The sequence below is a fragment of the Streptococcus infantis genome (assembly GCF_000963255.1).
Classification (GTDB): Bacteria; Bacillota; Bacilli; order Lactobacillales; family Streptococcaceae; genus Streptococcus; species Streptococcus nidrosiense.
In genome coordinates this window covers 57,672-115,342 of the sequence record NZ_JYOV01000017.1, presented here as the reverse complement: position 1 = coordinate 115,342, position 57,671 = coordinate 57,672, and the positions used below count along the sequence as shown (strand labels likewise).

Here is a 57,671-nt window from a genome sequence, read left to right as displayed (position 1 = left end):
GATTTTTCAGCTGTTTTTTTCTTTCTCTTACGAATAAGCTAAGAGAGGAGAAAATATGGAAGAACTTATTGAGAAAATCAAAGAGTATAAAATCATTGTCATCTGTGCTGGTTTGGGCTTGGTCTTAGGCGGATTTTTCCTCCTCAAGCCAGTCGCTCAGACACCTGCTAAAGAAACAAAGGTGCAAACAGAAGTTACCACTGTTCCAAAGGATTCGACGGATGTAAAGGAAGATGGAAATCAGAAGGAAGACGTTGTGGAGCAAGATCTAATTACTGTTGATGTCAAAGGCGCTGTCAAAACACCAGGGATTTATGATTTACCAGTGGGAAGTCGGGTCAATGATGCTGTTCAAAAAGCTGGTGGCTTGACAGATAATGCTGATAGTAAGTCTATCAATCTTGCTCAGAAAATTAGTGACGAAGCACTTATCTATGTTCCAACTAAGGGAGAAGATATTAGTCAAGCAACACAATCAAATGCTTCTAACAGCAAGGAAGATAAGAAAGTCAATCTCAATAAAGCCAGTTTAGAGGAACTGAAACAAGTCAAAGGCTTAGGTGCTAAACGTGCTCAAGATATTATCGACCATCGTGAGTCTAACGGTAAGTTTAAGTCAGTTGATGAGCTCAAAAAGGTTTCTGGTATTGGCGCAAAAACGATAGAAAAGTTAAAAGAATATGTTACAGTGGATTAGTCGTTTTCCAATTCCAAAAATCTATCTCAGTTTTCTTTTGCTATGGCTCTACTATGCAATTTTTTCAGCAAGTGTCTTAGCACTTTTGGGCTTAGCCTTTTTACTAGTCTGCCTCTTTTTCCAATTTCCATGGAAGACGGTAACCAAGGTTCTCTTGATTTGCAGCATATTTGGGAGTTGGTTTATTTTTCAAAAATGGCAGCAAGAAGAAGCCAGTCGGAATCTTGTAGACACGGTTGATACAGTGCGAATATTACCGGATACCATCAAAGTAAATGGAGATAGCTTATCTTTTCGTGGCAAGGCTGAGGGCAGACTCTTTCAGGTTTATTATAAACTCCAGTCAGAAGCTGAAAAAGAAAAATTTCAGCAGTTGTCTGATCTGCATAAAATGGTTTTGAAAGGCAAGTTAGCTAGTCCTCAAGGAGCCAGTAATTTTGCGGGTTTTGATTATCGAAACTATCTCAAAACCCAAGGAATTTATCAGACCTTAACCATATCCGAAATTGTGGAATTAAAGCAAATTTCCAGTTGGGATATTGGAGAAAATCTATCAAGTTTGAGGAGAAAAGCAGTTGCCTGGATAAAAAGGAATTTTCCCGATCCCATGCGCAATTATATGACAGGCCTTTTATTGGGACATTTAGATACAGACTTTGAGGAAATGAACGAACTTTATTCCAGCCTAGGGATTATTCATCTTTTTGCTTTGTCTGGGATGCAGGTTGGATTCTTCATGGATTCTTTTAAAAAGTCACTCTTGCGATTGGGCTTGACACAAGAGAAGTTCAAATGGCTAGCTTATCCCTTTTCTTTGTTTTATGCAGGCTTGACAGGATTTTCAGCTTCAGTTATTCGTAGTCTTCTACAAAAGCTATTGGCTCAGCATGGCTTTAAGTCACTGGATAATTTTGCTTTGACAATTCTTATTCTATTTTTAATCATGCCGAACTTTTTCTTAACAGCTGGAGGGGTTCTTTCCTGTGCTTATGCCTTTATCCTGACAATGACTGGTGAGGAAGTAGCAGGGATAAAAGGTCTGATTAGAGAGAGTTGCATTATTTCTTTGGGAATTCTGCCAATTCTATCTTTCTACTTTTCTGAATTTCAACCGTGGTCTATTTTCTTGACCTTTGTCTTTTCATTCTTATTTGATGTGGTCCTTTTACCACTCCTGTCGATTCTCTTCTGTCTGTCATTTATATATCCCATCACCCAGTTCAACTTTCTCTTTGAATGGCTTGAAAACATCATACGCTATATTTCTCAGCTATCTACGAGACCCCTTGTTTTCGGCCAACCGAGTCTTTGGATTTTAATCCTTCTTTTGGTTACTTTAGCTCTCATCTACGATTATCGAAAGAATTTGAAAAAAATATCTATGCTTGTCATAGTTGCCATCTCATTCTTTTTAGTAACCAAGCATCCACTAGAAAATGAAATCACAGTTCTAGATATGGAACAGGGGCGAAGCATTTTCCTAAGAGACATGACAGGGAAGACCATACTACTGGATGTTGGTGAAAAGCTAGCAGTTGAAAAGAAAGAAGTCTGGCAGGAGAAAGCTATTACCAGCAATGCCAAACGTAGTTTAATTCCTTATCTGAAAAGTCGAGGAGTGGCCAAGATTGATCAGCTGGTTCTAACGACTAGTGATACTAAACAGTTAGATCATGTATTCGAAATCAGTAAAGCCTTCGAGCTTGGAGAGATTCTAGTAATTGAAGAAACTTTATCTAAGAGAGAATTTATGGATAAGCTCAAGGAGAGCAAAGTCAAGGTAGGTGCTATCAAAACAGGACAGCAGTTACCTATTTTTGGGAATAGTTTAGAAGTTATCACTAGCCAAAATAGCGATGAAAAGGACTCAATGGTCTTGTATGGAAAGTTACTAAACCAAACCTTTCTAGTTACTGGAAATATAGAGGAGAAGTTTTTAACGAGTCATTATCCAAAACTCCAAGCAGATGTAGTGATAAGTCATCTGCAAGCATCGAAGAAAAAGACAGATATCGAAATCTTCAAAAATGTACACCCTAAAATCACTGTTATTTCAATAGACAAGAAAAAATCATTTAAAGTTAAAAATGGGGAAAGTAACCGAGAACTTGAGAATTCGATTTACCAAACGGACCAAAAGGGAGCTATTCGTTTTAAAGGTTGGCATTCTTGGCAAATAGAAACAGTTCGCTGAACTCATGAGTGAGAATAACATTAAAATTGTCTAAACAATCATTCAATGCTTGATTTTGAACCCTGTTTACTATAAAATAGTTAAGATTGGTGTCAAACTTTTATATTGCAAATAGGAGAAAAAATGACAAAAACTTTGAAACGTCCTGAGGTTCTATCACCTGCAGGAACTCTTGAAAAACTAAAAGTAGCTGTTCAATACGGAGCAGATGCTGTCTTTATCGGTGGTCAGGCCTATGGTCTACGTAGCCGTGCTGGTAACTTCACTTTCGAACAAATGGAAGAAGGAGTTCAGTTTGCGGCTAAGTATGGCGCTAAGGTATATGTGGCTGCTAATATGGTTATGCACGAAGGAAATGAAGAAGGTGCCGGAGAATGGTTCCGTAAGTTGCGTGATATTGGTATTGCAGCGGTTATCGTTTCTGACCCTGCCTTAATCATGATTGCAGCAACAGAAGCACCAGGACTCGAAATCCACCTTTCAACACAAGCCAGTGCAACTAACTACGAAACCCTAGAATTCTGGAAAGAACTTGGATTGACTCGCGTCGTGTTGGCGCGTGAGGTTTCTATGGAAGAGTTGGCAGAAATTCGTAAACGTACAGATGTAGAAATCGAAGCCTTCGTACATGGTGCGATGTGTATTTCTTACTCTGGTCGTTGTACGCTCTCTAACCATATGAGTATGCGTGACGCTAACCGTGGTGGATGTTCACAATCTTGCCGTTGGAAATATGACCTTTACGATATGCCATTTGGTAAAGAACGTAAGAGCCTCAAGGGAGAAATTCCTGAAGAATTCTCCATGTCTGCGGTTGATATGTCTATGATTGACCATATTCCAGATATGATTGAAAATGGTGTGGACAGTCTTAAAATTGAAGGTCGTATGAAGTCTATCCACTATGTTTCAACAGTGACAAACTGCTACAAAGCTGCCGTTGATGCCTACCTTGAAAGTCCTGAAAAGTTTGAAGCTATCAAGCAAGACTTGATTGATGAAATGTGGAAGGTTGCCCAACGTGAATTGGCTACAGGTTTCTATTACGGAACACCATCTGAAAACGAACAACTATTCGGTGCTCGTCGTAAGATTCCAGAATACAAGTTTGTTGCTGAAGTAGTAGCTTATGATGATACAACGCAAACAGCAACTATTCGCCAACGTAACGTTATCAACGAAGGAGACCAAGTTGAGTTTTATGGCCCAGGTTTCCGCCATTTTGAAACTTATATCGAAGACCTTCATGATGCCAAAGGTAACAAGATTGACCGTGCACCAAATCCAATGGAACTTTTAACTATCAAGGTTCCACAACCAGTACAAGCAGGTGATATGGTCCGTGCTTTGAAAGAAGGTTTGATTAATCTTTACAAAGAAGATGGAACAAGCGTTACAGTTCGTGCCTAGATAAGGAAAGTCAATGGTTCAAGCTCATGGATTACTAGTAGATGATGAAAGCAGATGTGTTCATTACCATAGTGATAAAGATATCGTAGCGCTCCAGTGTAATGAGTGTAAGAAATACTATGCCTGTTATCAGTGTCACAATGCGCTAGAGGATCACACATTTTCTCCCTATCCTTTAAGACTTAAACAGAATAAACCTATCTTATGTGGTTCCTGTAAGACGACCCTAACTTATGAGGAATATACAGAGAAAGGAAACTGTCCTCACTGTAAAGCTGCATTCAATCCAGCTTGCCAGAGCCACCATTTATATTATTTTAAATAAGAAACGATAAATCCAAGTTGTAAAACTTGGATTTTTCTTTTCAGAAAAATAGGAAAGATAAGGAAAATAACCTGAAAAGACATTAAAATTTTCTATATGATTGTCTTGAAAATCGTAAAATTAGAAATAAATGATTTGAAACGCTTTCAATGCTAGTAAAGAGTTGACAAAAGCAAATTTTAGGACTAAACTAGGGAAGTAAATTTAATTTAAAAAAGGAGAATTCGTCATGAATTTAACATTTTTCGGTCTATGTCTTGCCTGTATGGGTGTATCTCTTGCAGAAGGATTTTTGATGAACGGTTTGTTCAAATCTGCAGCACGCCAACCAGATATCATTCCACAATTGCGTAGTTTGATGATCATGGGGATTGCCTTTATCGAAGGAACTTTCTTTGTAACCTTGGCGATGTCATTCGTTATCAAATAGACAACTCTATTTAGAAATGGAGGTGTCAAACCATGGAAGAAAGTTTGAATCCAACCGTTAATATTGGACCAATATCCTTTGATTTGACCCTGCTTGCCATGTCTCTTGTAACTGTTTTGATGGTTTTTGCCTTTGTCTACTGGGCAAGTCGTAAAATGGCCATCCGTCCAAAGGGCAAACAGAATGCTCTTGAGATGATTTATGACTTTGTGATTGGTTTTACAAAACCAAACATTGGAGATTCATATATCAAGGATTATTCCTTGTTCTTGTTCTCTCTATTTCTGTTTATCTTGGTTGCCAACAATATTGGCTTAATGGCAAAAGTACAAACAACAAACGGTTATAACTTGTGGACTTCCCCAACAGCCAACCTTGGATACGATTTATCCCTCTCCTTATTGATCACTTTGATCGCCCATGTAGAAGGAATTCGTCGTAGAGGCGTTAAAGAATATTTGAGAGCATTTGTTACTCCTGGCTTTATGACTCCGATGAACGTTTTAGAAGAGTTCACCAATTTTGCCTCCTTGGCGATTCGGATTTACGGAAATATTTTCGCCGGTGAGGTCTTGGCAGGATTGTTATTAGCCTTGTCACAATATGCCTTTTATTGGTATCCTTTTGCCTTTATTGCAAACATGTTATGGACAGCCTTTTCAATTTTCATTTCATGTATTCAAGCGTATGTATTTACCATGTTGTCTTCTATGTACATTGGTAAAAAGGTAAATGGTGAGGAAGAGTAAGTAGAGGAGGATTAGAAGATGGATTTAACTATTAGTACCATTATCGGTGACTTTATTCTTATCGCTGGTTCCTTCCTTTTATTAATTTTTTTAGTTAAGAAATATGCTTGGGGAAATATTACCAGTATTTTGGATCAACGTGCTGAAAAGATTTCTTCAGATATTGATGGTGCTGAGGAAGCTCGTAAAAAGGCTGAGGAACTAGCAAGTAAGCGAGAGGCTGAGCTAGCAGGTAGCCGTACCGAAGCTAAAACGATTATCGAGAATGCAAAGGAAACAGCTGAAAAGAGCAAATCAGATATTCTGGCTGAAGCTAAGCTAGAAGCTGGTCGCTTGAAAGAAAAAGCTAACCAAGAAATTGCGCAAAATAAAGCTGAGGCTTTACAAAGCGTTAAAGGTGAGGTAGCAGATTTGACAGTTAGTCTAGCTGGAAAAATCATCTCACAAAACCTTGACGGTCATGCCCATAAAGAACTCATTGATCAGTATATTGATCAGCTAGGAGAAGCTTAATGGACAAAAAGACAGTAAAGGTAATTGAAAAATACAGCATGCCTTTTGTCCAATTGGTGATTGAAAAAGGAGAAGAAGATTCTATCTTCTCAGACTTGACCCAGATTAAGCAAGTCGCTGAAGAAACAGACTTGCCTTCTTTTTTGGCTCAGGTAGATGTTGATGAGTCTGACAAGGAAAAAACAGTCAGTTATTTCCAAGATTCTGCATCGCCATTATTACAAAACTTCATTCAAGTTCTGTTGTACAATCATCGTTCAAATCTTTTTTATGATGTGATTGTAGATTGTTTAAACCGTCTTGAGAGAGAAACGAATCGTTTTGAAGTAACGATTGTGTCTGCTCATCCTCTAACGGATGAACAAAAAGAACGTTTGCTTCCAATTATAGAGAAAAAGATGTCTTTAAAAGTGCGTAGCATTAAAGAAGAAATCGACGATAGTTTAATCGGTGGTTTTGTTATTATCGCCAATCACAAGACAATTGATGTTAGTATTAAACAACAACTTAAAGTTGTTAAGGAAAATTTGAAATAGAAAGTGGTGTTCTTTTGGCAATTAACGCACAAGAAATCAGCGCTTTAATTAAGCAACAAATTGAAAATTTCAAACCCAATTTTGATGTGACTGAAACTGGTGTTGTAACCTACATCGGTGACGGAATTGCGCGTGCTCATGGCCTTGAAAATGCCATGAGTGGAGAGTTGTTGATTTTTGAAAACGGCTCTTATGGTATGGCGCAAAACTTAGAATCAACAGATGTTGGTATCATCATCCTTGGAGACTTTACAGATATCCGCGAAGGCGACACCATTCGTCGTACAGGAAAAATCATGGAAGTTCCAGTTGGTGATAGCTTGATTGGACGTGTCGTGGATCCACTTGGTCGTCCAGTAGATGGACTTGGTCCAATCGACACAAACAAAACTCGTCCAGTTGAAGCACCAGCTCCTGGGGTTATGCAACGTAAATCAGTATCAGAACCATTGCAAACTGGTTTGAAAGCTATTGATGCCCTTGTTCCAATCGGTCGTGGTCAACGTGAGTTGATTATCGGTGACCGTCAAACAGGGAAAACAACCATCGCTATCGATGCAATCTTGAACCAAAAAGGTCAAGATATGATCTGTATCTATGTAGCGATTGGTCAAAAAGAATCAACAGTTCGTACACAAGTAGAAACACTTCGTCAGTACGGAGCCTTAGATTACACAATCGTTGTGACAGCGTCAGCTTCACAACCTTCTCCATTGCTTTTCCTTGCACCTTATGCAGGGGTTGCTATGGCCGAAGAATTTATGTACCAAGGTAAGCATGTCTTGATCGTTTATGATGACTTATCTAAACAAGCGGTAGCTTATCGTGAACTTTCTCTCTTGCTCCGTCGTCCACCAGGTCGTGAAGCCTTCCCAGGGGATGTCTTCTACCTTCATAGCCGTCTACTTGAACGTTCAGCTAAAGTTTCGGATGAATTGGGTGGAGGATCTATCACAGCCCTTCCGTTTATCGAGACACAAGCCGGAGATATCTCAGCCTATATCGCTACAAACGTAATCTCTATTACAGATGGACAAATCTTCCTTGGCGATGGACTCTTTAATGCGGGTATCCGTCCGGCTATTGATGCGGGTTCTTCTGTATCGCGTGTTGGTGGTTCTGCACAGATTAAAGCCATGAAGAAAGTTGCTGGTACACTTCGTATCGACCTTGCTTCATACCGTGAGTTGGAAGCCTTCACTAAATTTGGTTCTGACTTGGATGCGGCTACTCAGGCTAAATTGAACCGTGGTCGTCGTACTGTAGAAGTATTGAAACAACCTGTTCACAAACCATTACCTGTTGAGAAACAAGTTACTATTCTCTATGCTTTAACACATGGTTTCTTGGATACAATTCCTGTAGACGATATCGTTCGTTTCGAAGAAGAGTTCCATATGTTCTTTGATGCTCAACATCCTGAGATTTTGGAAACCATTCGTGAAACAAAAGACTTGCCAGATGAAGCAGTCTTGGATGCTGCGATTACTGAGTTTCTCAATCAATCAAGCTTCCAATAAGAATAGAGGTGTCAGATGGCAGTATCTCTAAATGATATTAAAACAAAAATCGCCTCAACAAAAAATACTAGTCAAATTACTAATGCTATGCAGATGGTTTCTGCAGCTAAGTTAGGTCGTTCTGAAGAAGCGGCTCGTAACTTCCAAGTGTATGCACAAAAAGTGCGTAAACTAGTTACAGACATCCTCCACGGAGATGGCGCTGGTGGATCAACTAACCCTATGTTGATCAGTCGCCCCGTCAAAAAAACAGGCTATATCGTCATTACATCTGACCGTGGTCTTGTTGGAGGATATAATTCTTCAATCTTAAAAGCTGTCATGGAAATTCAGCAAGAATACCATCCTTCAGGTGATGATTTTGAAGTCATCTGTATTGGTGGTATGGGAGCCGATTTCTTCAAATCACGTGGTATTCAACCTATCTATGAATTGCGTGGACTTGCAAGCCAACCAAGTTTTGATGAAGTTCGTAAGATTATCACAAAAACGATTGAAATGTATCAAAATGAACTTTTTGATGAGCTCTATGTTTGCTACAACCACCACGTGAATACATTGACAAGTCAAATGCGTGTAGAGCAGATGCTTCCAATCGTGGACTTGGATCCAAATGAAGCAGATGATAACTATAGCTTGACCTTTGACCTTGAAACAAGTCGTGAAGAAATCTTGGATCAATTGCTACCACAGTTTGCAGAAAGTATGATTTATGGTGCTATTATTGATGCTAAGACAGCTGAAAATGCTGCAGGTATGACAGCCATGCAAACAGCGACTGATAATGCAAAAAAAGTGATTAATGATTTGACCATTCAGTATAACCGTGCCAGACAGGCGGCGATTACACAAGAAATCACAGAAATCGTGGCAGGAGCTAGCGCTTTAGAATAAAGCCATCCTGCTCATATCAATGAACTTAGGACCTAGCAAAACTAGGAACCGACAGTATCTTATATAGAATAGGAGAAGGAGATGAGTTCAGGTAAAATTGCTCAGGTTATCGGACCCGTTGTAGACGTTTTGTTTGCAGCAGGGGAAAAACTTCCTGAGATTAACAATGCACTTGTCGTCTACAAAAATGACGAAAAGAAAACAAAAATCGTCCTTGAAGTAGCCTTAGAGTTGGGGGATGGTATGATTCGTACCATCGCCATGGAATCAACAGATGGTTTGACTCGTGGAATGGAAGTATTGGACACAGGTCGTCCAATCTCTGTACCAGTAGGTAAAGAAACCTTGGGACGTGTCTTCAACGTTTTGGGAGATACCATTGACTTGGAAGCTCCTTTTGGAGAAGACGCAGAGCGCCAGCCAATTCATAAAAAAGCACCTACTTTTGATGAGTTGTCTACCTCTTCAGAAATCCTCGAAACAGGGATTAAGGTTATCGACCTTCTTGCCCCTTATCTTAAAGGTGGTAAAGTCGGGCTCTTCGGTGGTGCCGGAGTTGGTAAGACAGTCTTGATCCAAGAATTGATTCACAACATTGCCCAAGAACACGGTGGTATCTCAGTATTTACAGGTGTTGGGGAACGTACTCGTGAAGGGAATGACCTCTACTGGGAAATGAAAGAATCAGGCGTTATCGAGAAAACAGCCATGGTATTTGGTCAGATGAATGAGCCACCAGGAGCACGTATGCGTGTTGCTCTTACTGGTTTGACAATCGCTGAATACTTCCGTGATGTAGAAGGTCAAGACGTTCTTCTCTTTATTGACAACATTTTCCGTTTCACACAAGCTGGTTCAGAAGTATCTGCCCTTTTGGGTCGTATGCCATCAGCCGTTGGTTACCAACCAACACTCGCAACAGAAATGGGTCAATTGCAAGAACGTATCACTTCAACTAAGAAAGGTTCTGTAACCTCTATCCAGGCTATCTACGTGCCAGCGGATGACTATACTGACCCAGCGCCAGCAACAGCCTTCGCTCACTTGGATTCAACTACCAACTTGGAACGTAAATTGGTTCAATTGGGTATCTACCCAGCCGTTGATCCACTTGCTTCAAGCTCTCGTGCTTTGGCACCTGAAATTGTTGGAGAAGAGCACTACGCAGTTGCGGCTGAGGTTAAACGTGTTCTTCAACGTTACCATGAGTTGCAAGATATCATCGCCATCCTTGGTATGGATGAACTTTCTGATGAAGAAAAGACTTTGGTTGCTCGTGCCCGTCGTATCCAGTTCTTCCTTTCACAAAACTTCAACGTTGCGGAACAATTTACTGGTCAACCAGGTTCTTATGTTCCAGTAGCTGAAACAGTTCGTGGATTTAAGGAAATTCTTGACGGAAAACACGATCATCTCCCAGAAGATGCCTTCCGTGGAGTAGGTTCAATCGAAGATGTTATTGCTAAGGCTGAAAAAATGGGATTTTAAGAGGTGATCTATGGCTCAGTTAACTGTCCAGATCGTGACACCAGATGGCCTCGTCTATGATCATCATGCCAGCTTTGTATCGGTTCGAACTCTGGATGGTGAGATGGGGATCTTGCCACGACATCAAAATATGATTGCGGTATTAGCAGTTGATGAAGTTAAAGTTAAACGAGTTGATGATGATTCTCATGTCAACTGGATAGCAGTAAACGGAGGAATCATTGAGATTGCTAATGATGTCATTACCATTATTGCAGACTCAGCTGAGCGTGCTCGTGATATCGATATTAGCCGTGCAGAACGTGCCAAACTTCGTGCAGAACGTGAAATCGAAGAAGCACAAGACAAACACTTGATTGACCAAGAGCGACGTGCTAAGATTGCATTACAACGTGCTATTAACCGAATCAATGTCGGAAATAAATTATAAAAAAATGAACTTGATTTGAGAATCAAGTTCATTTTTTATGTTTAAAATGTGACGCAAACCGCTTCGGGAACGTGGAAATCATTGGAAAGTTCTGCAAGACGACCAGTATCTGAATTACGTTTAAAGACAGTTGCATTATCAGAATCCTGGTGAACAGCGATGAGGAATTCTTGGTCTGGCGAGAGAATAAAGTCACGAGGAGTTTTCCCGTTTGTAGGAACGAATTCCAACAATTCTAAACTACCATCAGCGAGAATAGTGTAAACTACAATAGAATCGTGACCACGGTTTGATGCATACAGATATTTTCCATCTTGTGAGAGACGAATAGCAGCAGTTCCATTAAAGTCATTAAATCCTTCAGGAAGAGTAGAAATAACTTGCATTTTTTCAAATGCACCAACACCATCATAAATCAATACTTCAATTGTACTATTGAGTTCACAGATGAGATAGGCAATCTTGTAGTGATTGTGAAAAACAAGGTGACGTGCACCAGCACCAGGACTACAATTGTAGGTAGTTAGCTTATTTAGTTTTCCTTCTGGATTGACATCATAAGTAGTAACCTCATCAGTACCTAAGTCGCAAGTGACTAAATACTGATCTGGTGTTAAATCTGTAAAGTGTACATGTGGAGAAGCTTGATTTTCATGAGGACCATGACCGCTATGCTGAACTGTATCAGCCAATTCTAGACTACCATCTTCTTTACGTTTATAGACCAAAACTTGTCCCTTGTGATAGTTAGCACCATATACTAGGCTACGTTTCTCGTCAACAGCCACATAGCAGTGAGGAGCACCTTCTGTCACAACATGATTTAGCAAAGTACCATCTGTTTGATAGGCAGCAATTCCACCTTGTCCATCTTTGCTACCGACAGTGTAGAGGTGATTTTCTTGATCAAATGCAAGATAGGTAGGACTTGGCTCAGCAGCAAATAGTTTAAGATTGGATAGTTGCCCAGTTTCTGTATCAAAATCAGCTTGATAAATCCCTTGGGATAAACGACGTGTGTAAGTTCCGAAATAAATTGTTTCAATCATAGCTATACCTCTAAATAAAGATGTTTCTATTATATCATAAATTGGGAGGCCTGAAGAAAATAGTGAAAAAAGTATGAAACATCTAAGTATAAAATTAGTAAAAAGCAAGGTCGCTTTGTTAAAGTTCTCAATCGTCACCTCAACACTTTAAAAACAGTTTATTCCCTATAAAAATGGTATAATGAAAGGACAAAGGAAAGGAAGTAGATATGGAACAAAAAGAGAAACATTTTAATTTATCTTGGTTTTTTAAATGGTTTTTAGATAATAAGGCTGTTACAGTTTTTTTGGTAGCCTTGTTACTAGGTCTGAATATTTTTATTTTAAGTAAGATTAGTTTTTTATTTATCCCTGTCGTTGATTTTTTATCAGTGGTCATGTTGCCTGTTATTTTATCAGGATTACTTTTTTATCTCTTAAATCCACTGGTGGATTTGATGGAGAAGTATAAGATAAATCGTGTCTTAGCCATTAGTATTATCTTTGTCATTATTGCCATACTCTTGATTATTGGTTTGGCCGTTGCGATTCCAAATCTTCAGCGTCAAGTAGTTATTTTTGCGCAAAATGTCCCAAGTTATCTGGAAGATGCTGACAGAGTTATTGATGATCTTGTAACCAAGCGGTTACCAGATGACTTTAGACCTCAACTAGAACAGGTTCTGGCTCAATTCTCAACACAAGCAACTGCTTGGGCCAGTAATATTTCATCAAAAGCTGTGAACTGGGTGAGTGCTCTTATTAGTGGAACGTCACAAGTCATTGTTGCTTTGATTATCATGCCCTTTATGCTCTTTTATCTCCTTAGAGATGGAAAAGGTTTGAGAGATCATATCACTCAATTCTTACCTAATAAATTGAGAGAACCAGTAGGTAAGGTTCTAACGGATGTGAACCAACAACTATCTAACTATGTTAGAGGACAAATTACTGTTGCTGTTATCGTGGCAATTATGTTTATCATCTTCTTTAAAATTATTGGTTTGAGATATGCGGTGACTCTTGGTATTACTGCTGGGGTCTTAAATCTTATCCCTTATCTTGGAAGTTTCCTTGCTATGATACCAGCTCTGGTCTTAGGCTTAATTGCTGGACCAGTTATGCTCTTGAAAGTTATTATCGTTTTTATCGTAGAGCAGACAATTGAAGGTCGTTTTGTATCTCCATTGATTTTAGGTAGTCAATTAAACATCCATCCAATCACGATTCTATTTGTTTTGTTGACGTCTGGTTCTATGTTTGGTGTTTGGGGAGTCCTACTAGGAATTCCTGTTTATGCTTCAGCAAAAGTTGTTATTTCAGCGATTTTTGAATGGTATAAAAAAGTTAGTGGTCTGTATGAGTTAGAAGAGGAGGTTGAAGGTGAGCAATAGTCAAGAAATGCTTGAAGCTTTGGATCAGCAAGATTTAACAAAAGCTGATCACTATTTTCAAAAAGCCTTGGTAGAAGACCCTGATGATCTTCTTCTGGAACTGGCTTATTATCTAGAAGGTATTGGTTTTTATCCACAAGCTCGTCAAATCTATGAAAAACTAGCTCCAATATTTCCAGAAGTAAATCTCAATCTAGCTAGTATCGCAAGCGAAGATGGACAAATCGAAGAAGCGTTTGCCTATCTAGAAGAAATTCAACCCAATAGCGATTCTTATGTATCTGCGCTTGTTTTAAAGGCTGATTTCTATCAAATGGAAGGATTGACGGATGTAGCTCGTGAGAAGCTCTTAGAAGCTCTTAATTACTCTGATGATCCTCTATTGATTTTTGGGCTAGCAGAGTTAGATAGTGAACTTGGAAATGATTTAGAAGCGATTAAGGGCTATGCTCAACTGGATAATCGTGAAATATATGAGCAGACAGGGATTTCGACCTATCAACGAATTGGAACTGCCTATGCTCGACTTGGAAAGTTTGAATCAGCCATAGAGTTTTTAGAAAAAGCTTTAGAGTTAGAGTATGAAGATCAGACTGCATTTGAATTAGCAAGTCTTTACTTTGATCAAGAGGAATATCAAAAGGCAGTTTTATATTTTAAACAGCTGGATACTATTTCTCCAGATTTTGAAGGGTATGAATATGGTTATAGTCAGGCTCTACATAAGGAACATCAGACTGAGCAAGCCTTATTGATAGTTCAACAAGGTTTGGAAAAAAATCCTTTCGAGACACGTTTACTACTCCTTGCTTCACAATTATCTTACGAATTGCATCAACCTGAACAGGCGGAGGCTTATCTTCTTCAAGCACAAGAAGATGCGGAAGACCAAGAAGAAATCCTCTTGCGACTAGCAACCATGTATCAGGAGCAAGAAAGGTATGAGGATATTCTAGCCTTAGAAGTATATGAGCCAGAAAATCTCTTGACTAAGTGGATGATTGCACGGAGTTACCAAGAAACTGAAGATTTGGATGCTGCCTATGAATCTTATCAGGCATTGGTTCCAGAACTCAAGGAAAATCCTGAGTTTTTAGAGCAATACATTCATCTATTACGCGAACTTGGAAGGTTTGAAGAAGCAAAAGAACAGATTCAACACTATCTCAAGTTGGTTCCTGATGATATACAGATGCAGGAATTGTATGAACGTTTATGATAAATGAACAGTAGTCGTCTTAGCAGGGACTATTTTTATAAAATGAAAGATTTTAAAAATCAATAAATTCCATCATAAAAATGAATAGATACAGTATGAATTTTTAGCATTTTTTTGGTATAATTGTTATAGTTAAATTGAAAAAACTCACTCAAAAAGTGAAACATAGAAAGATTTGAATTATGACACAAGTAAAAATCGTAACAGATTCTTCTGTTACCATTGAACCAGAAGTGGTCAAAGAATTAAATATTACCGTCGTTCCGCTCTCTGTAATGATTGATAGTGTTCTTTATTCGGATGCTGATCTTGAAGAAGGGGAATTTCTTCGCTTGATGAAAGAGAGTAAAAATCTGCCTAAAACAAGTCAACCTCCAGTTGGACTCTTTGCTGAGATTTTTGATGAGTTAAGTAAAGACGGTAGTCAAATTTTAGCCATTCATATGTCTCATGCCTTATCAGGAACTGTCGAAGCAGCTCGTCAGGGTGCAAGTTTGTCAACGGCTAATGTGACCGTATTGGATAGTTCCTTTACAGATCAAGCCCTAAAGTTTCAAGTGGTTGAAGCAGCTAAGTTAGCTAAAGAAGGACAAAACATAGAAACAATTGTGGCTCATGTTGAAGAAGTCAAGAAAAATACAGAGCTCTACATCGGTGTTTCTACCTTAGAAAACCTTGTTAAAGGTGGCCGTATTGGCCGAGTGACAGGTCTTTTAAGCTCTCTATTAAATATCCGCGTAGTCATGCAGATGAAAGATGATGAATTGCAACCAATCGTTAAAGGACGTGGAGCTAAAACTTTTAAAAAATGGTTAGATGAGCTAGTTGCAAAACTGTCAGAGCGTTCTGTTGCAGAAATTGGTATTTCCTATTCTGGAACTCGGGACTGGGCAGAAGAGATGAAAGAAATCCTACAACCATTCGTTGAAAAACCAATCTCTGTACTTGAAACAGGTTCTATTATCCAGACCCATACAGGTGAAAATGCTTGGGCTATTTTGGTCAGATACGAGTCCTAAAAAAATAAAGAAAATAGCAAGAAATAGCGTTTTTGACTTGACCTACAAGAGAATTTAGGATATGATTGTAATTGTTAATTAGAAAATATTTGGAGGAATTATTAACATGGCAAACAAACAAGATTTGATCGCTAAAGTAGCAGAAGCTACAGAATTGACAAAGAAAGACTCAGCAGCAGCAGTTGATGCTGTATTTGCAGCAGTAGCTGATTACCTTGCAGCTGGTGAAAAAGTTCAATTGATCGGTTTTGGTAATTTCGAAGTTCGTGAGCGTGCAGCACGTAAAGGTCGCAACCCACAAACTGGTAAAGAAATCACTATCGCAGCTTCAAAAGTTCCAGCATTCAAAGCTGGTAAAGCTCTTAAAGACGCTGTTAAATAATGAATTTAGAAAAAGCCTATTGTATCAAGCTTTCTAGCTTGGTCAATAGGCTTTTTTTGTAGTTTTGGGGCATGAGAGAACAGTATTTTCTATACCAGTCATGAATTCCAAGTTATACCCATTGGTAAGATTGATGATATTGAGAAAGCTATCTCAAGTTAGGCTTGCAAAGATAAAATTCAGCCCCTCATCCATACAATTGGCACTAAATGGATATCAAACAAGGTTGGTGAGAAGAGTTTCCTTTCAACCACTGAGCCCTTTATAGAATTTCTTGACAGAGTTATTGAAAGGGTTTACAATTATATAAAAGAAGTTAGGAGGAAAGGAAGATGATTATTTCAACCACGGGAATTGAAGGCAAGAAAATCCTAGCCTACAAAGGAATCGTCTTTGGTGAAGTAGTTGCTGGCGTTAATATGTTCAAAGATATGGCTGCTGGCTTCCGTAATGTTTTTGGAGGACGAGCTAGTAGTTATGAAGGAGAGTTGACTCAAGCAAGAGAAGAAGCTCTGGCAGAAATGATGGAGCGTGCAAGTGAACGTGGAGCAAATGCTATTATAGGTATAAAAATGGACTATGAAACTTTAGGTGCTGAAAATGGTATGCTGATGGTCACTTGTAGTGGTACAGCAGTTATGATTGACTCCTAATTTGAAGAAACAAAAAAAGAACAGTCGAAACTGTTCTTTTTTTGTTTATTTGAGACCGTATTTTTTGTTGAAACGATCCACGCGTCCATCTGCTTGAGTGAACTTTTGACGTCCAGTGTAGAATGGGTGTGAGTCTGATGAAATTTCCACACGGATCAATGGGTAAGTTTCGCCTTCGAACTCAACAGTTTCGTTAGAGCGTTTTGTTGAACCGCTAAGGAATTGGTAACCAGTAGTTGTGTCCATGAAGACAACTGGGCGATATTCTGGATGGATATCTTTTTTCATTTTGCAATATTTCCTTTCTGCCATGGTCTCTTTGCGAGCCATAGATTGTTACCATACTAGTCTATCAGATTCTGATAAGTTTGGCAAGCTTTTTATCTATTTTTTCAGTAAGTTTTTTAATTTTTGATAGATAACTTCATTTTCCTCTAGGCTATAGGAGTTAGCACCACTTGCAAGTGGGTGACCTCCACCATCATGTTCTTTTGCAACACCATTGATTGGAACGAATTTACTGCGAAGTCGAACGCGATAGTGGCCATCTGCTTGTTCCACAAATATTCCCCAAAGATTAACTGTATCGATACGACCTGGAGCTCCAACAATGGCTGCTGTTTCTGCATCAGTTACTTGATATGTTTTTAGAATTTCTTGAGTCAGTAAGACACGTGCGACACCATTTTCATCAACTTCTAGGTGATCATAGACATAACCTTGAAGTTTGGCGATTTTAAAGCTCATAGTATCCATTTTACGTGTTAATTCAGCATAGTCAAAGTTATGTTCTCTAAGTTGACTTGCTATACGAAGGGTACGAGCAGAAGTAGACGGATAAAGGAAACGACCTGTGTCGCCAATAATTCCAGCGCAGAGCATTTTAGCAGCGTAGTCGGATAATTCTAGGTTAGTTGCTTCAGCAAAGAGAGCAATCATCTCACTCGCACTGCTAGAGTTGGTATCTACCCAAACAAGATCTCCATAAACTTCGTCATTTGGATGGTGATCAATTTTAATAATGGTTTCAGCATTAGTATAACGTTTATCATCGATACGAGCGGTATTTGCTGTATCACAAATGATAGCAAGCGCACCTTGATAATCCTTGTCTTCTACCTGATCCATCTTTGTAAGCCATGTTAGGGTTGGCTCCTCATAACCGACTACCTTGATATTTTTTTCTGGGAAATGGTGTTCCAGAAGTGCTTTGAGTCCAACCTGACTTCCTAAGGCATCAGGATCCGGTTTCATGTGACGGTGAATGATGATGGTATCGTATGCTTTAATTTTTTCTAAAATTTGATGGCAAATTTCCATAAGTGACCTCAATTCTTTCTTATTTCATTGTAGCACAAGAGTTTTTATTTTTAAAATGAAAAAGATGTGATATAATGGAGAAAGATAAATGGAGGAGGACGATATGGCATTAGCAAAAATTGTATTTGCCAGTATGACCGGTAATACCGAAGAAATTGCAGATATTGTAGCAGATAAATTGCGTGAGTTGGGCTTAGAGGTGGATGTTGATGAGTGTACAACTGTTGACGCATCTGACTTTCTTGAAGCAGATATCGCAATCGTTGCAACCTACACATACGGTGATGGAGAGTTACCAGATGAGATGATGGACTTCTACGAAGACCTAGCAGATCTTAACTTGAGTGGCAAAATCTACGGTGTGGTAGGATCAGGCGATACTTTCTATGATGAGTTCTGTAAGGCTGTTGATGACTTTGATCGTGTATTTGTAGCAACAGGAGCTGAAAAGGGATCAGAGTGCGTCAAAGTGGATCTCTCTGCAGAGGAAGAAGATATCGAACGCTTGGAACAATTTGCAGAAGAATTGGCTGCTAAAGTAGGATAAGCATGAAGTTGCACTGATGAAAGTTGTCAGTGCAGTTTTTGTTAGATAACCCTAAGAATGTACTAGCCCATTTAGAAGCTTTTTGATACAATCATTCAAATAATGAAGGAGACCCTATGGATTTAGATATTATTAGACAAGAAATCGATCAAATTGATGACCAAATTGTAAAACTCTTAGAAGAAAGAATGCATCTAGTTGAGGGTGTAGTTGCTTATAAAAAAGCTTCAGGAAAAGCTGTTCTAGATACTAAAAGAGAAGAAGCTATCTTTGAGAAGGTCAGAAATCGTGTCAGCAATAAAAAATACGAAGAGACAATCGTTGAGACTTTTTCAGATATTCTCAAACGTTCACGCGATTATCAGGATAAAAACATCAAATGAAAAAAGAACAATTTTACCCACTAGGAATCTTTCTAGCTGCCATGCTAGGAGGACTGGTCCGATACCAGATTTCGAGATGGTTGCCAGCTAGCCCAGATTTTCCTTGGGGGACGCTTCTTGTCAACTATCTAGGAATTTTCTGCTTAGTCTATCTTGTAAAAGGTTATCTAGTTTATAAGGGTAGCAGTAAAGGTGTCATTTTAGCGCTTGGAACTGGATTTTGTGGCGGTTTGACCACTTTTTCTAGCCTCATGTTAGATACAGTAAAATTGCTGGATACAGGTTCTTATCCAAGTCTGGTAATCTATCTAGTTCTGAGCATTGGTGGAGGGCTTTTATTGGCTTATTGTTTAGGGAGGAAGAAATGGTAATCATGTATTTAGCACTTGCTTGTGGCGTTGGAGCGCTTGTTCGTTATTTCCTTTCTACCCTCAATCAAGAGAGAGTTTTACCATTAGGAACACTTCTAGCAAATCTTTTAGGTTGTTTTTTAATTGGTTTATTTTACAATTATGTAGAAGATAAAGAGCTCTATGCTATCCTTGCTACAGGCTTCTGTGGAGGTCTAACCACTTTTTCAACCTTGAATGATGAACTCCAAAAACTCTTAACTGATAAGAAGATCTTTTACAGATATTTTCTCTTAACCTACTTAGGTGGTTTAGTAGCAATTTTTTTAGGAATTTTACTGTAAATTTCTTTACTTTTTCTAGGAAATTTGGTAAACTGTATCTTGTGTGTAATGGACGCACAAAAATACAGTTTATCCGCTGAGGAAGCTTCCTCAAGATTGACAAAGATAGGAGAATAAAATGAATCCATTAATCCAAAGCTTGACTGAAGGTCAACTTCGTACAGATATCCCATCATTCCGTCCTGGTGACACTGTTCGTGTACACGCGAAAGTTGTCGAAGGTAACCGTGAACGTGTTCAGATTTTTGAAGGTGTTGTTATTGCACGTAAAGGTGCTGGCATCTCAGAAAACTACACAGTTCGTAAAATCTCTAACGGTGTAGGAGTTGAACGTATCTTCCCAATCCACACTCCACGTGTTGAAAAGATCGAAGTTGTTCGTTACGGTAAAGTACGTCGTGCGAAATTGTACTACTTGCGTGCTCTTCAAGGTAAAGCAGCTCGTATCAAAGAAATCCGTCGTTAATTCGACCAAAAACTCTGCTCATTCGGCAGAGTTTTTCTCTAGCTCCCTTAGTTCAATGGATATAACAACTCCCTCCTAAGGAGTAGTTGCAGGTTCGATTCCTGCAGGGGGCAGTAATCAGACATCAAAAACCGCTCAGCAGAGCGGTTTTTGTCTATTCTGTCTACAACACCCAAGTTCGAATGGCATGGGCTACGCCAGATTCATCATTAGATTTAGTGATGTATTTGGCTATTTTTTTGAGTTCTGGGTTTCCGTTTTCCATAACAACTGGGTTACCTACGACTTCAAGCATAGCACGGTCATTTTCTTCGTCTCCGATAGCCATCGTTTCATCTTTGGTCAATCCTAGTTTCTCAGCCAAGTGAGTAATAGCTGAACCCTTGTCTACATTCTTTTTAAGGAGCTCAAGGTAGAAAGGAGCAGATTTGTTGATGGAGTAGCGCTCATAAAATTCTGCAGGAATCTTTTCAATAGCGGTATCCAGAATTTCAGGCTCATCGATAAACATACATTTGACGATTTCCTTGTCAGCCATTTCTTCAGGTGTACGATAGAAGATTGGCATGCTGACAAGGGTTGATTCGTGAACGGTATATTTTCCGATATTGCGATTGGCAGTATAGATGCCGTCCTTGGTAATAGCGTGCATATGGACACCGAGCTTGCGACTGAGAAATTCCATATCTAGATAATCTTCATAAGTCAAGGATTCACTGATAATCTCATGCCCTGTAGCTGTTTCTTGAACAAGTGCACCGTTGAAGGTCACTACATAGTCACCTTCATCTCTTAATTTCAAGTCATCTAGAAGTTTGGCAACCCCGGCGATAGGACGTCCAGTTGCAATCATAACTTTGACACCAGCTTGTTTGGCATCTTGGATAGCGGCAAATACTTCAGGAGTGATCTCCTTTTTACTGTTGACAAGGGTTCCGTCGATATCGACAGCGATTAGTTTAATACTCATAAATTTCCTCTTTTAGTTTTTATTTGGGGTAAAATGATCGTTCTCAATCAAGTGTAGAAATTGCTGGGTAATGCTTGCGAAGATGCTGTTTTGGTCTAACATTTCTTTCGGAAAATAAAAACGATTATCTCCGTGGCGACTGCCAGCAAGGGATTGAACGATAGGAGACAGGCTAGAGAGTTCTGCTAGTTCTCCGTTTTTTTGTATAATCTCAATCTGCGTCCGTGGGTTTTCTGATTCAGGGCGATAGATATCATAAGGGAGGTCAAAGTTCTTATGAATAGCTGTGTAATAGTCAGGATCAAAGCCGATATCTTCAACCAATTTTCTCATAGATGCAAGCTGTTCTTGATCTTCTTGTGAAAAGGTGATTGATTTAAAGACCTTGCGATTGACAAAGCGTTGAGATAAGTCTGCGAGAATCTTGTCAGGACTAGTCATCCAGAGCTGGAAGTAGGTATTCATCACACCATCATCCAGAGCTAGATAGTCAGCTAAGCTAACATTTTTTTCGAAAAATGGCAGTAGATGCGGGGATGTAAGAGTAAAGAAGTCTTTGTTATCTGGATAAAGTTCTTTAGCACGTTTCAAAAGATTCTGCAGAAGGACTTCCATAGCACGTGTTGCAGGATGGAAATAAACCTGCATATACATTTGATAGCGACTTAGAACATAGTCTTCGATGGCATGCATGCCATTTCGTTGAAAGGCAATTCCGTTCTCGATAGGGCGAATAACTCGTAAGATACGTGTTAGGTCAAATTCCCCATAAGAAGCTCCTGTAAAATAGGAGTCACGTAAGAGATAGTCCATGCGATCTGCATCAATCTGACTGGAAATGAGTTGTACCACCTGCTTGTTAGGATAAGTATGGTCAATAACACTAGCTACCTTTTTGGGGAAATCTGGGGCTACCTGTAAGAGAACCTGATGAATTTCTGTCTCAGGGCTTTGGATAATTTCCTGCGTAATCGCCTCATGATCGGTATCAAAGAGATTTTCAAAAGTATGCGAATAGGCACCATGTCCTAGGTCATGAAGGAGGGCTGCAGTCATGGTTGGGAGGGACTCCGAAGGATCCCATTCTTTAGGATACTTTTCCTCAAAAATCTCGGTGATGCGTCGTGCAATCTCGTAAACACCCAGACAGTGAGAGAAACGACTATGTTCTCCACCATGAAAGGTATAACTGGATGTTCCGAGCTGCTTGATACGACGAAGCCGTTGAAATTCTTTGGTATTGATTAAGTCATAGATAATCTGATTATCAACATGGATATAATTGTGAACAGGATCACGAAATACTTTTTCATTCATAAAACCATTATAGCAAAAAGCTACAGTTTTTGGTAAAATAGTAGGATAAGAGTGAAGAAAGAGGACTTGAAGTGAAGATTCGAATGAGAAATACCATCCAGTTTGATGAACAATTGGAAGTGATCGACCAACTTTATGACGTTGAGTTACGTGAGAAAGGTGATTTTTCCTATCTCCTTTTTTACAATGAGGAGAAGGAAAAAGTGGTACTCAAGTTTAATGATACAGAGTTGGTGATGTCTCGATTTTCCAATCCTAAGACCATCATGCGTTTTCTGAAGGAAGCTGATAGTTTGGCTTATATACCAACACCTATGGGCATGCAGGAGTTTATCATCCAAACAAGCCATTATCAAGTTGAACAACAAAAGATTGAACTAGCCTATCAACTACAAAACAAAGAAGGAACTCCATTTGCAAACTATCGCTTAGAAATTACCTGGGGATAAAAAAGTGGAGGAGAAATCAGTAGATAAAGTTTCGATTTCGAAGTTCCAAATCAACTAGCAGGTCAAAGTTTTTTTGCTAATAAAAAATGAGGTTGGGATTTTTGTCCCAGCCTCTATTTGATATAGAGTTCTTGATTTTTCAAGACAATTTCACGTACGCTTGCAAATTTCTTCAGCTTTTTGATTTCTTCGGGATGTGTTACAAGCGTGATTACATAGCCCTCTTTGCCCATACGTCCTGTACGTCCAGCACGGTGAGTGTAGGTTTCCATATCTCTAGGGACATCAAAGTTAACCACGCATTCCAAGCTATCAATGTCGATACCACGAGCTAGAAGGTCTGTCGCAAGAAGTAGTGTTAGCTGCTTGTCTTTGAATTTTTCGAGAATAACTTTTCTGAACTTAACATTGACATCGCTAGCTAAGGAAACGGCTAAAACATCACGATATTGTAATTTTTCCTCGGCGCTTCCAAGGTCTGACAAGCTATTAAAGAAGACGAGACCGCGGAAATCCTCAACATGAGCTAATTTACGGAGCAAATCAACTCGATGACGATGATCTACCTGCATGTAGAAGTGTTGGATGTTGTCCAACTTTTGATCAGAGAGGTCGATGGTGCGAGTGTTAGGTGCAATCTTATCTTGGTCAAATTTGGTAGTGGCACTCATGTAAATAAGTTGATGGTCACGAGGTGCGTAGTGGGTAATCTTTTCTACAAAGTGGATTTGAGAATCATCTAGCAACTGGTCAAACTCATCAAGTATAATAGTCTCCACATTCATCATCTTGATTTTTTTCAATTTGATCAGTTCAAAGATACGCCCAGGAGTTCCAATCAGAATTTCTGGGCCTTTTTTCAGTCGTTCGATTTGACGTTTCTGACTCGAACCTGACAGGAAGAGCTGAGCAGTCAAGCCGATAGCTTCACCCCAAGTTTTAGTTACCTCAAAAATCTGACCAGCCAGTTCAGTATTTGGTGCTAAAATCAATAGTTGCTGCGCTTTTTTCTTTTGGAGACGAAGAAGACTTGGTAGGAGATAAGCTAAAGTCTTACCTGTACCAGTTGGACTAACTCCAAGAAGGGTTTGACCGTCTAAAATTGGATCAAAAAGCTGAGTTTGAATGGGTGTGAATTCTTGAAAGCCGAGTTTTTCGGTTAGCTCTAGCCATTCTGTAGGTAGTTTGGTTTTCATTTTTCTGCCTCAAATCTAATGCCAGCAGTCTGGCGCATAGTGTATATTAGGTTATGGACGTGTGACGCATCCTCTAACCAAGCTTGGTAAAGTTCTAGGTTTGGCTGCTTGATCATGTTAGCAAAAGCAGCGACCTCCTCAGTCATGGTATGAGGTGCCTGCTGAATAGGTAGATATGTTTCATTACCTTGATGATCTGTAAAAATAGCTGATCGAACATGTTCAATAGTGTTGAGTGTCAAGGTTCCATCTGTTGTATATATTTCACAAGGCAGATTAGAAGTAATGTTTTTACCAGCCTTGATATGGACTTGATAACCGGGATAAGATAAGATACCATCTCCATTTAAATCAATGGTGTTGTCAAGTTGCTGAGTTTGATAGGTCGCATTAAGTGCCTTTCCAAACAAGCGAACCGCAGCATAGATCGGATAAATTCCCAAGTCCATGAGAGCCCCACCAGCAAAACGGTCTGAAAATACATTCGGAGTGTTTCCAGAAAGAAGGTCAGACATCTTAGAAGAATACTTGGCATAGTTAAAATCTGCACCTAAAACTTGCTTATCTGCTAAAAAGTTTTTAATAACGGTGAAGGCTTCCTCATGATAGTTTCTTGCTGCTTCAAAGATGAAACGGTGATTCTCCTGAGCTATTTCAACTAAATCCTGCCATTCTTGGGGTTGAGTCACCGCTGGTTTTTCAAGGATAACATGTTTGCCAGCAGATAAAGCGGCCTTGGCTTGAGTAAAGTGCAGAGAATTTGGACTTGCGATATAGATAACATCAAATTCAGATTGGAAGAAATCCTCTAAATTATCAAATAGACTAACATCTGAATAGGAACTAGCAAATTGCTGAGCAGTCGTGAGCTTTCTTGAATAAACAGCCACTAACTGGAATTCCTGACTAGCATGAGCAGCTTCTATAAAGTGGTGACTGATTGCACCAGTGCCGATAATACCAAGTTTAAGCATGAAATCTCCTTTTCTACAAGTAATGACTGCTTTCATTATATCACAGATAGACTAAACTAGCCAAAGGGAGACAATTCTTTTATTTGACACTTCGAATTTTCCTCAAAAAATGGTACAATAGATTCAGAAAAAATAGGAGTGTAGTATGAGATTATTACCTATGAGAAAAATTTCTCGTCATTCAAAAAGATTGGCGCTTTTTTTGACTTTTTGTGCGGGTTATGTAGATGCCTATACCTTTATCATACGTGGGAATACTCTAGTTGCAGGCCAAACGGGGAATGTCGTTTTCCTTTCCGTTGGTCTCATTCAGGACAATGTTTCAGATGCCAGCGCCAAGGTAATGACCTTGATTTCCTTCATGGTGGGTGTCTTCCTCTTGACAGTCTATAAAGAAAAGTTGAGGATTGTAAGAAAACCAATTTTATCCCTTGTTCCACTAGCAATTTTATCTTTGATTATAGGATTTGTTCCCTTGACGGTTGATAATATATACATAGTACCACCGTTAGCATTTTGTATGGGTCTGGTTACAACAGCATTCGGTGAAGTTTCAGGAATTGCATACAACAATGCTTTTATGACTGGAAATATCAAACGAACCATGTTAGCATTTGGTGAATATGTTCGCACAAAACATACACCTTTTTTAAGAGAAGGTCTCATCTTTGTTAGCTTGCTGTCGAGTTTTGTACTTGGGGTTGTTGTATCAGCTTATCTGAGTATTTTTTATGAAGAAAAAACAATTTTAGGGATTCCAATCATGATGAGTATTTTTTATTTAAGTATGCTTTTTGCATCTTGGAGGAAAAAAATAAGAGAAAAAGTTTAAATTCGATGATAAATACTTGTCAAGAACTAGGAATCATGCTATACTTGAAGAGTTGACTATGCACGATCCTGTGCAACCGCACGAACATCGTTGCTCGTCGTATAACAAATTTAAACTTCGTCATTATCGCCTTGCCTAACATAAGTTATGTCTTCGGCTCAATTCCTAGTTTATTCTTTGTTATACTTAGAGCTCTTCTTTTAAGTGGTTCGTCCCACGATGCTAGGCGAGTCTTCACAAAAAATATGGGGAAACCCCAAAAAATCATAGGAGGTGCATAATGAGCACATACGCAATTATCAAAACTGGCGGAAAACAAGTTAAAGTTGAAGTTGGTCAAGCAATCTACGTTGAAAAATTGAACGTTGAAGCTGGTCAAGAAGTTACTTTTAACGAAGTTGTTCTTGTTGGTGGTGAAAACACTGTTGTCGGAACTCCACTTGTTGCTGGAGCTACTGTAGTTGGAACTGTTGAAAAACAAGGAAAACAAAAGAAAGTTGTTACTTACAAGTACAAACCTAAAAAAGGTAGCCACCGTAAACAAGGTCACCGTCAACCATATACAAAAGTTGTCATCAACGCAATCAACGCTTAATTTTAAGGAGAACACATGATACAAGCAGTCTTTGAGAGAGCCGAAGATGGCGAGCTGAGGAGTGCGGAAATTACTGGACACGCCGAGAGTGGCGAATACGGCTTTGATGTCGTGTGTGCATCGGTTTCTACGCTTGCCATTAACTTTATCAATTCGATTGAGAAATTTGCAGGCTATGAACCAATCTTAGAATTAAACGAAGATGAAGGTGGCTATCTGATGGTTGAAATTCCTAGAGACCTTCCTTCACACCAGAGAGAAATGACGCAGTTATTTTTTGAATCATTTTTCTTAGGTATGGCAACCTTATCGGAGGACTCTTCTGAGTTCGTCCAAACCAGAGTTATCACAGAAAACTAACACGGAGGAAAACATTATGTTAAAAATGACTCTTAACAACTTGCAACTTTTCGCCCACAAAAAAGGTGGAGGTTCTACATCAAACGGACGCGATTCACAAGCAAAACGTCTTGGAGCTAAAGCAGCTGACGGACAAACTGTAACAGGTGGATCAATCCTTTACCGTCAACGTGGTACACACATCTATCCAGGTGTAAACGTTGGACGTGGTGGAGACGATACTTTGTTCGCTAAAGTTGAAGGCGTAGTACGCTTTGAACGTAAAGGTCGCGATAAAAAACAAGTTTCTGTTTACCCAATCGCAAAATAAAAAGGTCCAGTGAACCTTTTTATCCCGAGCCTTGAAATAAAAAGGCGAGGATGCTGAAAGTAGCATTAAATAAGGCTTTCCGAGTTTTCGGAGAGCCTATTTTTTTATCCAAAAAGAATATAAGAAATTAAAACCCTGTTCATTCGTATTTTATATATAAAACAAAGTATGAAAGCGCATCTCAATTTTAAGACTTTTTGGTAAATTAAGAGTATAATCAAAGTGTGTTACCTTTTTATAAGATAACAAGCTAATATAATAAAGTTTAGCTTGCATATTTTTAAAATTTTATTTCAAGGAGGAATAATGGAAAAGTATTTTGGTGAAAAACAGCAGCGTTTTTCATTTAGAAAATTATCAGTAGGACTTGTATCTGCAACGATTTCAAGTTTATTTTTTATGTCTGTATTAGCTAGCTCATCTGTAGAGGCTCAAGAGACTAAAGGTGTTCACTATAAATATGTGACAGAGTCAGAGCTATCATCAGAAGAAAAGAAGCATCTTGTCTATGACATTCCGACATACATGGAGAATGATGATGAGACTTATTATCTTGTTTATAAATTAAATTCCCAAAATCAACTGGGAGACTTACCAAATACTGGAAGTAAGAATGATATGCAAACCCTAGTTGCTGGTGCTAGCTTAGCGGCTCTGGGGATTTTAATTTTTGCCGTTTCTAAGAAAAAAGTTAAGAATAAAACAGTATTACATTTAGTATTGGTTGCAGGGATAGGAAATGGTGTCTTAGTTTCAGCTCATGCTTTAGAAAATAATCTTTTGCTAAATTACAATACTGACTATGAATTAACCTCAGGAGAAAAATTACCTCTTCCTAAAGACATTTCTGGTTACACATATATCGGATATATCAAAGAGGAAAACATAACTTCTGAGTCTATAGTAAATAATCAAGAAAAATCAGCAGCCACTCCTACAAAACAACAAAAGGTGGATTATAATGTTACACCGAATTTTGTAGAGAATCCATCAACAGTACAAGCTATTCAGGAACAAACACCTGTTTCTTCAACTAAGCCGACAGAAGTTCAAGTAGTTGAAAAACCTCTTTCTACAGAATTAACCAATCCAACAAAAAAAGAGAAACAATCTTCAGATTCTCAAGAACAATTAGCCAAACATAAGGATGTACAAGCTGGAACTCTGGTAACCGACAAGGGGGAGCCAGCGATCCAGCCAGAGTTACCAGAAGCAGTTGTATCTGATAAAGGGGAGGCTGCAGTCCAACCCGCCTTGCCAGAAGCTGTGGTAAGTGATAAAGGCGTACCGGAAGTTCAACCTGCGTTACCAGAAGCAGTTGTAAGTGACAAAGGCGAATCTGAAGTTCAACCAACGTTACCAGAAGCAGTAGTAACTGACCAGGGCGAACCAGCGGTCCAGCCAGAATTACCCGAAGCAGTTGTAAGTGACAAAGGCGAATCTGAAGTTCAACCAACGTTACCAGAAGCAGTAGTAAGTGACAAGGGTGAGCCTGCAGTCCAACCCGCCTTGCCAGAGGCTGTTGTAAGTGATAAAGGCGTACCTGAAGTTCAACCTGCGTTACCCGAAGCGGTTGTAACTGACAAAGGTGAGCCGGAAGTTCAACCCGCCTTGCCAGAAGCAGTTGTTACTGATAAAGGAGAACCGGAAGTTCAACCTGAATTGCCAGAAGCAGTTGTAACCGATAAAGACAAACCGGAAGTTCAACCTGAATTGCCAGAAGCAGTTGTAAGCGATAAAGGAGAACCAGCAGTCCAACCCGCCTTACCAGAAGCAGTTGTGACTGACAAAGGTGAGCCGGAAGTTCAACCTGCGTTACCAGAAGCAGTCGTGACTGATAAGGGTGAGCCTGCAATTCAGCCAGAGTTACCAGAAGCTTTAGTAAGTGACAAAGGCGAACCAGAAGTTCAACCTGAATTACCCGAAGCAGTTGTAAGTGACAAAGGCGATCCAGCGATCCAGCCAGAGTTACCAGAAGCAGTTGTAAGCGATAAAGGAGAACCGGAAGTTCAACCTGAATTGCCAGAAGCAGTTGTTACTGATAAAGGTGAACCTGAAGTTCAGCCTGAATTACCAGAAGCTGTTGTTACTGATAAAGGCGAACCTGCAGTCCAATCAGCGTTGCCAGAAGCTGTTGTAAGTGGCAAAGGGGAGCCTGAACAGGTAGCCCCACTTCCAGAATACACTGGTGATATTGATCAAGTAAAGCCAGATATTCCGACTGAAAAAACGAAAGAGCAGGATCCAGAAAAAACACTCGAATTAAGAAATGTTTCGGATATTGAGTTGTACAGCCAGACGAATGGGACTTATAAACAACATATCTCATTGGATGGAATTCCAAAGAATACGGATAATTACTTTGTCAAGGTAAAATCTTCGGCATTTAAAGATATCTATCTACCAGTCTCCTCAATAACTGAAGAGGAAAGAAATGGTCAGTCAGTTTATAAAATTACAGCTAAGGCTGAGAAACTCCAGCAAGAGCAGAACAATAAATATGTCGACAATTTCAGCTTCTATCTTTCCAAGAAGGCTACAGAGGAAAAGACAAACTTTACTTCCTTTAGTAATCTGGTCAAAGCTATAAACCAAAATCTCTCTGGAACCTATCATTTAGCAGCTAGCCTGAATGCTAACGAAGTGGAGCTTAGTCCTGATGATAAATCCTATATCAAGGGAACCTTTACTGGTCAGTTGATTGGAGAAAAAGATGGTAAGAAGTATGGTATTTATAACTTGAAAAAACCTCTGTTTGAAAACTTGAGTGGTGCTACAGTAGAAAAACTGAGTCTAAAAAATGTTACTATTTCAGGGAAAGATGATATCGGTTCACTGGCAAATGAAGCTCAGAATAACACAAAAATTAAGCAAGTTCATGTCGATGGTGTTCTGGCTGGAGAACGTGGTATCGGTGGTTTGTTGGCTAAGGCAGACCAATCAAGCATCACAGAGAGTAGTTTCAAGGGAAGAATTGTCAATACCTATGAAACAACTGATGCCTACAATATTGGCGGTCTGGCCGGTCATTTAACAGGAAAAAATGCGTCTATTGCTAAATCAAAAGCGACAGTAGCCATTTCATCCAACACCAATAGTTCAGATCAGACTGTTGGTGGGCTTGCAGGTCTAGTAGATCAAGATGCGCATATACAGGATAGCTATGCTGAAGGTGATATCAACAATGTCAAGCACTTTGGTAGAGTTGCGGGTGTGGCTGGATATTTGTGGGATCGAACTTCTGGTGAGGAACGGCATGCTGGAAGCTTGACCAATGTTCTCAGTGATGTCAATGTAACCAACGGAAATGCCATTACCGGTTACCACTATAATGACATGAAGGTGAAGGACACATTCAGCAGCAAGGCGAACAGAGTATACAATGTCACCTTGGTTAGGGATGAAGTCGTCAGCAAAGAATCCTTTGAAGAAAGAGGAACAATGCTAGATGCTTCTCAAATTGCAAGCAAAAAAGCAGAAATCAATCTTCTCACTCAACCAATAGTGGAACCCCTCTCAACAAGCGGCAAGAAAGACAGTGATTTTTCTAAGGTAGCCCATTATCAAGCTAACCGTGGTTTGGTTTATAAGAACATTGAAAAATTGTTACCTTTCTATAACAAGGCGACCATCGTGAAATACGGAAACCTGGTCAAGGAGAACAGTCTCTTATATCAAAAAGAACTCTTGTCCGCAGTTATGATGAAGGATGACCAAGTAATCACAGATATTGTTTCCAACAAACAGACTGCAAATAAACTCTTGCTTCACTATCAGGACCATTCATCTGAAAAGTTTGATCTCAGATACCAGACTGATTTTGCTAAGCTAGTAGAATATAGTTTAGGGGATACAGGACTCCTCTACACTCCAAATCAATTCTTGTATGACCAAGACTCTATCATTAAGCAAGTCGTACCTGACTTACAAAAGGTTGACTATAAGTCGGATACTATCAGAAAGACACTCGGAATTTCCCCAGAGGTCAAGCAAACTGAGCTCTATCTGGAAGACCAGTTCGCCAAAACAAAACAAGATTTGGCAAGCAGTTTGAAAAAACTCTTGTCAGCAGATGCTGGACTTGCTGGTGACAACTCAGTTATCAGAGGCTATCTTGTAGATAAAATCAAGAACAATAAGGAAGCCTTACTACTCGGTTTAACTTATTTAGAACGTTGGTATAACTTTAGCTATGGTCAAGTGAATGTCAAAGACCTAGTTATGTATCATCCGGACTTCTTTGGTAAAGGAAATACTTCACCACTAGATACTCTGATTGAGTTAGGTAAATCTGGCTTTAACAATCTTCTTGCTAAAAACAATGTCGATACTTATGCTATCAGTCTTGCCAGCCATCATGGAACGACAGATTTGTTTAGCACGCTAGAAAATTACCGAAAAGTCTTTTTACCAAACACTAGCAATAATGACTGGTTTAAAAAACAGACCAAAGCTTTCATTGTCGAAGAAAAATCCACTATTGCAGAGGTCAAAGCCAAGCAAGAGCAAGCAGGGACTAAGTATTCTATCGGTGTTTATGACAGAATTACTAGTAGTACTTGGAAATACCGCAATATGGTCTTGCCTCTCCTTACCTTGCCAGAAAGATCTGTATTTGTCATCTCAACCTTGTCTAGCCTAGGATTTGGCGCTTACGATCGCTACCGCAACAGCGATTATAAGGCTGGAGATGAACTCAATAAGTTTGTTGAAGATAATGCGCGTGAAACAGCCAAACGTCAGCGAGATCACTATGATTATTGGTATCGTATTTTAGATAAAGAAGGACGTGAAAAGCTCTATCGTACAATTTTACTTTATGATGCCTATAAGTTTGGAGATGATACAACATCTGGAAAAGCTACAGTTGAGGCTCAGTTTGATAGTACCAATCCGGCGATGAAGAATTTCTTTGGTCCAGTGGGGAATAAAGTAGTTCACAATCACCATGGTGCTTATGCAACTGGAGATGGCGTTTACTATATGTCCTATCGTATGTTAGATAAGGATGGAGCTATCACCTATACCCATGAGATGACACATGATTCAGATCAGGATATTTACCTTGGTGGCTATGGTCGAAGAAGTGGCTTAGGACCGGAGTTCTTCGCAAAAGGCTTATTGCAAGCTCCTGATCAACCAAGTGATGCAACCATTACCATCAACTCTATCTTGAAACATAAAACATCAGATAGTACAGAAGGCCAGCGATTGCAAGTACTTGATCCAACTACAAGATTTAATGACGCAGCAGATCTTCAGAACTACGTCCACAATATGTTTGATGTCGTTTACATGTTGGAATATCTCGAAGGGCAATCTATTGTGAAACAGTTAGATGCTTATCAGAAAATGACGGCTCTGAGAAAAATCGAGAATAAATACGTGAAAGATCCTGCAGATGGAAATGAGGTTTACGCTACTAACGTTGTACAAAATCTGACAGAAGAAGATGCCAAAAAATTGACTACCTTTGATAGTTTAATTAAAAATAATATCTTGTCAGCTCGTGAATATAAGTCTGGGGAATATGAAAGAAACGGTTACTATACGATTAAGCTCTTCGCCCCAATCTATTCGGCTCTGAGCAGTAAGGGAACTCCGGGTGATTTGATGGGACGTAGGATAGCTTATGAACTTTTGGCTGCCAAAGGTTTTAAGGATGGAATGGTACCTTATATCTCAAACCAATACGAGGAAGTTGCTAAACAACAAGGGAAAACTATCAATCTTTATGGTAAAGAACGAGGATTGGTGACAGATGATCTTGTTTTGGAAAAGGTATTTGAAGGTAAGTATAAAACTTGGGCAGAATTTAAGACAGCTATGTACCAAGAACGGGTGGGTCAGTTTGGAAACTTGAAAAAGGTGACCTTCAACGATCCAACCAAATCTTGGGCAAGTTTTGCAAGAAAGACGATTCATAGTGTAGAAGAACTGCAGCGATTAATGGACGAAGCTGTCCGTAAGGATGCAGATGAGAATCGTTATTCTTGGGACAACTATAATCCAGAATATGATAGTGCAGTTCATAAGTTAAAGAGAGCAGTGTTTAAGGCCTATCTAAATCAAACTGATGATTTTAGAAGTTCAATTTTTGAAAATAAAAAATAGTGTTTACTATTAGGAAATAAAATTAAAGAAGGTGATTACGCTTGTCATTATTTAAAAAAGAACGGTTTTCAATCCGAAAAATCTGTGGGATTGTTGGTTCATTTTTACTCGGAAGTATCTTGGTTGCACCGTCAGTCATTCATGCTTCTACCTATCATTACATTGAAAAAAGCGCTCTTACAAAGGAAGAACAAAGAAAGATTCAAGCAGGAATTCCTACTGATAATGAGGTAACTTATGCTCTTATTTATCAGCAGGAAGCTCTTCCTGCAACAGGTTCATCGACTTCTGTGCTTACAGCTTTAGGGCTATTAGCTGTTGGTAGTTTAGTCCTTTTGGTTCATAAAAAGAAAAAAGTTAGTAGTTTGTTCTTAGTTACTACTATCGGACTGATTAGTCTTTCTAGTATGCAAGCTCTCGATATAAGCAATCCTTTGAAAGCTCCAAGTAATGAAGGAGTAGTTCAAATTGCTGGATATCGTTATATTGGATACTTACCTCTTGATGATGATGCAATCTCAGAAATTCAACATAAAGCTGAGGGGACAAAAAATGTTCCAGTATCTGAAATTCAAAGTATCCCTAATGAAGCGCCTAAAGCAGAAAAACCAGAACATACAGCACCAGTTGGTGGTAATCTGGTTGAGCCCGAAGTTCATGAAAAACCAGGATACACTCAACCTGTGGGGATGGTTCCTGACGAAGCACCTAAAGCAGACAAACCAGAATATACTAAACCAGTTGGCACAGTGCCTGACGAAGCACCTAAAGCTGAGAAACCAGAATACACTAAACCAGTGGGTACAGTGCCTGACGAAGCACCTAAATCAGAGAAACCAGAGTACACTGCACCAGTAGGCACAGTCCCAGACGATGCTCCTAAGTATGAGAAGCCTGACTATACGCAACCAATAGGTACAAACCTTGTAGAACCTGAAGTTCAACCAGCGTTGCCGGAAGCTATTGTGACTGACAAAGGCGAGCCGGAAGTTCAACCGGCATTACCCGAAGCTGTTGTGACTGACAAAGGCGAACCGGAAGTTCAACCAGCGTTACCCGAAGCTGTTGTGATTGACAAAGGCGAACCGGAAGTTCAACCGGCATTACCCGAAGCTGTTGTAACTGATAAAGGTGAACCGGAAGTTCAACCAGCGTTACCCGAAGCTGTTGTAACTGATAAAGGTGAACCGGAAGTTCAACCAGCGTTACCCGAAGCTGTTGTAACTGATAAAGTGGAACCGGAAGTTCAACCGGCATTACCCGAAGCTGTTGTGACTGACAAAGGCGAACCGGAAGTTCAACCAGCATTACCAGAAGCTGTTGTAACTGACAAAGGCGAACCGGAAGTTCAACCAGCCTTACCAGAAGCTGTTGTAACTGACAAAGGCGAACCGGAAGTTCAACCAGCATTACCAGAAGCTGTTGTGACTGATAAAGGAAAACCAGAAGTTCAACCGGCATTACCCGAAGCTGTTGTGACTGACAAAGGCGAACCGGAAGTTCAACCGGCATTACCCGAAGCTGTTGTGACTGAAAAAGGTGAGCCAGAAGTTCATGAAAAACCAGCATACACTGAACCGGTAGGCACAGTTCCAGACGAAGCACCCAAGTCCGAGAAGTCAGAATACACGGAATCTGTAGGTACAACAGGAGTAGATGAAACAGGAAACTTAATTGATCCGCCGGTTATTGAAATCTCAGAGTATACCGATCCACTAGCTACAGTTCCTGACGTTGCTCCAGAGAGAGAAGAGCTTCCTGCTTTACATACTGATATTCGTACAGAGACTATTCCTAAAACTATCACAGAAGAATCTGATTCTAGCAAATTTATAGGTGATGATTCTATTAAACAAGTTGGTGAGGATGGCGAACGTCAAATTGTTACTAGCTATGAAGAGTTACATGGCAAAAAAATCAGTGACCCAGTTGAAACAGTAACTATTTTGAAAGAAATGAAGCCTGAAATTCTTGTAAAAGGTACCAAAGAAAAGCTCAAAGAAAAAACGGCTCCTGTTTTGACTCTGACCACTGTATCTAAGGATGTTTTAGCTAAGTCTGCTACAATTAACTACAATCTAGAAAATCAAGACAATGCTACAATTACACGCATTGTAGCGACTATCAAAGAAGGTGGAAAAATTGTAAAAACGCTTGATTTAAAAACCGATAACTTATCTCAAGTATTAGATAACTTAGACTATTACAAAGATTATACGATTTCAACCACTATGACTTATGATGTAGGTAAGGGTGCAGAAGTATCGACTTTGGAAGATAAACCTTTACGCTTAGATTTAAAGAAAGTTGAGTTGAAAGATATTGCAAATACCAGTCTCGTACAAGTAAACGAAAGCGGTGTCGAAAGCGATAGTAATCATTTAACCTCTCTTCCAAGTAATGTTAACAACTATTACTTAAAAGTAACCTCCAGAGAAAACAAAGTGACTCGTTTAGCAATTGATAAGATTGAAGAGGTCATTGAGGAAGGTAAGCAGCTTTACAAGGTAACGGCAAAAGCACCTGACTTAGTTCAACGTGATAAAGACGGTAAGTTAAAAGATACGTACACTTATTATCTTGAAAAACCAAGAGCTACCGAGGATAAGGTTTATTACAACTTCCATGATTTAGCAAAAGATATGCAAGCAAATCCTACCGGTGACTTTAAACTTGGTGCAGATTTGAATGCAGTTAACGTTAAACCAGCAGGTAAAGCTTATGTTATGGCTAAGTTTAGAGGTACTCTATCAAGTGTAGAGAATCATCAGTACACGATTCATAACTTAGAAAGACCTTTGTTTAATGAGGCTGAGGGTGCTACACTCAAAAACTTTAACTTGGGTAATGTAAATATTAACATGCCTTGGGCTGATAAAGTTGCCCCTATTGGTAATATGTTTAAGAAATCTACACTTGAGAATATCAAAGTAGTAGGTTCAGTAACAGGAAATAACGATGTAACTGGTGCAGTTAATAAGTTAGATGAAGCTACTATGCGCAATGTAGCATTTATTGGTAAGATTAACAGTCTTGGAGATAAAGGCTGGTGGTCTGGTGGACTTGTCAGCGAAAGTTGGATAAGTAACGTTGATAAAGCTTACGTTGATGCTAAGATTAGTGCCAATAAATCTAAATATGGTGGTTTAATTGGTAAACTAGATCATGGTATTGACTCGATGACAGTAGGTAAAAAAGGATTTCTCCGAAATGCTGTAATAAAAGGTACTATGAATTTGATTCAGCATGGCGAAAGTGGAGGTGTAATTCATAATAACTTTAACTGGGGTGTTATTGAAGACGTCGTAACAATGCTTAAAGTAAATAATGGTGAAATTGTCTATGGTTCACCAGCCTTGAATGATAATGACCAATATTTTGGATTAGATAATATCAAACGTGTAAATTATGTAAATGGTGTTGCAAGTGGTTTATCTTCCTACAAACATTCAAATCGTATTACTGGTATCTCTCAAGCAGAAGCAGATGCTAAAATCGCTAAGATGAATATCACAGCCAACACCTTTACTATTCAAGATCCTATCGTAAACAAGTTAAATCGTATCGTTGATAGAGATTCTGAATATAAAGCGATTCAGGACTACCAAGAAACAAGAAACCTAGCTTATCGAAACTTGGAAAAACTGCAACCATTTTATAACAAAGAGTGGATTGTAAACCAAGGGAATAAGTTAACAGATGAGTCCAATCTTGTTAAGAAAACTGTTCTGTCTGTAACAGGTATGAAAGCAGGGCAATTTGTCACTGATTTATCGGATATTGATAAGATTATGGTTCACTATGCTGATGGTACAAAAGAAGAGTTAACTGTGACCGCTAAAACGGACTCTAAAGTAGTTCAAGTAAAAGAGTATGATGTAGTAGGTCAAAACATTGTCTATACTCCAAATATGGTTATGAAGAATCGTAACCAGTTAGCAAGCGGTATTAAAGAGAAGTTAGCTAGTGTTACCTTACTTTCAGATGAAGTTCGTAGCTTGATGGATCAGCGTGATAAACCTTGGAAGAACACACAAGATAAGAAAACTGAGTATATTAAGGGCTTGTATTTAGAAGAAAGTTTTGAAGAAGTAAAAGGAAACTTAGAAAAACTTGTTAGTCAGATTTTAGAAAATGAAGATCATCAGTTAAACGGTGGGGAAGTAGTCGAGCGTGCTTTACTTAAGAAAGTTGAAGATAACAAAGCTAAAATCATAATGGGACTGACTTATCTCAATCGTTACTACGATATCAAATATGGTGATTTAAGTATCAAGGATATCATGACGTTCAAACCGGACTTCTATGGTAAGACACCAAGTGTACTAGACCGTTTGATTCAAATTGGTTCAAGGGAGCATTTCTTAAAAGGTGACCGTACGCAAGATGCCTACAAAGAAGTGATTGCTGGTGCAACTGGTAAAGGTGATTTACGTAGCTTCTTAGACTATAACATGCGTTTGTTTACAGAAGATAAAGATTTGAATGACTGGTTTATTCATTCTGCGAAAAACGTTTATGTAGTAGAACCTGAAACAAGTACAGAAGCCTTTAAAGATAAGCGTCACCGTGTATTTGATGGTTTAAACAATGATATTCACGGTCGTATGATTTTACCATTGCTCAACTTAAAGAAAGCTCATATCTTTATGATTTCAACCTATAACACTTTAGCTTATAGTTCATTTGAGAGATATGGTAAAAATACAGAGGAAGCGAGAGAGTCTTTAAAACCTAAGATTATTTCAGTAGCAAAAGCACAACAAAGATACCTAGACTTTTGGTCTCGTTTAGCTCTTCCAAGTGTACGTGATAAGCTCCTCAAGAGTCAAAATATGGTACCGACTCCTGTGTGGGACAGTCAGTGGTATGACGGTATTCCTGACGCAAATCGTCAAGGTTATGGACGAGGTGGTGCAGTGGTATCTCCTATTCGTGAGCTATTCGGCCCGACTGATCGTTGGCATCAAGTAAATGGAGCTATGGGAGCGATGGCTAAGATTTATGGCGACCCGTATAAAGATGATCAAGTGTATTTCATGGTTACGAAAATGTTAGACGACTTTGGTATTTCAGCCTTCACCCATGAAACAACTCACGTCAACGATAGAATGGTTTACTACGGAGGTTACAGACACCGTGAGGGTACTGATTTAGAAGCCTTTGCTCAAGGTATGTTACAAACCCCTGATAAATCTACTCCGAATAGTGAGTATAAAGCTCTGGGTATCAACATGGCTTATGAGCGTAAAAATGATGGTGAGCAGTACTACAATTATGACCCAGCTAAGTTAGACAGTCGAGACAAGATTGATAGTTATATGAAAAACTACAATGAGTCTATGATGATGTTGGATTACTTAGAAGCTTCTGCTGTTATTCATCAGAATTTATCAGACAACTCTAAGTGGTTCAAGAAGATGGATAAAGAGTGGCGCACCAATGCGGATAGAAACCGTTTAATTGGAGAACCACACCAGTGGGACAAATTACGTGATTTGACGGAAGAAGAGAAGAAATTACCAATTGATAGCATTGACAAGTTGGTAGATAATAACTTTGTAACTCTTCATGGTATGCCAAATAACGGTCGCTTCCGTACGGAAGGTTTTGATAGTGCTTATCAAACGGTCAATATGATGGCAGGTATCTTTGGCGGGAATACGAGTCGAAGCACCGTAGGTTCTATTTCCTTTAAACACAATACTTTCCGTATGTGGGGTTACTATGGTTATGAGAATGGCTTTATCCCTTATGTTTCTAACAAGTTAAAAGGTGATGCCAACAGAGAAAATAAAGGGCTTTTAGGTGATGATTTCATTATCAAGAAAGTTTCTAATAATCAATTCCAAAACCTCGAAGAGTGGAAGAAACATTGGTATCATGAAGTGTATGCGAAAGCACAGAAAGGCTTTGTTGAGATTGAAGTAGACGGTTCTAAGATTTCAACTTACGCTCAACTTCAAAACTTATTTAACACTGCTGTTGAGAAAGACTTGAAAGAAGGTGGTTTCAAGCATACCGAAGGCCTCAAGTGGAAAGTTTATAAGAAATTATTACAAAACACAGATGGTTTCTTAAATCCATTGTTTAAAATATAAAAGGGACAAGTTTTTTGCTCCCTCTGAAAAGTGGCTCTTTTCTACCATTTGTCAAGTATATCAAGGGCCTTAAGTAAAAAAAGAGATAAGACAGTAGCTATTCTGAGGTTACTGTCTTATTTTTACCACTTATTGATCCATAAAAGGGCACGCTAAAAAACACCTCATCTGGTATTTTTTGTCAACTGTAGTGGGTTGAAGAAAAGCTAATCTCGAGAAAGGACAAATTTCGTCCTTTCTTTTTTGATGTTCAGAGCGATAAAAATGCGTTTTTTGAAGTTTTCAAAGTTCTGAAAACCAAAGGCATTGCGTTTAATAAGTTTGATTAGATTATTAGTGGCTTCCAGTTTGGCGTTAGAATAGGGTAGTTGAAGAGCGTTGACAATTTTCTCTTTGTCCTTTAGAAATGTTTTCAAGACAGTCTGAAAAAGAGGATGAACCAGCTTTAGATTGTCCTCAATGAGTCCAAAGAATTTCTTCGGCTCCTTATTCTGAAAGTGGAAAAGCAAGAGTTGATAGAGATGATAGTGGTGTTTCAAGTCTTCGGAATAGCTCAAAAGCTTGTTTAGGATTTCCTTATTGGTTAAATGCATACGAAAAGTAGGGCGATAAAAATGTTTATCACTCAGTTTACGACTATCCTGATTGATTCATAATTTGTACACGCACACGACTCATAGCACGGCTTAGATGTTGTACAATGTGAAAGCGATCCAGAACGATTTTAGCGTTTGGGAGTGAAACAGTCTCGTAGACTGTTTCAGCCTGAGCCTAGAAATTCGAAAGCGAAGTTGTCTAGTCAAGTCATAATAAGGGCTAAACATATCCATAGTAATGATTTTGACGCGACTTCGGACAGAACTCTCATATTTAAGAAAATGATTTCGGATGATAGATTGTGTTCTACCTTCCAGAACTGTGATGATATTGAGATTGTCAAAATCTTGAGGGTAATTTCTCAAAGTAACTTCCACTTTCCTGACCAAAGTGGAAATTAGTCTAAAACGGATTTTTATGGTGGAATTAAGTGTGAGACGTTTGTTAATTATTTTATAGGATTGGCTATTAGTAAGAAATATGGTATAATATAGGGTGAGACCTTCTTAATAAATAGTGAAAGAGTATAAAATGAAAAAAATTGTCATTAACGGTGGGAGACCATTGAAAGGTGAAATTACGATTAGTGGCGCTAAAAATAGTGTCGTTGCCTTGATTCCTGCCATTATTTTATCAGATGATGTTGTGATTTTAGATTGTGTTCCAGACATCTCTGATGTAGCTAGTCTTATTGAGATTATGGAAATCATGGGAGCTAGTGTCAAGCGTTATGACGATGTTCTTGAGATTGATCCTCGTGGTGTTCAAAATAAACCAATGCCTTATGGTAAAATTAATAGCTTGCGTGCGTCTTATTATTTCTACGGTAGTCTTTTAGGACGTTTTGGTGAAGCAACTGTAGGTTTGCCTGGAGGGTGTGACCTAGGACCACGTCCGATTGATTTGCATTTAAAAGCATTTGAAGCTATGGGAGCTAAGACAACCTACGAGGGAGATAATATGAATCTCTCAACCCAGGGATCAAGTCTACATGGTGCTCATATCTATATGGATACTGTTAGTGTTGGTGCGACTATCAATACGATGCTAGCAGCAGTAAAAGCTAAAGGTCGAACAGTTATTGAAAATGCTGCTCGCGAACCTGAAATCATTGATGTGGCTACATTATTAAACAATATGGGAGCTCACATTCGTGGAGCAGGTACAGATATGATTACAATTGATGGTGTGGATAGCTTGCACGGGACACGCCACCAAGTCATCCCTGACCGTATCGAAGCAGGTACATATATTTCGATGGCAGCTGCAGTAGGTCATGGGATTCGAATTAATAATGTACTTTATGAGCATTTAGAAGGATTTATTGCTAAACTTGAAGAAATGGGTGTTCACATGACTGTTTCTGAAGATAGTATTTTCGTCGAAGAGCAAACAAATCTAAAGGCTGTTAATATCAAGACAGCTCCTTATCCAGGTTTCGCAACAGATCTTCAACAGCCTATTACTCCCTTGCTATTAAAAGCAGAAGGTCGTGGCACATTGATTGATACAATCTATGAAAAACGTGTCAACCATGTTTTTGAATTAGCCAAAATGAATGCAGATATTTCAACAACAAACGACCACATACTTTATAAGGGTGGAAATCCTTTGCAGGGTGCAAAAGTTAAGGCAACAGATCTACGTGCTGGAGCTGCCTTAGTTATTGCTGGCTTGATGGCTGAAGGAAAAACAGAGATTACCAATGTTGAATTCATCCTTCGAGGCTACTCGAATATTATCGAAAAATTGCGTAATCTTGGAGCAGATATTGAGCTAATCGAAGATTAGCAATTTGAGGATTGCAATGAATATCTGGACTAAATTAGCAAAATTTTCTTTCTATGAGACGGAACGTTTATATTTCCGTCCCTTCTTTTTTACAGATGTAGATGATTTTCATCAACTTGCATCAGATCCTGAAAATCTTCAATTTATCTTTCCTGCACAAGCAAGTATTGAAGAAAGTCAGTATGCTCTTGCCAATTATTTTATGAAATCACCTTTGGGGATTTGGGCTATTTGTGATAAAAAAGAGCAAAGAATGATTGGAGCTATCAAGTTTGAAAAACTTGATGAAATTAAGAAAGAAGCTGAAATTGGCTATTTTTTAAAGAAAGACTATTGGTCTCAGGGTTATATAACTGAAGCAGTTACCAAATTACGAGATTTATCCATGAACGAGTTTGCATTGAAGCAACTTTCGATTGTGACACATCTAGAAAATGTTGCTAGTCAGAAAGTAGCAGAGAAATCAGATTTTGTTCTTTATCGTCGTTTTAAAGGTAGCGATCGTTATACCCGAAAGATGCGGGATTATCTAGAATTCCGTTATACAAAAGGAAATCTAAATGAGTAAACACCAAGAAATATTAGCCTACTTGGAAGAATTACCAGTTGGGAAGCGTGTCAGTGTTCGTAGTATTTCAAATCGGCTGGGAGTAAGTGATGGTACGGCATATCGGGCTATCAAAGAAGCTGAAAATAGGGGACTTGTTGAAACACGTCCTCGAAGTGGAACAGTGCGTGTAAAGTCAAAAAAAGTAGCTATTGAGAAATTAACGTTCGCAGAAATTGCAGAAGTTACAGGCTCGGAAGTTTTAGCTGGTCAAGCTGGATTGGATAGAGAATTTAGTAAATTCTCCATTGGGGCGATGACTGAAAAGAATATTCTTTCTTATCTTCATGATGGCGGCTTACTTATCGTAGGAGATCGAACACGTATTCAGTTATTAGCACTTGAAAATGAAAATGCTGTCTTGGTAACAGGTGGATTTGAAGTTCATGAAGATGTTTTGAACCATGCTAATAAAAAAAATATTCCAGTATTGCGCAGTAAACATGATACATTTACAATTGCGACTATGATCAACAGAGCTTTGTCTAATGTTCAGATTAAGACAGATATTTTAACGGTTGAAAAAATCTATCGTACCAGTCATGAATATGGATTTCTACAGGAAACGGATACTGTCAAAGATTATCTAGACTTGGTTCGTAAGAATAGGACGAGCCGTTTCCCTGTCATCAATCAGCATCAGGTTGTTGTTGGTGTAGTTACTATGCGTGATGCTGGAGATAAATCACCTGGTACAACGATAGATAAGGTCATGACAAGGACAGTCTATATGACTGGTTTAGCGACGAATATTGCTAACGTTAGCCAGAGAATGATTGCTGAAGACTTTGAAATGGTACCTGTTGTGAGAAGCAATCAAACCTTACTTGGTGTCATTACTAGACGGGATGTCATGGAAAAGATGAGTCGCTCTCAAGTTTCAGCTTTACCAACATTTTCAGAACAGGTTGGTCAAAAGTTATCTTACCACCATGACGAAGTTGTCATTACGGTTGAACCATTTATGTTGGAAAAAAATGGAGTCCTTGCAAATGGAGTTCTTTCAGAAATATTGACCCATATGACGCAAGATCTGGTTGTGAATAGCGGACGTAACCTCATCATTGAACAAATGTTGATTTATTTCTTACAAGCTGTTCAGATTGATGATACCTTGCGGATTCAGGCTAGAATTATTCATCATACGAGAAGGTCAGCTATTATTGACTATGACATTTATATCAATCATCAAATCGTATCAAAAGCAAATGTTACTGTAAAAATTAATTAAAACTAGGAGAAAACATGATTACATTAAAATCAGCTAGAGAAATCGAAGCAATGGATAAAGCTGGCGATTTTCTTGCCAGTATTCACATCGGTTTGCGTGACATCATCAAACCAGGTGTAGATATGTGGGAAGTAGAAGAATATGTGCGTCGTCGTTGTAAAGAAGAAAATTTCCTCCCTCTTCAAATTGGTGTTGATGGGGCAATGATGGATTATCCATACGCAACTTGTTGTTCGCTTAATGACGAAGTAGCCCATGCTTTTCCACGCCACTATATTTTGAAGGAAGGCGATTTGCTGAAAGTTGATATGGTTCTTGGTGGGCCAATCGCTAAGTCTGACCTCAATGTTTCTAAACTTAATTTTAACAACGTTGAGCAGATGAAAAAATACACTCAAAACTTTACGGGCGGATTGGCAGATTCTTGTTGGGCTTACGCTGTTGGAAAACCGTCAGAAGAAGTTAAAAACTTGATGGATGTTACCAAAGAAGCTATGTATAAGGGAATTGAGCAGGCTGTTGTAGGAAATCGTATTGGAGATATTGGAGCTGCTATTCAGGAATATGCTGAAAGTCGTGGTTACGGAGTTGTTCGTGATCTTGTAGGACACGGTGTTGGTCCAACTATGCATGAAGAACCAATGGTGCCTAACTATGGTATCGCAGGTCGTGGTCTCCGCCTTCGTGAAGGCATGGTTTTGACAATCGAACCTATGATCAATACAGGTGATTGGGAAATCGATACAGATATGAAAACAGGCTGGGCACATAAAACTATCGACGGTGGTCTATCATGTCAGTACGAGCATCAGTTTGTTATTACAAAAGATGGCCCTGTAATCTTGACAAGTCAAGGTGAAGAGGGAACTTATTAATCAAAAAAAGGAGCTGAGCTCCTTTTTTTGATTCTTTCAAGTTGAAAATAAATTTGCGTAGCGGATATCTTACAAACGTTTTCTTTTATAGTAAAATAAAAGATGACTATATGAAAGAAGGTTTTTAATTGGAAAGTATTTTATTTTTTATTTCTGTCTTTATAGCTGGGGTCTTGTCATTCTTTTCTCCCTGTATCTTTCCCTTGTTACCAGTCTACGCAGGTGTTCTGCTAGATGATCAAGAGGAGTCAAAGACATTTTGTTTTTTGGGTAAAGACGTTGCTTGGTCAGGATTGATTCGTACCCTCTGTTTTATTACGGGTATCTCTCTCATTTTCTTTATTCTTGGATTTGGAGCAGGATTCCTTGGGAATTTACTTTATGCTGACTGGTTTCGTTATGTCATGGGAATCATGATTATTATACTGGGTTTGCATCAGATGGAAATTCTTCATCTACAAAAATTAGAGGTACAAAAAACAGTAACATTTAAGAAAAAACAGTCTAGTAAATATTTGTCGGCCTTTTTATTGGGTATCAGCTTCAGCTTTGGCTGGACTCCATGTATAGGTCCAGTTTTAAGTTCTGTTTTAGCACTGGCTGCCTCAGGAGGAAATGGAGCTCTTCAGGGAGCCTTATTAACCCTCATTTACACTCTGGGAATGGCACTTCCATTTTTAGTTCTGGCCTTGGCATCAGGTCTTGTCATGCCTTATTTTAGTAGAATCAAATCCCACATACTTTTATTGAAGAAAATTGGTGGTTTATTGATCGTTCTCATGGGAATTTTATTAATGTTGGGACAGTTAAATGTCTTATCTGGAATATTAGGATAAAAGGAGTTATCTATGAAAAAAATTATCTATTTTGGACTTAGTTTCTTGTCTCTCTTTCTTCTGATTGCTTGTGGCAAGGAAGAGAAAAAATCAAGTCAACAAAATCAAACAAGTCAGCCACAACAGCAAACAACTGTGAAGCAAGTGGCTGTAGGAGCAGATGCACCTGATTTTACCCTCCAATCGATGGATGGAAAAGAAGTGAAATTATCTGATTATAAAGGTAAAAAAGTTTATCTTAAATTTTGGGCATCTTGGTGTGGACCATGCAAGAAGAGTATGCCAGAATTGATGGAGCTTGCTGCTAAGGAAGATCGTGATTTCGAAATTTTATCAGTCATTGCGCCAGGCCTTCAAGGTGAAAAAACTGTTGAGCAATTTCCAAAATGGTTTGAGGAACAAGGTTATAAAGACATCCCTGTTTTATATGATACAAAAGGAGCTGTTTTTCAAGATTATCAAATTCGAAGCATCCCTACAGAATATCTAATTGATTCACAGGGTAAAATTGCTAAAATTCAATTAGGTGCGATTAGTAACGCTGATGCTGAAGCAGCTTTTGCTCAAATGAAATAAAGTAATGAAAATCATAACCACCCGTCTAACGGGTGGTTTGCACCAGGGCTATAAGCCCAAATTACCAGCCAGCGCCTAAAGATGCTGGCTTTCACGTTGTTCAAGCCCTATTGCTCTTGACTCGTCACTTGCCTCTTAAAGAGGCGTGAGTATTACTTACCACTATCCCTAAAGGGATCCTCATATTCTTTTACACTCAATTTATCTAGTGCTATATCATGCTTTTCCTGCTCTTGAATATATTTCTTAATTGTGGCTTCATTAAGCCCTACTGTACTCACATAATAACCTTCCGCCCAGAAATGCCGATTCCCAAACTTATACTTGAGGTTGGCGTGTTTATCAAACATCATGAGTGCACTTTTACCTTTTAAATACCCCATGAAACTTGAAATACTTATCCTCGGTGGAATACTTACCAACATATGTACATAATCAGGCATTAAATGACCTTCTATAATCTCAACACCTTTATAACTGTACAAACGATGAAATATTTCTCCCAAACTACTTCGATATTGATTATAGATGACTTTTCGTCTATACTTAGGGGTGAACACAATGTGATACTTACAGTGCCACTTTGTGTGTGATAAACTATGAGACTTTTGTACCATGGTTTTCTCCTTTCGCTTTACAATTGGCTTGAACACCTTTATTGTATCGCGTTTGGAGTTTTTTTGGTATAACCTTCGACGCGCACCCGCATAGCGGGTGGTTTATTTGTCTCGAACCTCACGGAGCGAGACGGACTAATAGTCACATAATATAAAAATGTCTAGACAAACTGTCTAGACATTTTTTCTAACTTAAATTAGTTTTTTGAAGCTGCTTGGAATTCAGGGTTTTTCCAAGCTTCATCAATAATAGCTTGCAATTCTTTTGCTGAAGCTTGCATTTTTTGAGTTTCAGCATCGTTCAATGGGATGTTTACTGGACGCACAATACCATGTGCTCCAACAACAGCTGGTTGACCGATGAAGACATCTTTGATTCCGTATTGACCTTCTTGGAATACAGAAAGTGGAAGTACTGCATTTTCATCGTCAAGGATTGCTTTAGTGATACGAGCAAGGGCAACTGCGATACCGTAGTATGTAGCACCTTTCTTGTTGATGATTGTGTAAGCAGCGTCACGAACACCTTCGAACAATTCGATCAATTCAGTTTCTTGAACGTTTTGAGTGTCTTTAAGGAATTCTTCAAGGTTAACACCTGCGATGTTAGCGTGTGACCAAACGGCAAATTCTGAGTCACCGTGTTCACCCATGATGTAAGCGTGAACTGAACGAGCGTCTACATCCAATTTTTCAGCAAGGGCTTGACGGAAACGAGCTGAGTCAAGTGAAGTACCTGAACCGATAACGCGTTCTTTAGGGAATCCTGAGAATTTCCATGTAGAGTATGTCAAAACGTCAACTGGGTTAGCAGCTACAAGGAAGATACCGTTAAATCCTGATTCAACAACTTGTGTTACGATAGATTTGTTGATTGCAAGGTTTTTACCAACAAGGTCAAGACGAGTTTCACCTGGTTTTTGAGGGGCACCTGCAGTAATTACAACAAGGTCAGCATCCGCACAGTCAGCGTACTCAGCTGCATAAATCTTCTTAGGTGAAGTGAAAGCAAGGGCGTGGCTAAGGTCAAGCGCATCACCAACAGCTTTTTCGTGCAATTGAGGAATTTCAATGATACCAAGTTCTTGGGCAATTCCTTGGTTAACAAGAGCGAAAGCGTAAGATGAACCTACGGCACCGTCACCAACGAGGATAACTTTTTTGTGTTGTTTAGTTGCTGTCATTAGTCTAAACATCTCCTTTGTTTTTTTAAGGGTAATACCCTGTTTAGTTTCATTCTATCACTTTTAAATAGCTTTGTCACGAATATAACATCCACTTAGCCATGTAAACGTTTTAGTCATACTGTAACACTGAAATAAGAGACAAACTATGGTATAATATATCTAGTTACTAATAGTGAAATGAGGCATTTGTTAATGCAAGATAAAAATTTAGTGAATGTCAATCTGACAAAGGAGATGAAGACCAGCTTTATCGACTACGCCATGAGTGTTATCGTATCGCGGGCCCTTCCTGATGTTCGAGATGGTTTGAAACCAGTTCATCGTCGTATTCTATACGGTATGAACGAATTGGGTGTGACACCAGATAAACCTCATAAGAAATCTGCTCGTATTACAGGGGATGTCATGGGTAAATACCACCCACACGGTGACTCATCTATCTACGAAGCTATGGTTCGTATGGCGCAATGGTGGAGTTATCGATACATGCTTGTAGATGGGCATGGGAACTTTGGTTCTATGGATGGTGATGGTGCCGCAGCTCAGCGTTATACTGAAGCACGTATGAGTAAGATTGCTCTTGAGATGCTTCGCGACATCAATAAAAATACCGTTGATTTTGTAGATAACTATGATGCCAATGAACGTGAACCCCTGGTTCTACCAGCTCGTTTCCCAAATCTTTTGGTCAATGGAGCTACAGGTATCGCTGTTGGTATGGCGACTAATATTCCGCCACATAACTTGGGTGAAACCATTGATGCAGTGAAGTTGGTCATGGATAATGCAGAAGTTACAACCAAGGAATTAATGGAAGTTCTTCCTGGTCCAGATTTTCCAACTGGTGCCCTTGTTATGGGGAAATCAGGTATTCATAAGGCCTACGAAACTGGTAAAGGATCGATTGTGCTTCGTTCTCGTACTGAAATCGAAGAAACTAAGACTGGTCGCGAACGTATCGTTGTAACAGAATTTCCATATATGGTCAACAAGACCAAAGTCCATGAACATATTGTGCGTTTGGTTCAGGAAAAACGTATCGAAGGTATTACAGCTGTTCGTGACGAATCAAACCGTGAGGGAGTTCGCTTCGTAATTGAGGTGAAGCGTGATGCATCTGCTAATGTTATTTTGAACAACTTGTTCAAGATGACTCAAATGCAAACTAGCTTTGGATTTAACATGCTGGCTATCCAGAATGGTGTACCAAAGATTCTTTCTCTTCGTCAAATCTTGGATGCTTATATTGAGCACCAAAAAGAAGTGGTGACTCGTCGTACTCAATTTGACAAAGAGAAAGCTGAAGCGCGCGCTCATATTTTAGAAGGTTTGTTGATTGCTCTAGACCACATCGACGAAGTTATTCGTATCATCCGTGCCAGTGAAACGGATGCAGAAGCCCAAGCTGAATTGATGAGCAAGTTCAAGTTATCTGAACGTCAAAGTCAAGCAATTCTCGATATGCGTCTTCGTCGTTTGACAGGTTTGGAACGGGACAAGATTCAGTCAGAATATGATGAGCTTATTGCTTTGATTGCTGACTTGGCAGACATTCTTGCAAAACCAGAACGTGTAGCGCAAATCATCAAGGAAGAACTGGATGAGGTCAAACGTAAGTTTGGTGATTCACGTCGTACTGAGTTGATGGTTGGTGAAGTTTTGACTCTTGAAGATGAGGACTTAATTGAAGAGTCTGATGTCCTCATCACTCTATCAAATAAAGGTTATATCAAACGTTTGGACCAAGACGAATTTACAGCTCAAAAACGTGGTGGACGTGGCGTTCAAGGAACTGGTGTTAAGGACGATGATTTTGTGCGTGAGTTGGTTTCTACCAGCACCCATGATCACTTGCTCTTCTTCACCAATAAAGGACGTGTTTATCGTCTTAAGGGATATGAAATTCCAGAATACGGTCGTACAGCCAAAGGTTTGCCAGTTGTCAATCTTTTGAAACTGGATGAAGGTGAAAGCATTCAAACCATTATCAATGTTGAATCAGAACGTAGTGATGATGCCTATCTCTTCTTTACAACTCGAGCAGGTATTGTCAAAAGAACCAGTGTCAAAGAATTTGCCAACATTCGTCAAAATGGTCTCAAAGCCTTAAATCTGAAAGATGAGGATGAGTTGATTAATGTCTTACTAACTGAAAAAGACACAGATATCATCATCGGAACCAGATTAGGTTATGCAGTTCGTTTCAATCAGTCTTCAGTTCGTAGTATGAGTCGTATCGCCACTGGTGTTAAAGGGGTAAATCTTCGTGAAGGTGATGCTGTAGTTGGAGCGAGAGTGATTACTGATCAAGATGAAGTCCTTATCATTACTGAGAAAGGATACGGTAAGCGTACAGTTGCGACTGAATATCCAACAAAAGGTCGTGCCGGTAAGGGAATGAAAACAGCTAATGTTACCGAGAAAAATGGTCCTCTGGCTGGTCTCTTAACAGTAAAAGGGGACGAAGATCTGATGATTATCACTGACACAGGTGTCATGATTCGAACCAATGTAGCCAATATTTCACAAACGGGACGTTCAACTATGGGAGTAAAAGTGATGCGTCTAGATCAAGATGCTAAGATTGTGACTTTTACAAGTGTTGCAGCAGCAGAAAAAGAAGAAGTTGGGGCAGAACAGGAAACAGAAAGTGAAGCATAATGTCTCAAAAAAAGAATCAAAGTAAAAAAAATAAACGCAAGAATCTACTGATTAACATACTGGCAGGATTCCTAATCTTGTTATCCATCGCTTTAATCTTCAATGCTAATATTCGTGATATGTTCATGATTTGGAACACAAATAAGTATCAGGTCAGTCAAGTGACCAAGGAAGAGATTGAAGAGAACAAAGAAACCGAAGGAAATTTCGATTTTGACTCTGTAAAATCACTTTCCTCGGAGGCAGTCCTATCAGCTCAATGGAATTCCCAGCAACTTCCGGTAATCGGAGGGATTGCCATTCCAGAGCTTGAAATGAATCTACCAATATTTAAGGGACTCGATAATGTTAACCTTTTTTATGGTGCTGGGACAATGAAAGCCAATCAGGTAATGGGAGAAGGAAATTATTCTCTAGCAAGTCACCGTATATTTGCAGGTGAAAATGCAGATAAGAAATTATTCTCTCCTCTTGCTCGTGCTGAGAAAGGGATGAAAATTTATCTCACTGATAAAGAAAAAGTCTATACATACGAGATTGAAGAAGTTAAAATTGTAACTCCTGATCGTGTAGATGTAATTGACGAACGTGATGGGATTAAAGAGATTACCTTGGTAACCTGTGAAGATGCTAATGCAGTTGAGAGAATTATCGTTAAAGGGAATTTGACAGAGATAAAATCTTATGCAGAGACTCCATCAGATATCTTAGAAGCCTTTAATAAACCCTATAAACAATTTTATGAATAGTAGAAGAGGTTGGGACAAAAGAGCCCGACCTCATTTTTTATTAGCAATCAAACTTTGACGCGGTAGCTGATTGAACTTTTTGTTCGTCTTTTAGACTCCAAAAAGCTCCTAATCATCCTCGCGGGGCTGGGACTACGAAATCGAGACTTTTTCTATCGATTTCTGTCCCACCGCCTTTTCTTGTCAATTTCAGAAAATAGATAGGAAAAAGACTTTTCAATTTTGGTAAAAAGTAGTATAATGTTTCTATTATAGAAATTTTTAGAAAATTCCGAAAGAGGTTTGTTATGGGATACACAGTTGCTGTTGTCGGCGCTACAGGTGCCGTTGGTGCTCAAATGATCAAAATGTTGGAAGAATCAACTCTTCCTATCGATAAGATTCGTTACCTTGCGTCTGCACGTTCTGCAGGAAAGGTTTTGCAATTCAAAGGTCAAGATGTGACCATCGAAGAAACAACAGAAGACGCTTTTGAAGGGGTTGATATTGCTCTTTTCTCAGCTGGTGGATCAACTTCTGCAAAATACGCACCTTATGCTGTTAAGGCAGGCGCAGTTGTCGTAGATAACACTTCTTATTTCCGTCAAAATCCAGATGTACCATTGGTTGTTCCTGAAGTGAATGCCCACGCCCTTGATGCTCACAACGGAATTATCTCTTGTCCTAACTGTTCAACAATTCAAATGATGGTGGCTCTTGAGCCCGTTCGTCAAAAATGGGGATTGGACCGTATCATCGTTTCAACTTATCAAGCAGTTTCAGGTGCTGGTATGGGAGCAATTCTTGAAACCCAACGTGAGCTTCGTGAAGTCTTGAATGATGGTGTAAATCCGCGTGATTTGCATGCGGAAATCCTGCCTTCAGGTGGCGATAAGAAACATTATCCAATTGCCTTCAATGCTCTTCCGCAAATTGACGTCTTCACTGACAATGACTACACTTACGAAGAGATGAAGATGACGAATGAAACCAAGAAAATCATGGAAGACGATAGCATTGCCGTATCAGCAACATGTGTACGTATTCCAGTTTTGTCAGCTCACTCTGAGTCAGTCTATATTGAAACGAAAGAAGTAGCACCAATCGAAGAAGTGAAAGCTGCTATTGCTGCCTTCCCAGGTGCAGTTCTTGAAGACGATGTTGCTCACCAAATCTATCCTCAAGCAGTAAATGCTGTCGGTTCACGTGATACTTTCGTTGGACGTATCCGTAAAGATTTGGATGCAGAAAAAGGTATTCATATGTGGGTAGTTTCTGATAACCTTCTTAAGGGTGCTGCTTGGAACTCAGTTCAAATCGCAGAAACACTTCACGAACGTGGATTGGTTCGCCCAACAGCTGAATTAAAATTTGAATTGAAATAATGTGTAGGAGTTCTTTTGAACTCCTTCTTTAAAATAGAAAGGTGTTTTGTATGTCTTATCAAGATTTAAAAGATTGTAAAATTATCACAGCCTTTATTACTCCTTTTCATGAAGATGGCTCTATCAATTTCGATGCCATTCCAAAGTTGATTGAACATTTATTAGCACATCATACAGACGGAATCCTCCTAGCAGGAACAACTGCTGAGAGTCCAACTCTAACTCACGATGAGGAGCTTCAGCTGTTTGCAGCTGTTCAAAAGGTTGTCAACGGACGAGTTCCTTTAATTGCCGGTGTTGGTACCAATGACACACGTGACTCTATCGAGTTCGTCAAAGAAGTAGCAGAGTTTGGTGGTTTTGCGGCTGGTCTTGCGATTGTTCCTTACTATAACAAACCATCCCAAGAAGGTATGTATCAACACTTTAAAGCTATTGCAGATGCTTCTGATTTGCCAATTATTATTTATAACATTCCAGGACGTGTCGTTGTCGAAATGACTCCTGATACCTTACTTCGTTTGGCAGAACATCCAAATATTATCGGTGTCAAAGAATGTACCAGTCTTGCCAATATGGCTTACTTGATTGAGCATAAGCCTGAAGACTTTTTGGTATACACTGGTGAAGATGGGGATGCCTTCCATGCTATGAATCTTGGTGCTGACGGTGTAATTTCTGTTGCTTCTCATACGAATGGTGATGAAATGCATGAAATGTTCACTGCGATTGAAGAGAGTGATATGAAGAAGGCAGCAGCGATTCAACGTAAATTTATTCCTAAAGTCAATGCTCTCTTCTCTTATCCAAGTCCAGCACCTGTTAAGGCAGTACTCAACTATATGGGATTCGAAGCAGGTCCAACTCGTCTACCTTTGGTTCCGGCGCCTGAAGAGGATGCTAAACGCATTATCAAGGTTGTTATTGATGGGGACTACGAAGCAACCAAGGCAACTGTCACTGGAGTCCTTCGTCCTGATTACTAAGATAACTAATATAAAAGAACTTCCTAAACAAGTAAAATTGTTGGGAAGTTTTTTTCTTTTTCTACGAATAAATAGATAGAGAGAAAAACAAGGAGTCTATCATGAAAATTAAGATTGATAATTTTGAGATTTATAAGTTGAAACAAGCAGGTCTGAGTAATCAACAGGTTCTAAAGGTACTTCAATATGGAGAAATTTATGATCAAGAATTGACTTTAGAGACCATCGCAGAAGCATCTGAGTGTAGAAATCCCGTTCTTTTTATGGAACGTTACCATAAACTCACCTTTGAAAGTATGGAGAGATTAAGAAGTGACTTTGAAAAATTTCCCTCATTTTCCATACTAGACGATGTCTATCCCTTTGCTCTCAGTGAAATCTATGATGCTCCAGTATTATTATTTTATAAGGGGGATTTAAATCTTTTAAAGCTGCCTAAGATTGCAGTTGTAGGCAGTCGCACTTGTAGTCAGTCAGGTACAAAATCAGTCCGTAAGGTTGTTCAAGAATTGGAAAATGAACTAGTCATTGTCAGTGGTCTTGCTAGGGGAATTGATACGGCAGCTCATATGTCTATTCTTCAAAGTGGCGGAAAAACTATTGCTGTCATTGGTACTGGCTTAGATGTCTACTATCCTAGATCGAATAAACGTTTGCAGGACTACATCGGTGAATATCATTTGCTACTGAGTGAATATGGACCTGGTGAAGAACCCTTAAAATATCACTTTCCAGCACGAAATCGGATTATTGCTGGCCTATGTATGGGTGTTATCGTTGCTGAGGCAAAGATGAGATCTGGTAGTTTGATTACCTGTGAGCGAGCTATGGAAGAAGGAAGAGATGTTTTTGCTATTCCAGGTAGCATTTTAGACGGTCGTTCAGATGGTTGTCATCACTTGGTTCAAGAAGGCGCAAAACTTGTTTCGAGTGGTCAGGATGTGCTAGCAGAATTTGAATTTTAAGAACTAGCAAGGTTTTATCGGTTAAACTTTTCCTCTATATATAAGAGTTAAGTCTTGACAGGTTTTTAAAAATGGTTTACACTTTATAAAGTTTATTACTTTGAAAAGGTGTGATACTGTGGCTACGGCAACAAAGAAAAAAAAATCAACAGTTAAAAAAAATCTAGTAATCGTGGAGTCTCCTGCAAAGGCTAAAACGATTGAGAAATACCTGGGTAGAAATTATAAGGTTTTAGCCAGTGTTGGTCATATTCGTGATTTGAAAAAATCCAGTATGTCAGTCGATGTAGAAAACAATTATGAACCCCAATATATCAATATTCGTGGGAAAGGTCCTCTGATCAATGACTTGAAAAAAGAAGCTAAAAAAGCCAATAAAGTCTTTCTCGCAAGTGACCCGGACCGCGAAGGAGAAGCAATTTCTTGGCATTTAGCTCATATTCTTAATCTAGATGAAAATGATGCTAACCGTGTTGTTTTCAACGAGATTACCAAGGATGCGGTAAAAAATGCCTTTAAAGAACCTCGTAAGATTGATATGGATTTGGTGGATGCCCAACAAGCCCGTCGTGTCTTGGACCGCTTGGTAGGTTATTCTATTTCACCAATTTTATGGAAAAAGGTCAAAAAGGGCTTGTCAGCTGGCCGTGTTCAGTCTGTTGCTCTCAAGTTAATCATTGACCGTGAAAATGAGATCAATGCTTTTCAACCAGAAGAATATTGGACTATTGATGGAGTCTTCAAAAAGGGGACTAAGCAATTCCAAGCATCTTTCTATGGAATGAATGGCAAGAAGATGAAATTGACTAGTAATGAAGAGGTCAAAGAAGTCTTGTCTCACCTATCCAGCAAAGACTTTACAGTGGATCAGGTAGATAAAAAAGAGCGCAAGCGTAACGCTCCACTACCTTATACTACCTCAACTATGCAGATGGATGCAGCCAACAAGATTAATTTCCGTACTCGAAAGACCATGATGGTTGCCCAGCAACTCTATGAAGGGATTAATATTGGTACGGGCGTCCAAGGTTTGATCACCTATATGCGTACAGACTCGACTCGTATCAGTCCAGTTGCACAAAATGAAGCTGCAAGCTACATCAATGAACGTTTTGGTAGTAAGTATTCTAAGCATGGTAGCAAGGTCAAAAATGCTACTGGTGCTCAAGATGCCCATGAGGCTATTCGCCCATCAAGTGTCTTTAACACGCCAGAAAAAATTGCTAAATACTTAGACAAAGACCAACTAAAACTCTATACCCTTATCTGGAACCGTTTTGTAGCGAGTCAGATGACTGGTGCCATCTTTGATACCATGGCTGTTAAGCTCTCTCAAAATGGAGTTCAATTTGCAGCAAATGGCAGTCAAGTTAAGTTTGATGGTTACTTGGCCATTTACAATGACTCAGATAAGAATAAGATGTTGCCGGACATGGCAGTTGGTGATGTGGTCAAACAGGTCAATAGTAAACCTGAGCAACACTTTACTCAACCACCAGCCCGATATTCTGAGGCTACTTTAATTAAGACCTTGGAAGAAAATGGAGTTGGGCGTCCATCGACTTATGCACCTACCATTGAAACTATTCAAAAGCGCTATTATGTTCGTTTGGCAGCCAAGCGTTTTGAACCGACAGAGTTGGGTGAAATTGTCAATAAACTGATTGTTGAATACTTCCCAGATATCGTCAATGTAACCTTTACAGCTGAAATGGAAGGTAAACTAGATGATGTCGAAGTCGGTAAAGAGCAGTGGCAACGTGTTATTGATGCCTTTTACAAACCCTTCTCTAAAGAGGTTGCCAAGGCTGAAGAAGAAATGGAAAAAATCCAGATCAAGGATGAACCAGCTGGATTTGATTGTGAAGTGTGTGGCAGTCCAATGGTCATTAAACTTGGTCGTTTTGGTAAGTTCTACGCTTGTAGCAATTTCCCAGATTGCCGTCATACACAGGCTATCGTGAAAGAGATTGGTGTTGAGTGTCCAAGCTGTCATCAAGGACAAATTATTGAACGAAAAACCAAGCGTAATCGTATCTTCTATGGTTGCAATCGCTATCCAGAGTGTGAATTCACTTCTTGGGACAAGCCTGTAGGGCGAGATTGTCCAAAATGTGGAAACTTCCTCATGGAGAAAAAAGTCCGTGGTGGCGGTAAGCAAATTGTTTGTAGCAATGGTGATTACGAAGAAGAAAAAATCAAATAAAAAAATGAGTCCTGAAAGTAAATTTCAGGCTCTTTTTAGTAAAGGCTTGACAAAATTCATCGTTGTATGCGAAACTAGAAGAAGATTATTTTATACTCAATGAAAATCAAAGAGCAAACTAGGAAGCTAGCCGCAGGCTGCTCAAATCACTGCTTTGAGGTTGTAGATAGAACTGACGAAGTCAGTAACATATATACGGTAAGGCGACGCTGACGTGGTTTGAAGAGATTTTCGAAGAGTATTAACTAGGAGAAGTTATGCGTATTATCTATCTGATTATTGGATTTCTGTCATTAGCTCTGGCTATTGTTGGAGTTGTCTTGCCCTTGTTGCCCACGACTCCTTTTCTTTTGTTGTCTATTGCTTGTTTTTCCAGAAGTTCCAAGCGTTTTGAAGATTGGCTTTATCATACCAAACTTTATCAGACTTACGTGGCGGACTTTCGTGAGACCAAGTCTATTGCGCGTGAACGTAAGAAAAAAATTATTGTATCGATCTATATCTTGATGGGAATTTCCATTTATTTTGCGCCTCTTTTACCAGTCAAAATTGGTTTGGGATGTTTAACCATCTTTATTACCTACTATCTTTTTAAGGTGATTCCTGATAAAGAATAACTTTAATAAGTAACGATTTTCCTTGATAAAAACAAAAACATATTCGAAATAATATGATATAATAAATTTAAACTAATCTTCAAGGAGAATCAAATGATTTATGAATTTTGTGCTGAAAATGTAACCTTGCTTGAAAAAGCTATGCAGGCAGGAGCTCGTCGCATCGAGCTTTGTGACAATCTAGCAGTTGGTGGAACAACTCCAAGCTACGGAGTAACCAAGGCAGCTGTGGAGCTGGCGGCCGACTACGATACTACCATTATGACTATGATTCGTCCACGTGGTGGTGACTTTGTT

The 57,671-nt window shown here is 39.1% G+C and carries 52 protein-coding genes, 1 tRNA gene and 1 pseudogene (1 of these 54 only partly in view); 44 read left to right on the top strand and 10 right to left on the bottom strand.

Features of this window, described 5'->3' with window-relative positions; translation table 11 throughout:
• Positions 1 to 55 precede the first annotated feature (55 nt).
• From TZ96_RS07020 to TZ96_RS06965, 12 genes are all read left to right on the top strand, one after another.
• A complete protein-coding gene (locus TZ96_RS07020; RefSeq protein WP_045763461.1) occupies positions 56 to 697 on the top strand; it encodes a helix-hairpin-helix domain-containing protein in 642 nt (213 codons plus the stop codon).
• Positions 681 to 2,891, top strand: coding sequence for a ComEC/Rec2 family competence protein (locus tag TZ96_RS07015; RefSeq protein ID WP_045763460.1), 2,211 nt, complete (start codon positions 681 to 683; stop codon positions 2,889 to 2,891). Before TZ96_RS07020 ends, TZ96_RS07015 begins: the two co-directional genes overlap by 17 nt.
• Positions 2,892 to 3,014: 123 nt before the next feature.
• Positions 3,015 to 4,301, top strand: a complete 1,287-nt coding sequence (locus tag TZ96_RS07010; protein WP_045763459.1) for a peptidase U32 family protein — start codon at positions 3,015 to 3,017, stop codon at positions 4,299 to 4,301.
• Positions 4,302 to 4,314: 13 nt separating this feature from the next.
• Positions 4,315 to 4,626, top strand: a complete 312-nt coding sequence (locus TZ96_RS07005) for a CHY zinc finger protein (RefSeq protein ID WP_045763458.1) — start codon at positions 4,315 to 4,317, stop codon at positions 4,624 to 4,626.
• 229 nt (positions 4,627 to 4,855) lie between these two features.
• Complete coding sequence (locus tag TZ96_RS07000; protein WP_001054551.1) at positions 4,856 to 5,056, top strand: F0F1 ATP synthase subunit C; 201 nt, start codon at positions 4,856 to 4,858, stop codon at positions 5,054 to 5,056.
• Positions 5,057 to 5,088: 32 nt separating this feature from the next.
• Positions 5,089 to 5,805 (top strand): F0F1 ATP synthase subunit A, encoded by a 717-nt coding sequence (gene atpB, locus TZ96_RS06995; protein WP_000392935.1) that lies wholly within the window; start codon positions 5,089 to 5,091, stop codon positions 5,803 to 5,805.
• Between the two features lie 18 nt (positions 5,806 to 5,823).
• Positions 5,824 to 6,318, top strand: coding sequence for a F0F1 ATP synthase subunit B (atpF, locus tag TZ96_RS06990; RefSeq protein WP_000366310.1), 495 nt, complete (start codon positions 5,824 to 5,826; stop codon positions 6,316 to 6,318).
• Entirely contained in the window at positions 6,318 to 6,854 is a 537-nt protein-coding gene (locus TZ96_RS06985; RefSeq protein ID WP_000359024.1) for a F0F1 ATP synthase subunit delta, read from the top strand. The genes atpF and TZ96_RS06985 overlap by 1 nt, the downstream gene beginning before the upstream one ends.
• A gap of 14 nt (positions 6,855 to 6,868) precedes the next feature.
• Positions 6,869 to 8,374, top strand: coding sequence for a F0F1 ATP synthase subunit alpha (gene atpA / locus TZ96_RS06980; protein ID WP_000996628.1), 1,506 nt, complete (start codon positions 6,869 to 6,871; stop codon positions 8,372 to 8,374).
• Positions 8,375 to 8,389: 15 nt separating this feature from the next.
• A complete protein-coding gene (locus TZ96_RS06975; protein ID WP_045763457.1) occupies positions 8,390 to 9,268 on the top strand; it encodes a F0F1 ATP synthase subunit gamma in 879 nt (292 codons plus the stop codon).
• Positions 9,269 to 9,349: 81 nt separating this feature from the next.
• Entirely contained in the window at positions 9,350 to 10,756 is a 1,407-nt protein-coding gene (gene atpD, locus TZ96_RS06970) for a F0F1 ATP synthase subunit beta (protein ID WP_000094353.1), read from the top strand.
• A 10-nt stretch (positions 10,757 to 10,766) separates the two neighbouring features.
• Positions 10,767 to 11,186 (top strand): F0F1 ATP synthase subunit epsilon, encoded by a 420-nt coding sequence (locus TZ96_RS06965; RefSeq protein ID WP_000068038.1) that lies wholly within the window; start codon positions 10,767 to 10,769, stop codon positions 11,184 to 11,186.
• Between the two features lie 41 nt (positions 11,187 to 11,227).
• On the opposite strand, the gene TZ96_RS06960 is transcribed toward TZ96_RS06965, so the two are convergent.
• Positions 11,228 to 12,235, bottom strand: a complete 1,008-nt coding sequence (locus TZ96_RS06960; RefSeq protein WP_045763456.1) for a lactonase family protein — start codon at positions 12,233 to 12,235, stop codon at positions 11,228 to 11,230.
• A 209-nt stretch (positions 12,236 to 12,444) separates the two neighbouring features.
• On the opposite strand from TZ96_RS06960, the gene TZ96_RS06955 reads away from it, so the two are divergent.
• The 5 genes from TZ96_RS06955 to TZ96_RS06935 all read left to right on the top strand — a co-directional run bounded on the left by TZ96_RS06955 (position 12,445) and on the right by TZ96_RS06935 (position 16,881).
• Positions 12,445 to 13,608: an AI-2E family transporter gene (locus tag TZ96_RS06955; protein WP_045763455.1), complete on the top strand. Its 1,164-nt coding sequence runs from the start codon at positions 12,445 to 12,447 to the stop codon at positions 13,606 to 13,608.
• The gene (locus TZ96_RS06950; protein WP_045763454.1) at positions 13,598 to 14,827 is read left to right on the top strand and encodes a tetratricopeptide repeat protein; all 1,230 of its coding nucleotides are present in this window, start codon (positions 13,598 to 13,600) and stop codon (positions 14,825 to 14,827) included. Before TZ96_RS06955 ends, TZ96_RS06950 begins: the two co-directional genes overlap by 11 nt.
• Before the next feature lie 182 nt (positions 14,828 to 15,009).
• Positions 15,010 to 15,846, top strand: coding sequence for a DegV family protein (locus tag TZ96_RS06945; protein WP_045763453.1), 837 nt, complete (start codon positions 15,010 to 15,012; stop codon positions 15,844 to 15,846).
• A 106-nt stretch (positions 15,847 to 15,952) separates the two neighbouring features.
• On the top strand, positions 15,953 to 16,228 hold the full coding sequence (locus TZ96_RS06940; protein WP_001284633.1) for an HU family DNA-binding protein: 276 nt from the start codon (positions 15,953 to 15,955) through the stop codon (positions 16,226 to 16,228).
• A 332-nt stretch (positions 16,229 to 16,560) separates the two neighbouring features.
• Positions 16,561 to 16,881 carry a heavy metal-binding domain-containing protein gene (locus TZ96_RS06935; RefSeq protein ID WP_045763452.1) on the top strand — a complete coding sequence of 107 codons (321 nt, stop codon included), beginning with the start codon at positions 16,561 to 16,563 and terminating at the stop codon, positions 16,879 to 16,881.
• Positions 16,882 to 16,926: 45 nt separating this feature from the next.
• Here the strand turns inward: TZ96_RS06935 and TZ96_RS06930 are convergent, their stop codons facing one another.
• Both TZ96_RS06930 and TZ96_RS06925 read right to left on the bottom strand, forming a co-directional pair.
• The gene (locus TZ96_RS06930; protein ID WP_000710764.1) at positions 16,927 to 17,169 is read right to left on the bottom strand and encodes a type B 50S ribosomal protein L31; all 243 of its coding nucleotides are present in this window, start codon (positions 17,167 to 17,169) and stop codon (positions 16,927 to 16,929) included.
• A gap of 96 nt (positions 17,170 to 17,265) precedes the next feature.
• Positions 17,266 to 18,201 (bottom strand): DHH family phosphoesterase, encoded by a 936-nt coding sequence (locus TZ96_RS06925; RefSeq protein WP_045763451.1) that lies wholly within the window; start codon positions 18,199 to 18,201, stop codon positions 17,266 to 17,268.
• 103 nt (positions 18,202 to 18,304) lie between these two features.
• Here TZ96_RS06925 and TZ96_RS06920 point away from each other — a divergent pair, with 103 nt between their 5' ends.
• The 6 genes from TZ96_RS06920 (at position 18,305) to TZ96_RS06895 (ending at position 20,404) form a co-directional block, all read left to right on the top strand.
• Complete coding sequence (locus TZ96_RS06920; RefSeq protein WP_001162134.1) at positions 18,305 to 18,748, top strand: flavodoxin; 444 nt, start codon at positions 18,305 to 18,307, stop codon at positions 18,746 to 18,748.
• Positions 18,749 to 18,864: 116 nt separating this feature from the next.
• Positions 18,865 to 19,131, top strand: coding sequence for a chorismate mutase (locus TZ96_RS06915; RefSeq protein ID WP_045763450.1), 267 nt, complete (start codon positions 18,865 to 18,867; stop codon positions 19,129 to 19,131).
• Positions 19,128 to 19,502, top strand: a complete 375-nt coding sequence (gene crcB, locus TZ96_RS06910; RefSeq protein WP_045763449.1) for a fluoride efflux transporter CrcB — start codon at positions 19,128 to 19,130, stop codon at positions 19,500 to 19,502. Before TZ96_RS06915 ends, crcB (TZ96_RS06910) begins: the two co-directional genes overlap by 4 nt.
• Positions 19,496 to 19,825, top strand: a complete 330-nt coding sequence (gene crcB / locus TZ96_RS06905; RefSeq protein ID WP_045763448.1) for a fluoride efflux transporter CrcB — start codon at positions 19,496 to 19,498, stop codon at positions 19,823 to 19,825. Before crcB (TZ96_RS06910) ends, crcB (TZ96_RS06905) begins: the two co-directional genes overlap by 7 nt.
• 118 nt (positions 19,826 to 19,943) lie before the next feature.
• The gene (gene rplS, locus TZ96_RS06900; RefSeq protein WP_001068670.1) at positions 19,944 to 20,291 is read left to right on the top strand and encodes a 50S ribosomal protein L19; all 348 of its coding nucleotides are present in this window, start codon (positions 19,944 to 19,946) and stop codon (positions 20,289 to 20,291) included.
• A 41-nt stretch (positions 20,292 to 20,332) separates the two neighbouring features.
• Positions 20,333 to 20,404: transfer RNA gene (locus tag TZ96_RS06895), tRNA-Arg, on the top strand.
• Positions 20,405 to 20,454: 50 nt separating this feature from the next.
• On the opposite strand, the gene yidA is transcribed toward TZ96_RS06895, so the two are convergent.
• Together yidA and TZ96_RS06885 are read right to left on the bottom strand one after the other, a co-directional pair.
• Entirely contained in the window at positions 20,455 to 21,261 is an 807-nt protein-coding gene (gene yidA, locus TZ96_RS06890; protein ID WP_045763447.1) for a sugar-phosphatase, read from the bottom strand.
• Between the two features lie 12 nt (positions 21,262 to 21,273).
• The gene (locus TZ96_RS06885) at positions 21,274 to 22,578 is read right to left on the bottom strand and encodes an HD domain-containing protein (protein WP_045763446.1); all 1,305 of its coding nucleotides are present in this window, start codon (positions 22,576 to 22,578) and stop codon (positions 21,274 to 21,276) included.
• Between the two features lie 71 nt (positions 22,579 to 22,649).
• Here TZ96_RS06885 and TZ96_RS06880 point away from each other — a divergent pair, with 71 nt between their 5' ends.
• Positions 22,650 to 23,027 carry a DUF1934 domain-containing protein gene (locus tag TZ96_RS06880; protein ID WP_142322033.1) on the top strand — a complete coding sequence of 126 codons (378 nt, stop codon included), beginning with the start codon at positions 22,650 to 22,652 and terminating at the stop codon, positions 23,025 to 23,027.
• 113 nt (positions 23,028 to 23,140) lie between these two features.
• On the opposite strand, the gene TZ96_RS06875 is transcribed toward TZ96_RS06880, so the two are convergent.
• Together TZ96_RS06875 and TZ96_RS06870 are read right to left on the bottom strand one after the other, a co-directional pair.
• A complete protein-coding gene (locus TZ96_RS06875) occupies positions 23,141 to 24,223 on the bottom strand; it encodes a DEAD/DEAH box helicase (protein WP_045763444.1) in 1,083 nt (360 codons plus the stop codon).
• Positions 24,220 to 25,197: a Gfo/Idh/MocA family protein gene (locus TZ96_RS06870; protein ID WP_045763443.1), complete on the bottom strand. Its 978-nt coding sequence runs from the start codon at positions 25,195 to 25,197 to the stop codon at positions 24,220 to 24,222. The genes TZ96_RS06875 and TZ96_RS06870 overlap by 4 nt, the downstream gene beginning before the upstream one ends.
• 145 nt (positions 25,198 to 25,342) lie before the next feature.
• Between TZ96_RS06870 and TZ96_RS06865 the strand changes: the two genes are divergently transcribed.
• The 6 genes from TZ96_RS06865 to TZ96_RS06840 all read left to right on the top strand — a co-directional run bounded on the left by TZ96_RS06865 (position 25,343) and on the right by TZ96_RS06840 (position 39,509).
• Positions 25,343 to 26,029 carry a YoaK family protein gene (locus TZ96_RS06865; protein ID WP_045763442.1) on the top strand — a complete coding sequence of 229 codons (687 nt, stop codon included), beginning with the start codon at positions 25,343 to 25,345 and terminating at the stop codon, positions 26,027 to 26,029.
• Between the two features lie 280 nt (positions 26,030 to 26,309).
• Positions 26,310 to 26,624, top strand: a complete 315-nt coding sequence (gene rplU, locus TZ96_RS06860; protein ID WP_000109137.1) for a 50S ribosomal protein L21 — start codon at positions 26,310 to 26,312, stop codon at positions 26,622 to 26,624.
• 15 nt (positions 26,625 to 26,639) lie between these two features.
• Positions 26,640 to 26,984: a ribosomal-processing cysteine protease Prp gene (locus tag TZ96_RS06855; protein ID WP_000613695.1), complete on the top strand. Its 345-nt coding sequence runs from the start codon at positions 26,640 to 26,642 to the stop codon at positions 26,982 to 26,984.
• 16 nt (positions 26,985 to 27,000) lie between these two features.
• On the top strand, positions 27,001 to 27,294 hold the full coding sequence (rpmA, locus tag TZ96_RS06850; protein WP_000916509.1) for a 50S ribosomal protein L27: 294 nt from the start codon (positions 27,001 to 27,003) through the stop codon (positions 27,292 to 27,294).
• 306 nt (positions 27,295 to 27,600) lie between these two features.
• A complete protein-coding gene (locus TZ96_RS06845; protein WP_045763441.1) occupies positions 27,601 to 33,408 on the top strand; it encodes a ZmpA/ZmpB/ZmpC family metallo-endopeptidase in 5,808 nt (1,935 codons plus the stop codon).
• 41 nt (positions 33,409 to 33,449) lie between these two features.
• A complete protein-coding gene (locus TZ96_RS06840; RefSeq protein ID WP_045763440.1) occupies positions 33,450 to 39,509 on the top strand; it encodes an SIALI-17 repeat-containing surface protein in 6,060 nt (2,019 codons plus the stop codon).
• Positions 39,510 to 39,715: 206 nt separating this feature from the next.
• Here TZ96_RS06840 and TZ96_RS10860 read toward each other — a convergent pair.
• Positions 39,716 to 40,456, bottom strand: a pseudogene (locus TZ96_RS10860) (transposase); the annotation flags it as partial.
• A 181-nt stretch (positions 40,457 to 40,637) separates the two neighbouring features.
• Between TZ96_RS10860 and TZ96_RS06830 the strand changes: the two are divergent.
• From TZ96_RS06830 to sdbB, 6 genes are all read left to right on the top strand, one after another.
• A complete protein-coding gene (locus TZ96_RS06830; protein ID WP_045763439.1) occupies positions 40,638 to 41,897 on the top strand; it encodes a UDP-N-acetylglucosamine 1-carboxyvinyltransferase in 1,260 nt (419 codons plus the stop codon).
• A 16-nt stretch (positions 41,898 to 41,913) separates the two neighbouring features.
• Positions 41,914 to 42,465, top strand: a complete 552-nt coding sequence (locus tag TZ96_RS06825) for a GNAT family N-acetyltransferase (RefSeq protein WP_045763438.1) — start codon at positions 41,914 to 41,916, stop codon at positions 42,463 to 42,465.
• Positions 42,458 to 43,735 (top strand): CBS-HotDog domain-containing transcription factor SpxR, encoded by a 1,278-nt coding sequence (gene spxR, locus TZ96_RS06820; protein WP_045763437.1) that lies wholly within the window; start codon positions 42,458 to 42,460, stop codon positions 43,733 to 43,735. Before TZ96_RS06825 ends, spxR begins: the two co-directional genes overlap by 8 nt.
• A gap of 14 nt (positions 43,736 to 43,749) precedes the next feature.
• Positions 43,750 to 44,610: a methionyl aminopeptidase gene (locus TZ96_RS06815; RefSeq protein ID WP_045763436.1), complete on the top strand. Its 861-nt coding sequence runs from the start codon at positions 43,750 to 43,752 to the stop codon at positions 44,608 to 44,610.
• A gap of 128 nt (positions 44,611 to 44,738) precedes the next feature.
• Positions 44,739 to 45,446 (top strand): thiol-disulfide oxidoreductase-associated membrane protein CcdA2, encoded by a 708-nt coding sequence (ccdA2, locus tag TZ96_RS06810; RefSeq protein ID WP_045763435.1) that lies wholly within the window; start codon positions 44,739 to 44,741, stop codon positions 45,444 to 45,446.
• Between the two features lie 12 nt (positions 45,447 to 45,458).
• Complete coding sequence (gene sdbB / locus TZ96_RS06805) at positions 45,459 to 46,022, top strand: thiol-disulfide oxidoreductase-associated lipoprotein SdbB (protein WP_045763434.1); 564 nt, start codon at positions 45,459 to 45,461, stop codon at positions 46,020 to 46,022.
• 152 nt (positions 46,023 to 46,174) lie between these two features.
• On the opposite strand, the gene tnpA is transcribed toward sdbB, so the two are convergent.
• Positions 46,175 to 46,639: an IS200/IS605 family transposase gene (gene tnpA / locus TZ96_RS06800; RefSeq protein ID WP_045763433.1), complete on the bottom strand. Its 465-nt coding sequence runs from the start codon at positions 46,637 to 46,639 to the stop codon at positions 46,175 to 46,177.
• Positions 46,640 to 46,836: 197 nt separating this feature from the next.
• Entirely contained in the window at positions 46,837 to 47,823 is a 987-nt protein-coding gene (locus TZ96_RS06795; protein WP_045763432.1) for an L-lactate dehydrogenase, read from the bottom strand.
• A gap of 195 nt (positions 47,824 to 48,018) precedes the next feature.
• Between TZ96_RS06795 and gyrA the strand changes: the two genes are divergently transcribed.
• The 8 genes from gyrA to TZ96_RS06755 form a co-directional block, all read left to right on the top strand.
• Positions 48,019 to 50,487, top strand: a complete 2,469-nt coding sequence (gene gyrA, locus TZ96_RS06790; RefSeq protein WP_045763431.1) for a DNA gyrase subunit A — start codon at positions 48,019 to 48,021, stop codon at positions 50,485 to 50,487.
• On the top strand, positions 50,487 to 51,236 hold the full coding sequence (locus TZ96_RS06785; protein ID WP_000078698.1) for a class A sortase: 750 nt from the start codon (positions 50,487 to 50,489) through the stop codon (positions 51,234 to 51,236). The genes gyrA and TZ96_RS06785 overlap by 1 nt, the downstream gene beginning before the upstream one ends.
• A gap of 287 nt (positions 51,237 to 51,523) precedes the next feature.
• Positions 51,524 to 52,600: an aspartate-semialdehyde dehydrogenase gene (locus TZ96_RS06780; protein WP_000542499.1), complete on the top strand. Its 1,077-nt coding sequence runs from the start codon at positions 51,524 to 51,526 to the stop codon at positions 52,598 to 52,600.
• Between the two features lie 50 nt (positions 52,601 to 52,650).
• Entirely contained in the window at positions 52,651 to 53,586 is a 936-nt protein-coding gene (gene dapA / locus TZ96_RS06775) for a 4-hydroxy-tetrahydrodipicolinate synthase (RefSeq protein ID WP_045763430.1), read from the top strand.
• Positions 53,587 to 53,693: 107 nt separating this feature from the next.
• Positions 53,694 to 54,551 carry a DNA-processing protein DprA gene (gene dprA / locus TZ96_RS06770; protein ID WP_142322034.1) on the top strand — a complete coding sequence of 286 codons (858 nt, stop codon included), beginning with the start codon at positions 53,694 to 53,696 and terminating at the stop codon, positions 54,549 to 54,551.
• 118 nt (positions 54,552 to 54,669) lie between these two features.
• On the top strand, positions 54,670 to 56,757 hold the full coding sequence (gene topA / locus TZ96_RS06765; RefSeq protein ID WP_045763428.1) for a type I DNA topoisomerase: 2,088 nt from the start codon (positions 54,670 to 54,672) through the stop codon (positions 56,755 to 56,757).
• 257 nt (positions 56,758 to 57,014) lie between these two features.
• Positions 57,015 to 57,374 carry a YbaN family protein gene (locus tag TZ96_RS06760; RefSeq protein WP_045763427.1) on the top strand — a complete coding sequence of 120 codons (360 nt, stop codon included), beginning with the start codon at positions 57,015 to 57,017 and terminating at the stop codon, positions 57,372 to 57,374.
• 93 nt (positions 57,375 to 57,467) lie between these two features.
• Positions 57,468 to 57,671: the beginning of a copper homeostasis protein CutC gene (locus TZ96_RS06755; protein ID WP_045763426.1), read on the top strand. 429 nt of this gene lie beyond the right edge of the window; the window shows 204 of its 633 coding nt (coding positions 1-204); the start codon lies at positions 57,468 to 57,470; its stop codon lies beyond the right edge, outside the window.

Bases quoted from the DNA above. Each gene is read 5' to 3' on its own strand.
- atpF (WP_000366310.1), top strand. From the start codon at position 5,824: ATGGATTTAACTATTAGTACCATTATCGGTGACTTTATTCTTATCGCT.
- TZ96_RS06855 (WP_000613695.1), top strand. From the start codon at position 26,640: ATGATACAAGCAGTCTTTGAGAGAGCCGAAGATGGCGAGCTGAGGAGT.
- TZ96_RS07015 (WP_045763460.1), top strand. From the start codon at position 681: ATGTTACAGTGGATTAGTCGTTTTCCAATTCCAAAAATCTATCTCAGT.
- TZ96_RS07005 (WP_045763458.1), top strand. From the start codon at position 4,315: ATGGTTCAAGCTCATGGATTACTAGTAGATGATGAAAGCAGATGTGTT.
- rpmA (WP_000916509.1), top strand. From the start codon at position 27,001: ATGTTAAAAATGACTCTTAACAACTTGCAACTTTTCGCCCACAAAAAA.
- TZ96_RS07000 (WP_001054551.1), top strand. From the start codon at position 4,856: ATGAATTTAACATTTTTCGGTCTATGTCTTGCCTGTATGGGTGTATCT.
- TZ96_RS06925 (WP_045763451.1), bottom strand. From the start codon at position 18,201: ATGGAAATTTGCCATCAAATTTTAGAAAAAATTAAAGCATACGATACC.
- atpB (WP_000392935.1), top strand. From the start codon at position 5,089: ATGGAAGAAAGTTTGAATCCAACCGTTAATATTGGACCAATATCCTTT.
- tnpA (WP_045763433.1), bottom strand. From the start codon at position 46,639: ATGGTACAAAAGTCTCATAGTTTATCACACACAAAGTGGCACTGTAAG.
- TZ96_RS06945 (WP_045763453.1), top strand. From the start codon at position 15,010: ATGACACAAGTAAAAATCGTAACAGATTCTTCTGTTACCATTGAACCA.
- TZ96_RS06935 (WP_045763452.1), top strand. From the start codon at position 16,561: ATGATTATTTCAACCACGGGAATTGAAGGCAAGAAAATCCTAGCCTAC.
- sdbB (WP_045763434.1), top strand. From the start codon at position 45,459: ATGAAAAAAATTATCTATTTTGGACTTAGTTTCTTGTCTCTCTTTCTT.
- TZ96_RS06845 (WP_045763441.1), top strand. From the start codon at position 27,601: ATGGAAAAGTATTTTGGTGAAAAACAGCAGCGTTTTTCATTTAGAAAA.
- TZ96_RS06870 (WP_045763443.1), bottom strand. From the start codon at position 25,197: ATGCTTAAACTTGGTATTATCGGCACTGGTGCAATCAGTCACCACTTT.
- TZ96_RS06795 (WP_045763432.1), bottom strand. From the start codon at position 47,823: ATGACAGCAACTAAACAACACAAAAAAGTTATCCTCGTTGGTGACGGT.
- TZ96_RS06865 (WP_045763442.1), top strand. From the start codon at position 25,343: ATGAGATTATTACCTATGAGAAAAATTTCTCGTCATTCAAAAAGATTG.
- TZ96_RS06915 (WP_045763450.1), top strand. From the start codon at position 18,865: ATGGATTTAGATATTATTAGACAAGAAATCGATCAAATTGATGACCAA.
- rplU (WP_000109137.1), top strand. From the start codon at position 26,310: ATGAGCACATACGCAATTATCAAAACTGGCGGAAAACAAGTTAAAGTT.
- crcB (WP_045763449.1), top strand. From the start codon at position 19,128: ATGAAAAAAGAACAATTTTACCCACTAGGAATCTTTCTAGCTGCCATG.
- TZ96_RS06815 (WP_045763436.1), top strand. From the start codon at position 43,750: ATGATTACATTAAAATCAGCTAGAGAAATCGAAGCAATGGATAAAGCT.
- TZ96_RS06930 (WP_000710764.1), bottom strand. From the start codon at position 17,169: ATGAAAAAAGATATCCATCCAGAATATCGCCCAGTTGTCTTCATGGAC.
- TZ96_RS06830 (WP_045763439.1), top strand. From the start codon at position 40,638: ATGAAAAAAATTGTCATTAACGGTGGGAGACCATTGAAAGGTGAAATT.
- atpD (WP_000094353.1), top strand. From the start codon at position 9,350: ATGAGTTCAGGTAAAATTGCTCAGGTTATCGGACCCGTTGTAGACGTT.
- rplS (WP_001068670.1), top strand. From the start codon at position 19,944: ATGAATCCATTAATCCAAAGCTTGACTGAAGGTCAACTTCGTACAGAT.
- TZ96_RS06940 (WP_001284633.1), top strand. From the start codon at position 15,953: ATGGCAAACAAACAAGATTTGATCGCTAAAGTAGCAGAAGCTACAGAA.
- TZ96_RS06885 (WP_045763446.1), bottom strand. From the start codon at position 22,578: ATGAATGAAAAAGTATTTCGTGATCCTGTTCACAATTATATCCATGTT.
- spxR (WP_045763437.1), top strand. From the start codon at position 42,458: ATGAGTAAACACCAAGAAATATTAGCCTACTTGGAAGAATTACCAGTT.
- TZ96_RS06785 (WP_000078698.1), top strand. From the start codon at position 50,487: ATGTCTCAAAAAAAGAATCAAAGTAAAAAAAATAAACGCAAGAATCTA.
- TZ96_RS06965 (WP_000068038.1), top strand. From the start codon at position 10,767: ATGGCTCAGTTAACTGTCCAGATCGTGACACCAGATGGCCTCGTCTAT.
- TZ96_RS06955 (WP_045763455.1), top strand. From the start codon at position 12,445: ATGGAACAAAAAGAGAAACATTTTAATTTATCTTGGTTTTTTAAATGG.
- TZ96_RS06760 (WP_045763427.1), top strand. From the start codon at position 57,015: ATGCGTATTATCTATCTGATTATTGGATTTCTGTCATTAGCTCTGGCT.
- TZ96_RS06825 (WP_045763438.1), top strand. From the start codon at position 41,914: ATGAATATCTGGACTAAATTAGCAAAATTTTCTTTCTATGAGACGGAA.
- TZ96_RS06780 (WP_000542499.1), top strand. From the start codon at position 51,524: ATGGGATACACAGTTGCTGTTGTCGGCGCTACAGGTGCCGTTGGTGCT.
- dapA (WP_045763430.1), top strand. From the start codon at position 52,651: ATGTCTTATCAAGATTTAAAAGATTGTAAAATTATCACAGCCTTTATT.
- TZ96_RS07010 (WP_045763459.1), top strand. From the start codon at position 3,015: ATGACAAAAACTTTGAAACGTCCTGAGGTTCTATCACCTGCAGGAACT.
- TZ96_RS06985 (WP_000359024.1), top strand. From the start codon at position 6,318: ATGGACAAAAAGACAGTAAAGGTAATTGAAAAATACAGCATGCCTTTT.
- TZ96_RS06875 (WP_045763444.1), bottom strand. From the start codon at position 24,223: ATGAAAACCAAACTACCTACAGAATGGCTAGAGCTAACCGAAAAACTC.
- TZ96_RS06960 (WP_045763456.1), bottom strand. From the start codon at position 12,235: ATGATTGAAACAATTTATTTCGGAACTTACACACGTCGTTTATCCCAA.
- yidA (WP_045763447.1), bottom strand. From the start codon at position 21,261: ATGAGTATTAAACTAATCGCTGTCGATATCGACGGAACCCTTGTCAAC.
- TZ96_RS06975 (WP_045763457.1), top strand. From the start codon at position 8,390: ATGGCAGTATCTCTAAATGATATTAAAACAAAAATCGCCTCAACAAAA.
- TZ96_RS07020 (WP_045763461.1), top strand. From the start codon at position 56: ATGGAAGAACTTATTGAGAAAATCAAAGAGTATAAAATCATTGTCATC.
- TZ96_RS06920 (WP_001162134.1), top strand. From the start codon at position 18,305: ATGGCATTAGCAAAAATTGTATTTGCCAGTATGACCGGTAATACCGAA.
- crcB (WP_045763448.1), top strand. From the start codon at position 19,496: ATGGTAATCATGTATTTAGCACTTGCTTGTGGCGTTGGAGCGCTTGTT.
- gyrA (WP_045763431.1), top strand. From the start codon at position 48,019: ATGCAAGATAAAAATTTAGTGAATGTCAATCTGACAAAGGAGATGAAG.